The sequence below is a fragment of the Alistipes sp. HGB5 genome, from assembly GCF_000183485.2.
GTDB classification, from domain to species: Bacteria; Bacteroidota; Bacteroidia; order Bacteroidales; family Rikenellaceae; genus Alistipes; species Alistipes finegoldii.
Genome location: NZ_AENZ01000003.1, coordinates 1 through 57,671, shown reverse-complemented (window position 1 = coordinate 57,671; position 57,671 = coordinate 1). Strand labels below are relative to the sequence as shown.

Annotated in this window: 40 protein-coding genes (1 of these 40 running past the window's edge); 21 read left to right on the top strand and 19 right to left on the bottom strand. The window is 56.3% G+C overall.

Annotated features, from left to right (window positions below; genetic code table 11):
- The 5 genes from HMPREF9720_RS00535 to HMPREF9720_RS00515 all read left to right on the top strand — a co-directional run.
- Positions 1 to 2,811, top strand: partial view of a SusC/RagA family TonB-linked outer membrane protein gene (locus tag HMPREF9720_RS00535; RefSeq protein ID WP_009596178.1) — the 3' portion only. The gene continues 126 nt to the left of window position 1, outside the view; 2,811 of the gene's 2,937 nt are visible here — the last part of the coding sequence; the start codon falls outside the window, past its left edge; it ends in the stop codon at positions 2,809 to 2,811.
- Between the two features lie 13 nt (positions 2,812 to 2,824).
- Complete coding sequence (locus tag HMPREF9720_RS00530; RefSeq protein ID WP_009596150.1) at positions 2,825 to 4,435, top strand: SusD/RagB family nutrient-binding outer membrane lipoprotein; 1,611 nt, start codon at positions 2,825 to 2,827, stop codon at positions 4,433 to 4,435.
- A gap of 27 nt (positions 4,436 to 4,462) precedes the next feature.
- Entirely contained in the window at positions 4,463 to 6,373 is a 1,911-nt protein-coding gene (locus HMPREF9720_RS00525) for a glycoside hydrolase family 18 (RefSeq protein WP_009596145.1), read from the top strand.
- A 30-nt stretch (positions 6,374 to 6,403) separates the two neighbouring features.
- On the top strand, positions 6,404 to 7,561 hold the full coding sequence (locus tag HMPREF9720_RS00520; protein WP_009596172.1) for a DUF1735 and LamG domain-containing protein: 1,158 nt from the start codon (positions 6,404 to 6,406) through the stop codon (positions 7,559 to 7,561).
- 242 nt (positions 7,562 to 7,803) lie between these two features.
- Positions 7,804 to 9,864 (top strand): glycoside hydrolase family 20 protein, encoded by a 2,061-nt coding sequence (locus HMPREF9720_RS00515; protein WP_009596138.1) that lies wholly within the window; start codon positions 7,804 to 7,806, stop codon positions 9,862 to 9,864.
- Between the two features lie 91 nt (positions 9,865 to 9,955).
- On the opposite strand, the gene HMPREF9720_RS00510 is transcribed toward HMPREF9720_RS00515, so the two are convergent.
- The 8 genes from HMPREF9720_RS00510 to HMPREF9720_RS00475 all read right to left on the bottom strand — a co-directional run bounded on the left by HMPREF9720_RS00510 (position 9,956) and on the right by HMPREF9720_RS00475 (position 19,609).
- A complete protein-coding gene (locus HMPREF9720_RS00510; RefSeq protein ID WP_175282381.1) occupies positions 9,956 to 12,619 on the bottom strand; it encodes a BspA family leucine-rich repeat surface protein in 2,664 nt (887 codons plus the stop codon).
- Positions 12,568 to 13,581, bottom strand: a complete 1,014-nt coding sequence (locus tag HMPREF9720_RS00505; protein WP_009596174.1) for a PL29 family lyase N-terminal domain-containing protein — start codon at positions 13,579 to 13,581, stop codon at positions 12,568 to 12,570. The genes HMPREF9720_RS00510 and HMPREF9720_RS00505 overlap by 52 nt, the downstream gene beginning before the upstream one ends.
- Before the next feature lie 331 nt (positions 13,582 to 13,912).
- Positions 13,913 to 14,935, bottom strand: a complete 1,023-nt coding sequence (locus HMPREF9720_RS00500; protein ID WP_009596220.1) for a vWA domain-containing protein — start codon at positions 14,933 to 14,935, stop codon at positions 13,913 to 13,915.
- A 13-nt stretch (positions 14,936 to 14,948) separates the two neighbouring features.
- Entirely contained in the window at positions 14,949 to 15,941 is a 993-nt protein-coding gene (locus tag HMPREF9720_RS00495) for a vWA domain-containing protein (RefSeq protein ID WP_009596225.1), read from the bottom strand.
- Positions 15,942 to 15,953: 12 nt separating this feature from the next.
- Entirely contained in the window at positions 15,954 to 16,742 is a 789-nt protein-coding gene (locus tag HMPREF9720_RS00490; protein ID WP_009596163.1) for a tetratricopeptide repeat protein, read from the bottom strand.
- Positions 16,743 to 16,746: 4 nt separating this feature from the next.
- Complete coding sequence (locus HMPREF9720_RS00485) at positions 16,747 to 17,727, bottom strand: hypothetical protein (RefSeq protein ID WP_009596133.1); 981 nt, start codon at positions 17,725 to 17,727, stop codon at positions 16,747 to 16,749.
- Entirely contained in the window at positions 17,724 to 18,608 is an 885-nt protein-coding gene (locus tag HMPREF9720_RS00480) for a DUF58 domain-containing protein (RefSeq protein ID WP_009596218.1), read from the bottom strand. Before HMPREF9720_RS00480 ends, HMPREF9720_RS00485 begins: the two co-directional genes overlap by 4 nt.
- A 2-nt stretch (positions 18,609 to 18,610) precedes the next feature.
- Positions 18,611 to 19,609: an AAA family ATPase gene (locus tag HMPREF9720_RS00475; protein ID WP_022044356.1), complete on the bottom strand. Its 999-nt coding sequence runs from the start codon at positions 19,607 to 19,609 to the stop codon at positions 18,611 to 18,613.
- 384 nt (positions 19,610 to 19,993) lie between these two features.
- Between HMPREF9720_RS00475 and HMPREF9720_RS00470 the strand changes: the two genes are divergently transcribed.
- From HMPREF9720_RS00470 to HMPREF9720_RS00455, 4 genes are read left to right on the top strand one after another with little or no spacing between them, the layout of a single operon-like run.
- Positions 19,994 to 22,531 carry an ATP-dependent helicase gene (locus HMPREF9720_RS00470; protein WP_039939424.1) on the top strand — a complete coding sequence of 846 codons (2,538 nt, stop codon included), beginning with the start codon at positions 19,994 to 19,996 and terminating at the stop codon, positions 22,529 to 22,531.
- Positions 22,532 to 22,536: 5 nt separating this feature from the next.
- The gene (locus tag HMPREF9720_RS00465) at positions 22,537 to 23,478 is read left to right on the top strand and encodes a glycosyltransferase (protein WP_039939452.1); all 942 of its coding nucleotides are present in this window, start codon (positions 22,537 to 22,539) and stop codon (positions 23,476 to 23,478) included.
- Positions 23,475 to 24,128 carry an endonuclease III gene (nth, locus tag HMPREF9720_RS00460; RefSeq protein ID WP_009596199.1) on the top strand — a complete coding sequence of 218 codons (654 nt, stop codon included), beginning with the start codon at positions 23,475 to 23,477 and terminating at the stop codon, positions 24,126 to 24,128. The genes HMPREF9720_RS00465 and nth overlap by 4 nt, the downstream gene beginning before the upstream one ends.
- Positions 24,129 to 24,162: 34 nt before the next feature.
- Complete coding sequence (locus tag HMPREF9720_RS00455) at positions 24,163 to 24,939, top strand: DUF4886 domain-containing protein (protein ID WP_009596204.1); 777 nt, start codon at positions 24,163 to 24,165, stop codon at positions 24,937 to 24,939.
- A 290-nt stretch (positions 24,940 to 25,229) separates the two neighbouring features.
- Here HMPREF9720_RS00455 and HMPREF9720_RS00450 read toward each other — a convergent pair whose 3' ends face one another.
- Positions 25,230 to 27,101, bottom strand: coding sequence for an ABC-F family ATP-binding cassette domain-containing protein (locus HMPREF9720_RS00450; protein ID WP_009596186.1), 1,872 nt, complete (start codon positions 27,099 to 27,101; stop codon positions 25,230 to 25,232).
- Positions 27,102 to 27,294: 193 nt separating this feature from the next.
- On the opposite strand from HMPREF9720_RS00450, the gene HMPREF9720_RS00445 reads away from it, so the two are divergent.
- The 4 genes from HMPREF9720_RS00445 (at position 27,295) to HMPREF9720_RS00435 (ending at position 31,242) form a co-directional block, all read left to right on the top strand.
- The gene (locus HMPREF9720_RS00445; RefSeq protein WP_009596205.1) at positions 27,295 to 28,326 is read left to right on the top strand and encodes a DHH family phosphoesterase; all 1,032 of its coding nucleotides are present in this window, start codon (positions 27,295 to 27,297) and stop codon (positions 28,324 to 28,326) included.
- A 112-nt stretch (positions 28,327 to 28,438) separates the two neighbouring features.
- The gene (locus HMPREF9720_RS15305; RefSeq protein ID WP_139022428.1) at positions 28,439 to 28,960 is read left to right on the top strand and encodes a hypothetical protein; all 522 of its coding nucleotides are present in this window, start codon (positions 28,439 to 28,441) and stop codon (positions 28,958 to 28,960) included.
- An 11-nt stretch (positions 28,961 to 28,971) separates the two neighbouring features.
- The gene (locus HMPREF9720_RS00440; RefSeq protein ID WP_009596147.1) at positions 28,972 to 29,859 is read left to right on the top strand and encodes a LysR family transcriptional regulator; all 888 of its coding nucleotides are present in this window, start codon (positions 28,972 to 28,974) and stop codon (positions 29,857 to 29,859) included.
- Between the two features lie 315 nt (positions 29,860 to 30,174).
- Positions 30,175 to 31,242, top strand: coding sequence for a YeiH family protein (locus HMPREF9720_RS00435; RefSeq protein WP_009596153.1), 1,068 nt, complete (start codon positions 30,175 to 30,177; stop codon positions 31,240 to 31,242).
- 24 nt (positions 31,243 to 31,266) lie between these two features.
- Here the strand turns inward: HMPREF9720_RS00435 and HMPREF9720_RS00430 are convergent, their stop codons facing one another.
- From HMPREF9720_RS00430 to HMPREF9720_RS00385, 10 genes are all read right to left on the bottom strand, one after another.
- Positions 31,267 to 31,836: a GNAT family N-acetyltransferase gene (locus HMPREF9720_RS00430; protein ID WP_039939422.1), complete on the bottom strand. Its 570-nt coding sequence runs from the start codon at positions 31,834 to 31,836 to the stop codon at positions 31,267 to 31,269.
- 185 nt (positions 31,837 to 32,021) lie between these two features.
- Positions 32,022 to 32,483: a lipocalin family protein gene (locus HMPREF9720_RS00425; protein WP_014775410.1), complete on the bottom strand. Its 462-nt coding sequence runs from the start codon at positions 32,481 to 32,483 to the stop codon at positions 32,022 to 32,024.
- A gap of 35 nt (positions 32,484 to 32,518) precedes the next feature.
- Complete coding sequence (locus HMPREF9720_RS00420; RefSeq protein WP_039939419.1) at positions 32,519 to 33,334, bottom strand: DUF1573 domain-containing protein; 816 nt, start codon at positions 33,332 to 33,334, stop codon at positions 32,519 to 32,521.
- 10 nt (positions 33,335 to 33,344) lie between these two features.
- Entirely contained in the window at positions 33,345 to 35,393 is a 2,049-nt protein-coding gene (locus tag HMPREF9720_RS00415) for a S8 family peptidase (protein WP_039939417.1), read from the bottom strand.
- A gap of 8 nt (positions 35,394 to 35,401) precedes the next feature.
- The gene (locus HMPREF9720_RS00410; RefSeq protein WP_009596160.1) at positions 35,402 to 37,051 is read right to left on the bottom strand and encodes a BACON domain-containing protein; all 1,650 of its coding nucleotides are present in this window, start codon (positions 37,049 to 37,051) and stop codon (positions 35,402 to 35,404) included.
- 13 nt (positions 37,052 to 37,064) lie between these two features.
- A complete protein-coding gene (locus HMPREF9720_RS00405; protein ID WP_039939415.1) occupies positions 37,065 to 39,713 on the bottom strand; it encodes a DUF4458 domain-containing protein in 2,649 nt (882 codons plus the stop codon).
- Between the two features lie 94 nt (positions 39,714 to 39,807).
- Entirely contained in the window at positions 39,808 to 41,841 is a 2,034-nt protein-coding gene (locus tag HMPREF9720_RS00400) for a BACON domain-containing protein (RefSeq protein ID WP_009596143.1), read from the bottom strand.
- 29 nt (positions 41,842 to 41,870) lie between these two features.
- Positions 41,871 to 42,815 carry a DUF4984 domain-containing protein gene (locus HMPREF9720_RS00395; protein ID WP_009596158.1) on the bottom strand — a complete coding sequence of 315 codons (945 nt, stop codon included), beginning with the start codon at positions 42,813 to 42,815 and terminating at the stop codon, positions 41,871 to 41,873.
- A 23-nt stretch (positions 42,816 to 42,838) separates the two neighbouring features.
- The gene (locus HMPREF9720_RS00390) at positions 42,839 to 44,389 is read right to left on the bottom strand and encodes a RagB/SusD family nutrient uptake outer membrane protein (RefSeq protein ID WP_009596182.1); all 1,551 of its coding nucleotides are present in this window, start codon (positions 44,387 to 44,389) and stop codon (positions 42,839 to 42,841) included.
- Between the two features lie 9 nt (positions 44,390 to 44,398).
- Entirely contained in the window at positions 44,399 to 47,350 is a 2,952-nt protein-coding gene (locus HMPREF9720_RS00385) for a SusC/RagA family TonB-linked outer membrane protein (protein WP_009596177.1), read from the bottom strand.
- A gap of 1,136 nt (positions 47,351 to 48,486) precedes the next feature.
- On the opposite strand from HMPREF9720_RS00385, the gene HMPREF9720_RS00380 reads away from it, so the two are divergent.
- The 8 genes from HMPREF9720_RS00380 to HMPREF9720_RS00350 form a co-directional block, all read left to right on the top strand.
- On the top strand, positions 48,487 to 49,233 hold the full coding sequence (locus HMPREF9720_RS00380; protein ID WP_039939413.1) for a hypothetical protein: 747 nt from the start codon (positions 48,487 to 48,489) through the stop codon (positions 49,231 to 49,233).
- 97 nt (positions 49,234 to 49,330) lie between these two features.
- Positions 49,331 to 49,540, top strand: a complete 210-nt coding sequence (locus tag HMPREF9720_RS14900; RefSeq protein ID WP_009596226.1) for a helix-turn-helix domain-containing protein — start codon at positions 49,331 to 49,333, stop codon at positions 49,538 to 49,540.
- A gap of 9 nt (positions 49,541 to 49,549) precedes the next feature.
- A complete protein-coding gene (gene hsdR, locus HMPREF9720_RS00375) occupies positions 49,550 to 51,868 on the top strand; it encodes an EcoAI/FtnUII family type I restriction enzme subunit R (RefSeq protein ID WP_009596209.1) in 2,319 nt (772 codons plus the stop codon).
- Between the two features lie 2 nt (positions 51,869 to 51,870).
- Entirely contained in the window at positions 51,871 to 53,379 is a 1,509-nt protein-coding gene (locus tag HMPREF9720_RS00370) for a class I SAM-dependent DNA methyltransferase (protein ID WP_009596227.1), read from the top strand.
- A gap of 15 nt (positions 53,380 to 53,394) precedes the next feature.
- Positions 53,395 to 54,411: a hypothetical protein gene (locus tag HMPREF9720_RS00365; RefSeq protein ID WP_009596176.1), complete on the top strand. Its 1,017-nt coding sequence runs from the start codon at positions 53,395 to 53,397 to the stop codon at positions 54,409 to 54,411.
- Positions 54,404 to 54,877: a Fic family protein gene (locus HMPREF9720_RS00360; protein WP_009596206.1), complete on the top strand. Its 474-nt coding sequence runs from the start codon at positions 54,404 to 54,406 to the stop codon at positions 54,875 to 54,877. Before HMPREF9720_RS00365 ends, HMPREF9720_RS00360 begins: the two co-directional genes overlap by 8 nt.
- A gap of 12 nt (positions 54,878 to 54,889) precedes the next feature.
- The gene (locus tag HMPREF9720_RS00355; RefSeq protein ID WP_009596212.1) at positions 54,890 to 56,662 is read left to right on the top strand and encodes an AIPR family protein; all 1,773 of its coding nucleotides are present in this window, start codon (positions 54,890 to 54,892) and stop codon (positions 56,660 to 56,662) included.
- 3 nt (positions 56,663 to 56,665) lie between these two features.
- On the top strand, positions 56,666 to 57,671 hold a 1,006-nt coding region (locus tag HMPREF9720_RS00350; protein WP_009596136.1), incomplete at its 3' end, for a restriction endonuclease subunit S.

Here is a 57,671-nt window from a genome sequence, read left to right as displayed (position 1 = left end):
TATGCCAAGCAAACCCTTCCCGTAACGGGCTCCGCGCCCCTTCAGGTGGTAATGCTCGAAGACAACGAGGTGCTCGACGCCGTCGTGGTGACCGCCCTCGGTATCAAGCGCGCCGAGAAATCGCTGACCTACAACGTGCAGGAGGTAGCCGGCGACATCGTCACCTCGGTCAAGGACGCCAACTTCATGAACTCCCTTTCGGGTAAGGTCGCCGGCCTTCAGATCAATGCCAGTGCATCGGGCGCCGGCGGTTCGACCCGCGTGGTGATGCGAGGCGTCAAGTCGATCAACGGCGAGAACAACGCCCTCTACGTGATCGACGGTATTCCGCTTCCGAGCCTGCGTTCGAGCCAGACCTCAGGCACGTATGAAACGCCCGACGGCGGCGACTTCGAAGGTATCGCCAACTTCAACCCCGACGACATCGAGTCCATGTCGATCCTTTCGGGTGCCACGGCTTCGGCCCTCTACGGTGCTCAGGGCGCCAACGGTGTGATCCTCATCACCACCAAGAAGGGCAAGGAGGGCCGCGTGCGGGTCAACTATTCGAACTCGACGACCTTCTCCCATCCCTTCGTGATGCCCAAATTCCAGAACACCTACGGCACGAGCGAAATCGAGCCGATGATGAGCTGGGGCAGCAAACTCGCCACGCCGACTTCGTACGATCCCGCGGATTTCTTCCAGACCGGATTCAACGAGACCAACTCGGTGGGCCTTTCCGCCGGTACCGAACGCAACCAGACCTATGCGTCGGCTTCCGCCGTCAATTCGCGCGGTATCGTACCCAACAATGTCTACAACCGCTACAATTTCTCGATCCGCAATACGACGATGCTTATCAAGGACCGCCTGACGCTCGACGTGGGCGCGACCTACATGAAGCAGTACACCCGCAACCAGACTATTCAGGGCCAGTACCGCAACCCGCTGGTGGGCATCTACCTCTTCCCGCGCGGCAACGACATCCGCAAATACGAGATTTACGAGCGTCCGGGTTCCGACTCGCGCTATATGGAGCAGTTCTGGGACCTCGAATTCCTCAAGGGCGTCGAGAACCCGTGGTGGATCACCAACCGCGAGCTGAACGAAAACCGTCAGCACCGCTACAGCTTCAACGCTACGATGAAGCTCGACATCACCGACTGGATGAGCCTGACGGGCCGTATCCGTACCGATAATGCGACGATCAACTACACCCGCAAACTCAGCGCTTCGACCAACACGCTCTTCGCTTCGAAGTACGGCAGCTACCTGAACCGCACGATGACGCACAACAACCTCTACGGCGACGTGCTGCTGAGCATCGACAAGAGCTTCTTCGACAATGCCTTCTCCCTGCAGTTCAACCTCGGCGCCAGCATCATGGACGACAAGAACCAGCTGACGGGTTACGAAGGTTATCTGGCGGGCATTCCCAACAAGTTCACCTACAACAACATCATCTCCGACAACTCGCAGAGTTTCCCGACGCAGGAGAACTACCACGACCAGATTCAGGCCGTGTATGCGACCATGCAGCTGGGCTGGCGGGGTATGCTCTACGTTGACGTTTCGGTCCGCAACGACTGGGCCTCGATGCTGGCCTTCACGCCCAAACAGAACATCTTCTATCCTTCGGTGGGCCTTTCGGCCGTGATTTCGTCGATGGCCGACCTCTCGAAGGCGGGCATCTCATTCCTCAAGGTGCGCGGATCCTATGCCGAGGTGGGCAACGCTCCCGAACGTTACATCACCGGTCCCAACTACACGCTGACCAACGGCGTGGTGAGCACGGCGACGATCGCTCCGGCCAAGCACCTCGAAGCCGAGCGTACCAAGTCGTTCGAGGCCGGTCTCGACGTCAAGTTCTTGGGCAACAAGATCTCGGCTACGGCTACCTACTACAATACCAACACCTACAACCAGCTCTTCCTTTACGACGCACCTCCCAGCTCCGGCTACAAACAGAAATACATCAACGCCGGCAAGGTCAATAACTGGGGTATCGAGGCTTCGGCCGGATACAAGAACACATGGCGCGATTTCTCGTGGGCCACGACCCTCAACTTCTCGATGAACCGCAACAAGATCAAGGAGCTGGTTCCCGAAGGCACCCGCGATCCGGATACGGGCTCGCTGGTCGATATCAAGGAGGTCAATAAGGACTACGGCGGTTACCGTGTCAAGCTCGTCGAGGGCGGTTCGATCGGCGACTTCTATGTCAAAGGCCTGCTGACCGACGACAAGGGTCATATCTATGTCGATCCCAACTCCAACACCGTGCTGCTCGATCCCGATCCCGAAGCCTACATCTTCGCCGGCAACACCGAAGCCCGCTTCCGCTGGGGCTGGAACAACCAGTTCTCCTACAAGGGCGTTTCGCTCGGCGTGCTGATCGACGCACGTATCGGTGGCCGCGGCGTATCGGCCACGCAGGCCCTCATGGACCGCTTCGGCGTTTCGCAGGATTCGGCCGACGCCCGCGAGAACGGCGGCGTATGGATTTCCGACGACCAGCAGGTTCCCGACGCCAAGACCTTCTATGCCAACAGCGGCGACGGCATGGCGATGCTTTCGCACTATGTCTACAGCATGACCAATGTCCGCCTGCGCGAGCTTACGCTGGGTTACGACCTGCCCTCCAAATGGTTCCGCAACAAGGTCAATATGAGCGTATCGTTCGTCGGCCGCAACCTGTTCATGTTCTACAACAAGGCTCCGTTCGACCCCGAAGTGACCGCTTCGACGAGTACCTACTATCAGGGTGTCGACTTCTTCATGCAGCCGAGCGTCCGCACCCTCGGATTCAGTGTAAAACTCCAATTCTAAAGCTCAACCGACTATGAAACGAAACAATATCAAACAAGGATTCCTTTCGCTGGCGGCCGCCTGTCTGGCGTTCACCGCCTGCACCGGGGACTTCGAGCGCTTCAATACCGACCCCAATGCTGCGCAGGATGTGGATCTGAAGATGTTCATCACCACCATGCAGATGGACGCCGTCTACTCGTGCAGCGGCTCGGATACCGATCCCAACAACCGCTATCAGGCTGCCTATAACCTGATCGGCGACGTCTACGCCGGCTATATGTCCGGTACGAACAACTGGAACGGCGGCACCAACACCCAGATTTATGCGCTGAACGGCACCGATTGGTGCAACGTACCTTTCAGCGAGTCGTTCACCAATGTCATGCCCGCTTGGCTGCAGCTGAAGTACGCCCACGCCAACGGTTTGCTCAGCGATGACATCTTCGCTGTGGCTAATATCCTGAAAGTCATGTCGCTTCATCGCGTGAGCGATATCTACGGCCCGCTGCCCGTGCTGCATTTCGGCGAGACGGAGAACCCTTACAATTCGCAGGAAGAGTGCTATATGCACTTCTTCGAGACACTCGACAGCGCGATCGCGGTGCTGAAGGACGTCGTGGAGAACAATCCCGACGCCAAACCGCTCGAAGAGGTCGATGCCCTCTACCACGGCGATTATTCGAAATGGCTCAAGCTCGCCAACTCGGTGAAGCTGCGTCTGGCCATGCGCATCTGTTATGTGAAGCCCGACCTTGCGAAGCAGTACGCCATGGAAGCCGTCCGCGACGGCGTGATGGAGACGGCCGACGACAGCGCGCTTTTCCAGAGCTGGGGATCCATTACGATCATCAACCCGCTCGAAAAGATCTGGAACGGCTATAGCGACACCCGCATGGGCGCTTCGATGGACTCCTACCTCAACGGTTACAACGACCCGCGTCTTCCGGTTTATTTCCAGCCTGTCACCGAAGGCGACAACAAGGGCGAATACCGCGGTGTCGCCAACGGAATGCCCAATCCCCAGCAGGAAGATTACAAGGCCATGTCCGCACCCAACGTACAGGAGAAATCCACCGATTCGCCCCTGCGCTGGATGATGGCCTCGGAAGTCGCGTTCCTGTGCGCCGAAGGTGCCATGCGCGGCTGGACGGCCGAGATGGGCGGTACCGCCGAGGAGTTCTATAACAAGGGTATCGAGCTGTCGTTCCTCGAAAACGGTCTGAGCGCTGATGCCGCCGCAAGGTATGCCGCCGACGAAACGAGCAAACCGACCGATTTCACCGACGTTTCGGCAGCCAATACCAAGTATAATATTTCGGCCTTGGGCAAAATTGCGATCAAATGGAACGCCGGCGCTTCCGAAGAGGAGCAGCTTGAGCGCATCATCACCCAGAAATGGATCGCCATGTTCCCCAACGGCACCGAGGCGTGGTCCGAATTCCGTCGTACGGGTTATCCCCGGCTTTTCCCGGTGCGTTACAACTATCCGAGCAGCGGCGTCGATACCAACAAGCAGATCCGCCGCATGGTCTTCCCGCAGTCGGAATACTCCAACAACGGCGCGGCCGTGCAGGAGGCCGTCAAACTGCTCGGCGGTCCTGACAACGGCGGCACGAAGCTGTGGTGGGACAAAAAGAATTAGTAACCTGAAACTATACCTGAGTAAACTATGAAAAATATATTGAAACATGCAGTAGTTTGTCTCGTGCTGGCGGCCGCGGTGGCCTCCTGTACGAAGGAGACGACGCCTGAGCGGATCAATATCCAGCATCCGGACCAGCAGTCGCCGATCCTGCGCGACAATGCCTATTACCAGAATCTCCGCGCCTACAAGCAGACCAAACACAAACTGGCTTTCGGCTGGTACGGTTCGTGGACGGCCGTCGGCGCGTCCTATCAGTCGCGTCTGATCAGCGCCCCAGACTCGATGGACATCATCTCGATCTGGAGCCAGTGGCACACGCTCACGCCCCAGCAAATGGCCGATAAGGAGTTCGTTCAGAAAACGTTGGGTACGAAAGTGACCTATACGATTTTTTCGGATAAACTGCCCGAACCGTTCCTTGAAATCGGCAACGGTGAATATACCGACGAGGCCATTGAAGCTTATGCAAAAGCCTATTGCAAAGACTCGATGGACAAGTATCAGTACGACGGCATCGATATCGACTATGAGCCGGGCTATGGTGCATCAGGGCCTTTTGTCGGACATGACAATGCTCTGTTTACCAAGTTGATCAATGCCATGAGCAAGTATGTCGGTCCGAAATCTGGTACCGGACGCCTGCTGATAATCGATGGCGTGCCTTATGCGGTGGATCGTTCGGTTGTGGATTGTTTCGACTATGGTATCGTGCAGGCGTATGCTTCTTCTGGTTATACCGATCTGCAAAATCGCTTCAATAATGCCGATGCAAAAGGCTGGAAGCCTGAACAGTATATCTTTGCCGAGAATTTTGAGTCTTATTGGAAAACTGGCGGTGTGAATTTTACGGACCGCGAAGGTAATAGGATGCCGTCTCTTTACGGTATGGCGACCTTTAATCCCACGCAGGGTGCCGGCGCCGGATTCGGTGCATACCATATGGAGTACGAATACGGTAATTCGGCCATGCCGTACCAATTTATGCGCAATGCGATTCAGATGGCCAATCCTGCCGGAGGCTGGAAAACGCCTATCGATGTGGCTTTTTCGAGTAACCAATCTTCCAACTTTTCGTTCGTTGTCGAGGACGATGGTTCGGTGACCGGAACGATGCAGGATAAAGTTTCGTTGTCGTTCTCGCGTCCCGTTGTAAGCGGTATGCAGTTGACGCTGGGTGTGGATAATTCGCTCGTAGCCGTTTATAACGATGAGAACGGTACGGAATATGAGACCGTCGATCCGTCGTTGGTTAAGATGGAGCCGATCCAGTGCGCCGAAAATCAGGTGTTCTCTCCCGATGCGACGATTACGCTTGATCCTAAGTCAATCGAAAAGGGGTATTATTTGATTCCGGTGGTGATCAGTCCTATTTCGGATGCCGGATATGCCGTCAAGGAGGGCTCCGTACATTATATCTTCGTTACGAAGGTCGCGATGGATGTCGAAATCGGCGCGACGACGCTCGACGGCTCGAAGATCGCTCCGACCTCGGCATGGACGATCACCTGCTGTCAGGGTACTGCGACGAGCGGCGCCACCGGTGTTTGGAACTGCGACTCCGCCGCGCAGAAGGCGGCCATGTTCGACGGCAAGCTCGACGGCAACTGCTGGTATGCAAGCAGCGCTTCCTATTCGTGGGGCAACGGCGGCAACTTCACCATCGACATGGGCGAAGTCAACGACGTGACCGGCCTGCGCTGGCATATCTACTATCAGGATTCCGAACCGCAGTGCACCGACCTCACCTACAGCGAAGACGGCAATGTCTGGTACAGCCTTTCGGCCGGCGTTCCCTTCACTCCGGTGCTGTCCGACAACTGGAAGTGGTTCAAATTCAAGAGAACGGTCAAAGCCCGCTATATCCGGGTTTACGTGGGTCGTGTAACAGGCCATACGAGCATGAACGAAGCCGAAATCTACGGCCCGGCCAATTAGCGATTTATTAACCAGAAAAAAATGTATGTTATGAAACTGAAATATTTAATCGCCCCCTTCGTCCTCGCTGCGGCTGCTCTCTGCGGCTGTCAGGAGACGGCGGAAATCCATCCGGTGGCCTACATGACCGATGCGCAGAAGACGGTTTCCAAGTCGGTTACCATCGATACGCCCCCGGCCGGAACGGAGATTTCGGTCTCTTCTTCGGTGCCTGTGAATAAGGATACCAAAATCAAGATTTCGTTGCGCCCCGACCTGCTGGAGGAGTATAATGCCAAATACCAGAAAAATTATGTTGTGCCCCCCGCAGACAGTTATACGCTCAGCGGTGACGAAGTGGTGATCTCGGCCGGTTACAGTCGCTCCTCGGAGGTCGATTTTACCGTCACGTCGCTCGATGACTTTCAGGAGGGTACGACCTACTGCATGCCCGTGAGCATCGAGCGGATCGAAAACAGCGGTCTTGCCGTTTTGGAACCTTCTCGGACACTTTTCATAGTATTAAAAACACCGGTTATCAGTAAGGCTATCTACCTCGGATCAAGTAACATTTATAAAGTGCCGTCGTTTCAGGAAGACGCCAATCTTGCTGCACTCAAAGCCATAACGCTTGAAGCCCGTGTCTATATGGACGGATTCCAGAATTATGATCCTTATATTAGTTCGATTATGGGTATTGAGGGCGAGTGCGGTGTCCGCTTCGGAGACGTGAAGGTCCCCAAGAACGTTCTTCAGATCTGCCATGGCGATTATCAGCCTGCTGCGACCTCTAAACCTTTTGATACGGGCAAGTGGTATCATGTAGCTGCCGTATGGTCGGGGAAGAGTTGGGATATTTTTATCGACGGCGTGTATGTTACTGGTGTTGCGACACAGGGGGAGACCATCAACTTGTCGAGCGATAATTCGGGCGGTTTTTATCTCGGCGCTTCTTATGGCGGTGGACGTCCGCTCAATGGTTATGTCGCTGAGTGCCGGGTCTGGACGCGTGCGCTGACTGAGGCCGAGATATCGAACAACATGAATTATGTCAATCCGGAATCGGACGGCCTGCTGGCTTACTGGCGTATGAACGCTTGGGAGGCCAAGGACGGCGGCGGCAACATCGTCAAGGACCTTACGGGCCACGGCTACGACGCCGTGGGCGGCAGCTCCAATCCGAGGATGATGGACACCAAGTGGATGTAATCCGCCTTTCGGATATCGTTCCGATCCGCTGAACGGAAGCCGTGCGGCCGGTGCAGGAGACTGCCGCCGGGGCACGGCTTCTTTTTGTTCCGCTTTTTATTCCCGGCGGACCTGTCGCTTCCGGCGGAGATGAATCCCGGCTTGGCGATACTCTCTTCCGGCGGCGGCAAATTTATTTGACGCGGCGCCGGATTGTGCTATCTTTGTACGAAGAACCGAACTTATCACCATAAAACTTACCGATGAAACCACGACTTTTGCTTTTCACCGCCGCATGCATGCTTTTCGCGGCATGCGGGAACTCTCGCGGCGATCTCTCGACGGGCATTATCCCCGCTCCGCAGCAGGTGGCGTGGGGCGACGGCGCCTTCCGGATGCCCTCGACGCTGCTCTTTGCGACCAACCTCGAAGGAGAGGACAAGGCCGACCTCGCGGCGTGGATGCGGCGCTCCGGCGACGGCTTTTTCCCCGTCTCTTTCGCCGAAGCCGCCGGGGACGACATCCCCGTTCTCTACCTGCTGCTTGCCGAGGGCGGCGCGCCCGAAAGCTACCGCCTCGACGTCGCCCGCGGAAAAATCACCGTCACGGCGCCCGATGCCGCCGGACTCTTCTACGGACTTCAGTCGCTGGGCCAGCTGGCCGAACGCTGCGGCCGCCGGATTCCGGCCGTTGTGATCGAGGACGCTCCGCGTTTCGGCTACCGGGGCTTCATGCTCGACGTCTCGCGCCACTTCCGCGACAAGGAGTTCGTCAAGCGGCAGCTGGACCTCTTGGCCCGCTACAAATTCAACCGCTTCCACTGGCACCTGACCGACGGCGCCGGCTGGCGCATCGAGATCAAGAAATACCCCGTCCTTACCGACATCGCCGCATGGCGGCCCTATCCCGACTGGGAGGGGTGGAACTTCGGCGGCAAACGCTACTGCCGCCGCGACGATCCGGCGGCCGATGGCGGCTACTATACGCAGGACGAAATCCGCGAGGTGGTCGAATACGCCCGCGCCCTGCATATCGAGGTGATCCCCGAAATCGAGATGCCGGGCCACAGCGAGGAGGTGCTGGCCGTCTTCCCCGAACTTTCGTGCAGCGGGAAACCCTATCTCAATTCCGACTTCTGCATCGGCAACGAACAGACGTTCGAATTCCTCGAAAACGTCCTTTCCGAGGTGATCGGACTCTTCCCCTCGGAGTATATCCACATCGGCGGCGACGAAGCCTCGAAGCAGGGCTGGCGCACCTGCCCCAAATGCGCCGCGCGGATGCGCAAAGAGGGGCTGAAAGACGTCGATGAGCTGCAAAGCTACATGATCCGCCGCATCGAGACCTTCCTCAACGCCAAGGGCCGCCGCCTGCTGGGCTGGGACGAGATTCTCGAAGGGGGGCTTGCGCCCGACGCCACGGTCATGTCGTGGCGCGGCACCGAGGGCGGCATCGCCGCTGCCGCCGCCGGACATCATGCCGTCATGACCCCTTCGAATTACTGCTACCTCGACTTCTGTCAGGACGATCCCACGACCGAACCGGTCGCCGCCGCGGCGTTCCTGACCCTCGAACAGGCCTATTCCTACGATCCGGCTCCCGATTCGCTCGGCGCCGGGGTCGTGCCGATGATCCTCGGCGTGCAGGGCAACCTCTGGTGCGAGCACGTCCCGACCGCCGAGCATGCCGAGCATATGATGTGGCCGCGCCTGCTGGCCGTCGCCGAAGTGGGGTGGAGTGCGCCTGAAAGGAAGGATTACGACGACTTTTATGCCCGTGCGCTCGACGCCGTGGCATGGCTTCAGGAGCGCGGATACCACCCCTTCGATCAGAAGAACGCCGTGGGGCCGCGTCCCGAATCGCTCGAACCCCTCCGCTGCCTTTCGACCGGCAAGACCGTGATTTACCATACGCCCTACAGTCCCAAATACGCCGCTGCGGGCGACGGCTCGCTGACCGACGGACTGCGCGGCGGCTGGAACTACGGCGACCGACGCTGGCTGGGCTGGCTCGACACCGATGTCGATCTGGTCGTCGATCTGGGTGAGCGGCAGCCCGTGCGGCGCATCGCCGCCGATTTCATGCAGGGCTTCTACGCCGATATCTGGATGCCCCGTGCGGTCGAATTTTCGGTCTCGGACGACAACGAGCACTTCACGCCCCTCGCCACGGTCGGGAACGACATTCCGGTCGAATTCAAGCAGGACTGCTACAGGGAGTTCGGCTGGACGGGCCAGACCGAGGCGCGTTACGTCCGCCTGAAAGCCCGTCACAACGGCCGTCCCGGCGGCTGGATCTTCACCGACGAAATCATCGTCGAGTAACCGTCGCGTTGCGTCCGTTTTGCGAAAAGGGATGCGGCCGTCAGGCCGCATCCCTCTTTTTGACGGGTCCCTGAGGACCTTCAGTGTGTCGTTACTTGCGGATCAGCCGCTGTACGCCCGTCGGGGTTGCGGCTTTCGGCATCTCCGTTCCGGCGAGCGGTGCGATGCCGGTTTCGGCCTTGACTTCGGACTTCGTTACGGACGCCGAATTTTTGGTCATCGTGTAAGGCCCGATCGCATAATCCTGCAGCGTATATCCGGCCTTGAAGAGATCCGGCCAAATGACATACTGACCGCCCGAATAGATGGCGTAGTCGATGCCGCATACGGTGTATTCCGTATTGTTGTGGGGGAACTTCTGGCCCTCGAACCGTACCGAACCGCCGGCTGCGTCGTAGCTGCCCTTCATCAGCTCTTGGTCGGTGGTGTAGATCGGGTAGGGCGGCGTCTGCGCCGGATCGTAGAAGTGGTATTTGAGATATACGTATGCCGTCAGGCCGTACATGCCCTGCGGGTCGAACGTCGGAATCGTGACGTTGCCGTCCTCGTTGTATTTGAGCAGGAAGGGGTAGTCGTCGCCCAGCGTGGTGATGCCCCAGCCCTTGACCCTGAAGCTTTCGTTGGTGCGGTAGGGCGTGATCTCCACGGTGTATGTCTGGGGCTGTTTGTTGATTTCCGACGAGGTCGAGGTCACGGTCCAAGTGCCGATATAACGCTCGTAGTCGGCCTCGCCCGTCGGTACGGCGGGGATCTTCACCTCGGTCTGTTCGATGGTCGTGCCGTGGGCGTTGGTGCCCGATGCGAGGAAGATGTATTCGGTGTCGGCTTGGACGTTGAAATTGAAGGTGGCCCCGGCTTCCGAATTGGCCTGCGTCACAGCTGCCGAGCTGATGGGGTTGCCGTAGCGGTTCATCACCTTTTCGAGCGTCTCCATCTGCTCGATCAGTTCCGGGAGCAGCGCTTTCGTCGTGCAGAGAACCTTTCCCGATTTCATCTCCGTACTCTTGACGATGCCCGTCAGCTGGTAGTACTCCTTGCCTTCGGCGGGCGCGGCCGTCAGCGTGAGCGTCGGCTTGGCCTTCGTGCCGTCGCTGATGCCGCCCCACGGGATCGGAATATCGGCGTAATCTGCCATCTGCGTACAGCCCTTGAAGGTGTCCTTGTAACTGCTGGCCGAGGTGAAGATCTTGGCGCCGAAGATGTCGGGGTAATTCGTGCGTTCGTAGAGGTGCACCTTGACCTGCTGCTCGCCGTCCTGCACCATCGTATAGGGCGATTCGCCGGTGAAGGCGGTGCAGCCGCTGAATGCCGCGCCTGCCGAATTGATCTTCTTCATGCCGTCGAAGATGTCTGCGGGCAGCGATTCGAGCGACGTGCAGTTGAGGAACATCTGGCTGATGGTCGTAACCGACTCGAAATCTTTGAACAGCCCTTGGGGAACGGTCTTGAGCGCCGTACAGCCGCTGAATATGTAAGCGGCCGATATGCCTTTTTTCACACTTTCCGGGAAGTAGTCCGCAGGCGCCTCCACGAGCTGCGTGCAGTCTTTCCAGATCGCGGGGACGGCCTCCAGCGAGACGCAGTTTTTCAGCGAGGGGAATTGGGTCATGCTGATACAACCTTCGTAGAGATAGCCGCCCGACTTGGTCTTTCCCATGTTTTTGAAGATGTCGTCGGGCAGGTCTTCCAGCATTTTGCAGCCGCTGAACAGGCTTGTCATATTGGTGACCTCCGTGAAGGTGTCCAACAGTCCTGCGGGAACGCTTTTGAGATTTGCACACCCCTTGAACAGCGACGCGACGTTGGTGAGCTTGGTCATGTTCTTGAACAGCTCTGCGGGCAGGGTTTCGAGTGCTGCGCAGCCGAAGAATCCCGACGTGAGGCTGTTCGCTTCCGTCTGGTTGGTGAAGAATGTTTCGGGAACGCTCTTGAGCGATGCGCAGTTGTTGAAGATGCTTCCGAGGTTGGTCAGGGCGGGCATGTCGGCCAGCAGTCCTGCCGGAACGCTTTCCAGCGCCTTGCAGCCGCTGAACAGGCCGGATGCCGAGGTGGCTTTTGTCGTCTTTTCGAAGAGTTTTTCCGGGACGCTCTTTAGCGCCGTGCAGTTGTAGAACATCGAGGCGACCGAGGTGATTTCGGGCGCGCCGGCCAGCAGTCCTTCGGGCACGGTTTCGAGCTTCGTACACCCTGAGAACATGTTTTCGACCGTGGTGACGGCGGCGAAGGCGTCCTCTTCGGGCTGGGGCACGGTTACGAGCGAGGTGTTCGCGAAGGCGTAATCCAGCGTCGTCATGCCGAGTTTGCCCCATTGTCTGACTTCGAGAATGGCGGGAGCCACGGTTTTGTTGGTGAGTCTTCCGGAGAGTTTCTCCGTGGTTCCGCTTATGGTTACGTAATAGATGCCGGATTCGGCGTAGGTGTGGTTCACCATCGCGGCCGCGGTCGAGATCGTGGCTGCGACCGGCTCGCTCTGGCCGTCGCCCCAGTTGATCGTGACGTCCACGGCGCCGTAGAGGGGCAGGTAGACCTTGTTGTTGTAGGCGCTGCTGCTGTATTCCTTCGCTTCGACCTTGAGCACCATCTGGGCCGGGTCGTAATAGGCTTCCTGATAGAGCAGGATGGTTTCGATCACCGTCTCTCCCGCCACCAGCTCGATGTTGGCACTGCGGGACTGGGTTTCCGTGTTGGCCGCGACGTTAAAGGTCAGGGTTTCGGTCCGAATCTCCCCCCCCTCGTCTCTGCCAGCGTAATCCATGCTTTCGCGGCTTCGGGAATCGCTACCGTGTAATCCAGATCGGTCTCCACCTCGACCGTTACGGGGCCTCCTGCGGCCGTCGCCTCCTTCGAGGAGGTCGAGACGTTCAGCACGCCCGACACGAATGTCAGCGTGCGCATCAGCGTCTTGGCGTCGCCGTCGCTGACCAGCACGATGACCTTGCCGGTCGAGCTGTCGCCGGGAGCCGTCACGGCGATCGTTCCGCCTTCGTTGCCCGTGCGTTTCACTTCGGCCTTCCATGCGCCGTCAGCGAGGGCCTGAATGTCGGTTTTGGCGTCGGCTCCGGTCAGCGTGAAGGGAATTTCCGCCGTTTCGCCCACGCGGATCGTCGCCGAGGCGGTGTCGAACGCGATGCCGAACTGCACGTACAACTCGAACGTCAGCACCGTTCCGTCGGCCAGCGTCAGGTAAACCAGCTTGCCGTCCTCGCTCGTGGCGACAGACTTGAACAGATTCTGGTCCGTCTGGGCCTGTCCGCAGTCGGTCCACGTCGCGCCGTTGTCGTAGGATACCCACCAATGGCTGTTTTCGATCTTGAATTCGGGGGTGACGCCCGATACGGGAAGTTTTTTGCCGTTGTCGAGGATAAAGTCGCCGTTGAGCGTCCAGTAGTAGACACCGTCGGAATCCTGTTTCACCCCGATGACCGACGAAGTCCCGTCTTTTCCGTCGCTGATGGTGATCGTCGAGGTCTCGCCGGCCGCGGTGACCAGCGTGATGACGTAGCCGCCGTCTTCACCGGGCTGTACGTCCGAGATGAACCGTTTCCCGGCGACAAGCTCCTTGAGTGTTGTGACGTCGGAGTTGAGCGCCTTGACGAGCGCCTGCAGTTCGGTGAGCTGACCGTCGAGGTCGTCCAACCGTTTTTGGATGTCCGTATCGTCGTACGAACATCCGATCAGTGCCATTAGCGGCACAATCATCAGAAGAATTTTTTTCATGGCAAGCCTTTTAAAGAAATTGGTTTAAAAGAACTGAGTGATCGCTTCAAATATAGTAAAATTGATGATTTCTGCTGCATTTTCTCCGGATTTTTTGTTTAAAGTTGCCTTGCAAGCTCTTCTGAAGGGGGTGATCCGGGGGTGCAGCGGGTGATGTAAAGTCTCTTGCCTGTTTGTTTTATTGTTAAATATTGACACGGCGAGCCTTCGCACCATACGGGATTTCGTTTGTCTTTTATTGCTCCGAATGCGGCAAACGGCAAAGGGGGAGACGCATCATCGTCTCCCCCTTTACCGTATTTTTTACGGATAAAATTCTTTCCGAAGTAAGTTATTCCCTGAAGATGTTGAGGTGCGCCAGCAGCGGATTGCGGCGGTCGAGCAGCAGGAACTCCGCCAGCAGCAACACGATTGCCGCGAGCAGCAGGTATTGGTACTGTTCGTTGAACTCTTCGAAGCGCATCACCGACAACTCGCTCTGCTCCATTTCGTTGATGCTCTTCACGATCTCGTCGAGACCGATCGACTGCTTGCTCGAACGGACATAGGCGCCGCCCGTGATGTCGGCGATCTGGGCCAGCATCTCCTCGTTGAGCTTCGAAACGACCATGTCGCCCTTCTCGTCCTTGATGAATTCGCCGCCGATCTGAATCGGGGCGCCTTCGGGCGTGCCGATGCCGATGGTGTAAATCCGTATGCCCATCTCCGCGGCGTGCCGTGCGGCCGCCAGTGCGTCGTCCTCGTGGTTCTCTCCGTCGGTGATGAGGATGACGACGCGGCTGTGATTTTCCTCGGTTTCGCCCGAAAACGACATCAGGGCCTGCGACAGCGCCTTGCCGATGGCCGTGCCCTGCACCGGCACCAGCGACGGGTCGATGCGCTTGGCGAAGGCCTTGGCCATGCGGTAGTCCGAGGTGATCGGCAGCTGCACCTTCGGCTCCCCGGCGAAGACGATCAGCCCGACACGGTCCTGATGCAGACCGTCGAAGAGCTTGTTGATGGCGTATTTGGTCCTCTCCAGCCGGTTGGGTTCGAAATCTTCGGCCAGCATCGAGTTCGAGACGTCTACGGCCAGCATCATCTCGACGCCCTGCGTCTTCTCCTCGCGGAGTTTCGACCCGAACTGCGGGCGTGCCGCCGCCAGTATGAGCAGCGTGACCGCCGTGCAGAAGAGGATGAATTTGAGCGTCACGCGCCCGGTCGATACTTCGGGCATCAGCTCTTCCAATACCTGCATGCGCCCGAAGCGTTCCAGCCGCCTGCGGCGGTTGCGCGCCGCCAGCCAGAAGAGGAGGATCAGCGCGGGTATGACCGGCAGCAGCCAGAAATATTGCGGATTTGCGAATCTAAACATTGCAAATTACGTTTTACGGTATTCTTTTCAGCACCAGATTCGAGAACAGGAACTCCAGCACGAGCAGCCCCAGACCCGCCAGCGCCCAGAGCAGGAACTGCTCGTGGTAGGTGACGTGTTCCGTAACTTCCACCTTGCTCTTTTCCAGTTGGTTGATCTGGTCATAAATGGCCTTGAGCTTGGCCTTGTCCGTGGCGCGGAAATATTGTCCGCCGGTTTGCTCGGCGATCGACCTGAGGGTTTTCTCGTCGATCTCGACCTTCGCCATGACGGTTCCTCCGGTCGGCGTGCCGTAGATGTCCACGGCGGGGTAGGGGGCCATGCCCTCGGTGCCGACGCCGATGGTGTAGACGCGGATGCCCTGCGCCTTGGCAATTTCGGCCGCCGTCTGGGGCGCGATCTCGCCGCGGTTGTTCACACCGTCGGTCAGCAGGATGATGACCTTCGACTTGGCTTCGCTCTCGCGCAGGCGGTTTATCGCCGTGGCCAGTCCGTTGCCGATGGCCGTGCCGTCCTCGATCAGTCCGCTGCGGATGCGTGCCAGCAGCGTCTGGAGCGTTCCCTGATCCGTCGTCAGCGGGCTTTGCGTGAAGGCTTCGCCCGCGAAGGCCACCAGTCCGATGCGGTCGCCGTAACGGTCCGCGATGAACGATCCGGCCACCTCCTTGGCCGCCGTGATGCGGTCGGGGCGGAAGTCCCGTGCCAGCATCGAACCCGAAACGTCGATGGCCAGCATGATGTCGATACCCTCGGTGTTCGTGCGCGAAAGACGCTCGACGTCCTGCGGGCGCGCCAGCGCCACGATCAGCAGGGCCAGCGCCGCCAGCCGCTGTGCGAACGGCAGATGCCGCAGCCAGTAGCGTACGGTCTTCGGCGCGCGCACGACCCCTTCGACGCTCGAAATCTGGATCGACGCGCCGCCCTGCAGCGTACGCCACACGTAGTAGGCGATCATCGGCACGAGCGCCGACAACAGCCACAGATAATATGGTGATGCGAAATGCATAGTTCCTCTTTTTTACCAGTTTTTCGATCCGCGCACCACGACGCCCTGCTTCTCCTTGAGTTTGTCCTGCGTGCGGTCCTCCTGCGCCTGAATGGCGTCGAGCATCTGCTCCTGCTCCTGCGGCGAAATGCCGGCCGGAACGGGCTGCGGCTCTCCCTGCTGATCGCCTTCCTGCTCCTTGTCGGGCTGCGCGGGGTTCTGCTGCGGGTCGCCCTGCTGCTCCTTGTCGTCGCCCTGCCCCTTGTCGTCCTTCTGTTGGTCGTCTTTCTGCTGATCGCCGTTCTGCCGGTCCTGACCGCCCTGCTGCTCCTTGTTCTGGTCTTTGTCCTGATTCTTGTCGTCACCGCCGCCACCGCCGCCGTTCTCGTCGTCGTCGATCAGACGCTTGGTGTAGGCGTAGTTGTATTTGGCCTCCTGATCCGAGGGATTCAGCCGCAGCGACTGCTTGTAGCTTTCGAGCGCTTCCTTGTATTTCTGCTGCTTGAACTGCGCGTTTCCGAGGTTGTAGAAGGCTTGGGCGCGCTCGTCGTCCGTGCGCAGCGTATCGGCCGCCGCCTGCCGCATGGTCTGCTCGGCCTTGTCGAACCGTTCGGCCTTGTAGAGCGCGTTTCCGAGGTTGTAACGGGCCTCGAACGATTCGGGTGCGGCCTCCAAAGCCCGCTCGTAACGCTCGATGCTCTTTTCGTAATTGCCCTTGTTGTACTGCCGGTTGCCGCGGCGCACCTCGCTGCGTTCGGGCATGTCCTGCGCCGAAGCGCCGAGGGCGGCAAAGAGAAATACGATATATAGGAGTCTGTACATCTTGTTACGCATTTTGGTTTTGCATCGGGTCCGGTTGCTCCGGCTCCTCCTCTTCGACGACGAGCTTGGTCTCCTCGACGAAATAGAACGCCTTCAGGTAGTCGGCTTCGTTCTGCTCGCCGTCGGGCGTCGCCTTGGCGAACTTCACCAGATCGGCGTCGCGCAGGATCGCCGTAAGGTCCATCCGGGCCTTGTCGGGCAGCTCTTCGCTGCGCATCGCCTCGATGATCTCGTCGGAGGTCATCTCCATGGCGCCCACGCCCCAGCGCGCCGCGATGTAGGTGCGCAGGATGTCCGTCAGTCCCGAATAATACTGCTTGTGCCTGTTGTTCTGCCATAGTTTCTGGTTGTGCAGCGCTTCGAGGGCCTTGATCGCCACCACGTGGGGCGGCTGCGGCGGCGCGGGCTTGAACAGGTCGCCCAGCCCCTTGCCGTAACGGGCCAGAATGCGCTTGAGCGCATAGAGCGCCACCAGCGCCAGCAGCAGGGCCAGCACGCCCCATTTGGCGTATCCGCTGACCTCCGCGAAGCGGAACGGCAGGTTGCGCTGGGGTTTCAGGTCGTAGATCGACTGCGAGGTCGAGTCGATCTGGAACGTGGCCACCTCCAGATAGAGCGAGTCGCGCGCCCGGAGCGTATCGACGATGTTCTTGTCGGCATACAGCACGGCCGGCAGTCCGAGGTTCCACTTGCCCTCCTCGAACGCCGCCAGCGTGTAGCGCTTGCGCAGCCTGAGGTGGCGTCCGTCGCGTTCGAGCGTGTCGATCGGGTGGTCCTTGACCAGTTCGAGGGGACTTCCCTCCTTGTTTTCGAATTCCGGGAACTGCACCACCTGCACCAGATCCTTGTCCACCTCGACCGTCAGGTCGAACCGGTCGCCGATCATGATGCTGTCCGGCTCGATGCGCGCCGTGACCGTCGGTGCGTTCTGCGCCCGGACGGCCGCGCCCGCAAGGAGCAGTGCTATTGCAAAAAGTCGTTTCATCGCTGTTTGAACAGTTTTAACAGTTCGGCCACGTAATCGCCGTCGGTCGAGATCATCGTCGAATCGATGCGGTTGTGCTTGAGCGTCGAGTCGATCTCGGCGCTGCGTCGCTCCCACGTCCGGGCGTAGTGCTCCCGCACGGCCCGCGACGAGGTGTCCACCCATACCTTGCGGCCGCTCTCGGCGTCCTTCAGCTCGACGATGCCCACGTCGGGCAGCTCCGTCTCGCGGGGATCGTATACGCGGATGCCCACCAGATCGTGCTTGCCCCCGGCGATCTTCAGCGCGTCGTCCAGCGCGGCCTTGTCCTTCGACGAATCCATGAAGTCCGAGAGGATGAAGGTCGTGCAGCGTTTCTTGTTGACGTTGGTCAGAAACCGCACCGGCTCCGAAAGCTTCGTGCCGGTCGATTCGGGCCGGAAGCCCACCAGCTCGCGGATGATCATCAGGATGTGGCTGCGCCCCTTCTTCGGGGGGATGAACTTCTCGACCTTGTCCGAGAAGAAGATGCAGCCCACCTTGTCGTTGTTCTGCGCGGCCGAGAAGGCCAGCACGGCGGCGATTTCGGTGATGATGTTCTTCTTCAGGCGGTCCGTCGATCCGAACATGCGCGATGCGGAGACGTCCACCAGAAGCATCATCGTCAGTTCGCGCTCCTCCTCGTAGATTTTGATGTGGGGTTTGCGCGACCGGGCCGTCACGTTCCAGTCGATGTCCCTTACGTCGTCGCCCGCGCGGTACTCCCTGACTTCGGAAAACGACATGCCCCGTCCGCGGAAAGCCGTATGGTACTTTCCGGCGAAGATCTCGTTCGAAAGACCGCGGGTCTTGATCTCGATCTTACGGACGCGTTTCAGAATATCGTTCTCGGTCTGCTGCATCGTTAGGGTACGATTACGTTGTTGAGAATGTCGGTGATGATCTCCTCCGAGGTGATGTTCTCGGCCTCGGCTTCGTACGTCAGGCCTATGCGGTGGCGCAGCACGTCGTGGCATACGGCGCGCACGTCTTCGGGAATGACGTACCCGCGGCGGCGGATGAAGGCGTAGGCGCGTGCGGCCTTGGCCAGCGAGATCGACGCACGGGGCGAACCGCCGTATGCGATCAGGTTCTGGAGCTTCTGGAGGTTGTACTCCGCCGGCTCGCGCGTGGCGAAGATGATGTCGATGATGTATTTCTCGATCTTCTCGTCCATGTAGACGTCCTCCACGACCTTGCGGGCCTTGACGATGTCTTCGGGCGAGATGACCTTGTTGACGGCGGGGAGTCCTCCCCCGGCGAGGTTCATGCGTACGATGTCGCGCTCCTCCTGCTTCTTGGGGTAGGATATTTTGGCTTTGAGCATGAAACGGTCCACCTGCGCTTCGGGCAGCGGGTAGGTTCCCTCCTGCTCCAGCGGGTTCTGCGTGGCCAGCACCAGAAAGGGCTGCGGCAGCGAATAGGTGTTGTCGCCGATGGTCACCTGACGCTCCTGCATGGCCTCCAGCAGTGCCGACTGCACCTTGGCCGGGGAGCGGTTGATTTCGTCCGCCAGCACGAAGTTGGCGAATACGGGGCCTTTCTTGACGACGAACTCCTCGTTCTTCTGCGAGTAGATCAGCGTACCGATCAGGTCGGCCGGCAGCAGGTCGGGGGTGAACTGTATGCGCGAGAAGGCGGCGTCCACGGCCTTCGCCAGCGTAGTGATGGCCAGCGTCTTGGCCAGTCCCGGCACGCCTTCCAGCAGAATATGGCCGTTCGACAGCAGGCCGATCAGCAGCGTGTCTACCAGATGGCTCTGGCCGATGATGACCTTGCCCATTTCCGTACGGAGCGTATCCACGAAGACGCTTTCGCGTTCGATGCGCTCGTTGAGTTCCTTGATGTTGATGACTTCGCTCATTGTTTTATATTGTTGAATTTCATTCCTCTTTTCCGCGGCCGGCATATTAGGTCCGGCATATTAGGTCCGGCATATTAGGTCCGGCAAATCCGGCTCCGCATACTCTGCCGGCAACCCCGGTTCCGTATATTCGGTCCTGCATACTTTGTCCGGCAAACCCGGCCCCGCACATGTTGCCCGATAAACCCGGTCCGCACATTCGGCCTGCATGCTCAGCCCGAAAATCCCGGCCCTGCACACGCTGTCCGCAGCCTCTGCGCCCGCACTGCGGGCGCTGCGAGCATGTCGCCGTATTGCCGTCGGATTTAGTTTTTTAACGTTTGCAATGCAAAGATATTATTTTCTTTGAAAAAAACTTATTCAATTCTTATTAACTTTGCCGTCATGGAATCCAAAGAATCACCTATTTTACAAGGCCTGAACCCCGCTCAGCGCGCCGCCGTCGTGAATTACGACGCCCCGTCGCTCATTATCGCGGGCGCGGGTTCGGGCAAAACGCGGGTGCTGACCTCGCGCATCGCCTATATGATCGAGCAGGGCGTGGCTCCCTTCAACATCCTCGCGCTCACCTTTACCAACAAGGCCGCCGAGCAGATGCGCGAACGCATCGCGCAGATGATCCCCGACAACCGCAGCCGCTATATCCGCATGGGAACCTTCCACTCGGTTTTTTCGCGTATCCTGCGCGAGAACGCCGACCGCATCGGTTTCCCCGATTCGTTCACCATCTACGAACCTTCGGACTGCAAGAACCTGCTGAAGACCATCGTCCGCGAGCTGAACCTTCCGGACGAGAAATACAAGCCCAACCTCTTGGCTTCGCGCATATCCTATGCCAAAAACTGTCTGGTGACCCCCGGCGCCTACCTCGCCAATTCGGTCTACGCCGCCGAGGACCGTCAGGCGCAGATTCCCGAATTCGGCAACATCTACAACATCTACTGCCAGCGCTGCAAGCGCAACGGCGCGATGGATTTCGACGACCTGCTGCTGCAGACCAACATCCTGCTGCGCGACGCCCCCGACGTGCTGGCGCGCTATCAGGAGCAGTTCAAATATATTCTGGTGGACGAGTATCAGGACACCAACTACGCCCAGTACGTCATCATCCGCCGTCTCTCGCAGCTGCATTCGAAGGTCTGCGTCGTGGGCGACGACGCGCAGTCGATCTACTCCTTCCGCGGGGCCAAGATCGAGAATATCCTCTCGTTCCAGAAGGATTTTCCCGACGCCATGGTCTTCAAGCTGGAGCAGAACTACCGCTCGACCCGCACCATCGTCGATGCGGCCAACTCGGTGATCGTCCGCAACTCCAAACGCATGGAGAAACACTGCTTCTCGGAGGGCGACAAGGGCGAGCCGATCCGCATCCTCAAAGCCTATACCGACCGCGAGGAGGCTGAAATGGTCGTCTCCGACCTGCGCGACAAGATCCGCCAGACGGGCGACGAGTGGTCCGAGGCGGTGATTCTCTACCGCACCAACAGCCAGTCGGCCGTGCTGGAGGACAACCTCCGCCGCCGGGGCGTTCCCTACCGCATCTACAAGGGCAGTTCGTTCTACGACCACAAGGAGGTCAAGGACATGCTGGCCTATATCCGGCTGGTGATCAATCCGCGCGACGACGAGGCGTTCAAACGCATCGTCAACTATCCCGCGCGCGGCATCGGCGACACGACCGTCCAGCGCATCGCCGAGCTGGCCGCCGGGCGCGGCGTCTCGATGTGGGAGGCGGTCGATACGCTGGTCGCCGAACCCGCCGCCGATCCCGTGCAGAAGACCATCGCCCGCAAGGTGTCGGATTTCGTCGCCATGATCCGCGGCCTGTCTCTGGCCCGCAACGAAAAGAGCCTTTACGACTTCGGTCTGGAGATTGCCACCCGTTCGGGCATCATCGCCGCCTACCGCACCGAGAATACCCCTGAGGCGACCTCGGCGCTGGACAATATCGAGGAGCTGCTCAACTCGATGCAGCTCTTCAAGGAGCAGCGCGACGCCGAGATCCGCAGCGGCGAACGGCAGGAGGACGAGGAGGCGACCATCGACGAGTGGCTGCAGAACGTCATGCTGATGACCGACATGGACAAGGACGATCCTGAGGACCGCAACAAGGTGACGCTCATGACCGTCCATTCGGCCAAGGGGCTCGAATACAAATACGTCTATATCGTCGGTCTGGAAGAGAACCTTTTCCCCTCGCAGCGGGCCGCCGAGTCGCCCGACGGCATCGAGGAGGAGCGCCGCCTGTTCTATGTGGCCCTGACGCGCGCCAAGGTCGAGGCGACGATCTCCTATGCCGAGATGCGCTTCAAGTGGGGCAATATGGAGTTCTCGCGTCCGAGCTGTTTCCTGCGCGAGATCGACCCCAAATATGTCCGCGCCGACTTCGACGCCGGCGAGGAGCGTCCGCGCCGCCCGCAGGACGGCGCAGGCCCCTCGGCCATCGACGAACTGCGCCGCCGCTTCGACTACCGCTTCCAGCAGAAACGGCAGGCCGACCGTGCGGGCGGCAATAACGGCGGCCAGCAGGGCGGCTTCGGCGGCCGGGGCAGCAGTTTCGGCGGGCGTTCTGCCGACGACCAGTCCGGTCCCGCCCGGCGCTTCGCCCGCGCCGCGGCTCCGCAGGGCGCGCGCCCTGCGGGCAGACCCGATCCGGCCCTCGTCCAGACACCGCGCCCCTCGACCGACGGCATGCGCCGCGTGGGCGTGCGGCAGGCGGTCGACGGCGGCGTGCCCGTAGGGCCGTCGATGCCCGTCAGCGGCGACTACACCGTGGGCCAGCGCGTCGAACATCCCAAATTCGGCGTCGGCATCGTCCAGCGCATCGAGACCCTCGCCACCGACCACAAACTGGTCGTGGCCTTCGACAGCGTGGGCGAGAAAACCCTGCTGGCCAAATTCGCCAAGCTGACCAAACTGTAGAGATGATGGAAACTTCCCCCCCCCTCATTTCAGTCTGCATGACCACCTATAACCACGCGCCCTACCTGCGTCAGGCCATCGAGAGCGTGCTCTCCCAGCAGACCTCGTTCGGCGTCGAACTGGTGCTGGGCGAGGATTGCAGTACGGACGGCACGGCGGAGCTCTGCCGCGAATACGCTGCGAAATACCCCGGCCGCGTGCGGCTGGTGACGGGCGGCCGCAACGTCGGCTGGCGGGCCAACTACCGCCGTACGTTCGACGCCTGCCGCGGGAAATACGTGGCCTACTGCGACGGAGACGACTGGTGGACCGACCTCTGCAAGCTGCAGATGCAGGCCGATCTGATGGAGTCCGATCCCGGCTGCGGCATGTGTTATACGGGCGCAGACGAATACTGGCAGGCGGAAGGGACCCTGAAATCCGATCCCGACCGGCACTATACCGATTTCGAGCAGATGCTGCTCGGCATTTCGGTCCCCAACTGCACGGCGCTGGCCCGCCGTGAGCTGATCGCGGCCTACTATGCCGAGATCCGCCCTGAGGAGCATCCCGAATGGCTGACCGACGACTGGCCCATGTGGCTGTGGTTCGCCTGCCGTTCCCGAATACGCTTCATAGACCGCGTGACGGCCGTGCACCGGCGCATGGTCGGGAGCGTGAGCCACGGAGATTCCTACAGGGGACGCCTTGCGAGCCGCGATTCGGCGATGGAGACCAGCCTCTGGTTCGACGAACGCTTCACGGCTTCGCGCAACCGCTTCCGCATTCTGCGCCGCCGTCATGTGGTGGGACTCTGGCTGCTCTCGTGGAAAGGGGCGGGAGTCGGCGAATACCTCGCGCGCTGGTGGGCCGATCTGCGGCGGACGCCGCGACTCGTCTTCTGCCCGGAGGGGGCTATTTTTCTGGTGAAGAAAATTCTTTTTCGACGTAAAAAACAGCATTTATGACGACCAAACAACGTTACGACGGCGTAATCGCATGGTTCTCGGAGCATATGCCCGTGGCCGAGAGCGAACTGCACTACACCGACCCCTACCAGCTGCTGGTGGCGGTGATCCTTTCGGCGCAGTGCACCGACAAACGGGTCAACATGACCACTCCCGCGCTGTTCGAGGCGTTTCCTACGCCCTTCGATATGGCCGCGGCCACGGCCGAGGATATTTACCCCTATATCAAGAGCATCTCCTATCCCAACAACAAGGCCCGCAACCTCGCGGGCATGGCCCGCATGCTCTGTTCGGAGTTCGGCGGCGAGGTGCCGAGCGATCTGCAGCAGATGCAGCGCCTGCCGGGCGTGGGCCGCAAGACGGCCAACGTGCTGGGCGCGGTGTTGTGGCAGAAGGAGGTGATGCCGGTCGATACGCACGTCTTCCGCGTCTCGAACCGCATCGGCCTGACAACCAACTCCAAAACGCCCCTTCAGACCGAGCTGACACTCGAAAAGAACATTCCGCCGCACCTGCTGCCGGTGGCCCATCACTGGCTCATTCTCCACGGCCGCTATGTCTGCACGGCCCGCGCCCCGAAGTGCGGCGAGTGCGGCATCGCCGTGTGGTGCCGCAAATACGCCGCCGACCATAAGGCCCCGAAGGGCTGAACCACCGACCGAAAACCCTAAAAACTTCAACGATATGACAAAAAACCTCTTCCGTATTCTGTTGTTCCTGCTGCTGCCCCTCGCCGGGCAGGCCAAAGACGCCGATTCGCTGCGCGTACTCTGGGTCGGCAACAGCTATACCTATTACAACGACATGCCGGCCATCGTGCAGCAGATCGCCGCGACGCAGAAGGTGAAGGTCTCCTGCACGCGCTTCCTCAAAGGCGGCGAACGCTTCTCCGGTCACCTGACGAATCAGAAACTGCTGAAGGCGCTGGCCGCCGGCGGCTGGGACTACGTCGTCCTGCAGGAGCAAAGCTCCGCGCCCGCCATGCCGACGCGGCAGGTCGCCCGCGAGGTCTATCCGCAGGCCCGCACGCTCGACAGCCTCGTGCATGCGGGTTCACCCGACGCCCGTGTGATTTTCTACATGACGTGGGGCCACAAGAACGGCAACCGCTTTCCGATTCCGGAATATCCGCCCATCAACCGCTACGAGACCATGCAGGAGCGGCTGATTACGAGCTACCTCGAAATGGCCTATGACAACGACGCGTGGTGCGCCCCTGTGGGCATGGCGTGGCGCCGCGTGCGGGCCGAACGTCCCGACTGCGTGCTCTATGCGCAGGATTGTTTCCACCCCGCGCTGCCGGGCAGCTACCTCGCGGCCAACGTGATCTTCACGACCATCTACGGCAAACCCTACCAGACCGACTGCACGATGGGTCTTCCGCCCGAACAGGCCGAATACCTCCAGCGCGTAGCCCAGCAAACGGTCCTCGAAAACCGGACGCTGCTCAATCTCGAATAATCCGGCGGTCAAATCCGACAGCCGAACCCGAATAAGACGACAACGGCGGAGACGAATGCTCCGCCGTTGTCGTTTATAAGTCGTCCGGTCTCTTTCGCTTCGGTTTTCCGTCTTTCCGGCGGCATCCGTCCTTTTGCGCTTTTCTGTTCCCCTCCGGTTCCCCGCTTTCCCGGCCGCGGTCGGTTTCCCGCTTTTCTCCCGTCTCGGTTTTCCGCTCTTCCGCCTGCCCGTTTTTTCCGCTCTGTTAGCCTGTTCTCTGTTTTCCCGGCTTTTCGTTCTGCGTCCGGCGACTACCGCTCGCTCAGAAGGAGCCAGCGCATCGTCTTTTCGTCGATCAGCCCGATCAGCTCTGCGATACGCTGCGACTGGGCCGTCAGCTCGTCCACTCCGAGCGAACCCGACGAAAGCGACTCCTCCAGCGCCGCTTTTTCGGCTTCCAGCACCGGAATCTCCCGCTCCAGCATCTCCAGCTCGCGCTTTTCGTTGTACGAGAGTTTGCGCGGCGCCGTCTCCGCCGCCTGCGTCCGCACCGCCTGCGGTTTGGGCCGCGCCTGCGCCTCCTGCGCGTGGCGTGCGGCTTCGTATTCGCGTTTCCACGCCACGTATTCCGAGTAGGTGCCCGTGAAATCCTTGATCTCGCCCCCGCCGCAGAAGACCAGCAGGTGGTCGGCCACCTTGTCTACGAAATAGCGGTCGTGCGACACTACGATCACACACCCCTTGAATGCGCGCAGATACTCCTCCAGAATGCCGAGCGTCACGATGTCCAGATCGTTCGTCGGTTCGTCCAGAATCAGGAAATTGGGGTTGCGCATCAGCACCGTGCAGAGATACAGCCGCCGCCGTTCGCCGCCGCTGAGCCGCGCCACGAAGCTGTACTGTGTTTCGGGCGTGAAGAGGAAGTGCTGCAGGAACTGCGACGCGCTCATGCGCCGTCCGTCGCCCAAGTCGATCTGCTCGGCGATTTCGGTCACCACGTCGATCACCCGCTTCCCCTCGTCGAACTCCAGCCCCTGCTGGCTGTAATAGCCGAAGCGGACCGTCTCGCCGACTTCGATCGTCCCGCTGTCAGGGCGTTCGATCCCCGTCAGCAGTTTGAGGAACGTCGATTTCCCGCAGCCGTTGTCGCCCACGATCCCCAGTTTCTCGTAGCGGGTGAAGTTGTAGTTGAATTTGTCGAGGAGCACCAGCTCGCCGAACCGTTTGCCGACCTCCTTGGCTTCGAATATCTTGGTCCCGATCCGCGACGCCTTGACGTCGAGCCGCACTTCGCCGCGGCTGCGCGTCGATTGCAGGCGCGCTTCCAGCTCGTGAAAGGCGTCGATGCGCGACCGGGCCTTCGTCGCCCGCGCCTGCGGCTGGCGGCGCATCCACTCCAGCTCGCGGCGGTAGAGATTCGTCTCGCTCTCCCGCCGGGCCGCCTGCGCCGTCTCGCGCTCCTGCTTCTTCTCCAGATAATAGGAGTAGTTGCCCGCGTAGTGGTATAGCTGCCGGTCCTCGATTTCGAGGATGTCGCTGCACACCTTGTCCAGAAAGTAGCGGTCGTGCGTCACCATCAGCAGCCCCGCGCCGCTTGCCGCCAGATACTCTTCGAGCCACTCGGTCATATCGGTGTCGAGGTGGTTGGTCGGCTCGTCGAGGATCAGCAGGTCCGACTCGCTTATCAGCACGTTGGCCAGCGCCACGCGCTTGAGCTGTCCGCCCGAAAGGGTCCCGACCCGCTGTCCGAAGTCGCGGATCTTCAGCCGCGACAGAATCCGCTTGGCCCGCTGTTCGTAATCCCACGCTTCGAGCGCGTCCATGCGGGCCATCGCCTCCTGCAATCCTTCGCCCGACGGCTCTTCGATCGCCCGTTCGTATTCGGCGATGGCCTTCAGCGCCGGATTCTCCGAGAGGAAGCAGGCTTCCAGCACGGTCATCTCCGCCGGATAGACCGGACTCTGTTCGAGGTAGGCGATCCTCAGATCGCGGCGGGGTACGACGCTGCCGCCGTCGTGATCCTCTCGTCCCGCTATGATGTTCAGGAGCGTGGTTTTTCCGGTGCCGTTCTTGGCGACGAGGGCCACGCGCCGCCCGTCCTCGATCGCAAACGATATATTTTCGAAGAGTACCAGATCGCCGAACGATTTGGTCAGGTTCTCCACCTGAAGACAACAAGCCATAATGCGTTTTTTTTGTGTATGCAAAGCTACGCAAAAATACCGAACCGACAACCGCCGCCCCGAAACCGGATCGCCGGCCGCCGGCTTTCCGGAGTATGGAAACGTGCTATTTCGGTACGTTCCCGCGGTCGCGGTTGCATATCTCTTCTTTTTTTGTATCTTTGCAAAGATCATTTAGCGAAACAGAGCCGAAATGGAGTTATCGAAAGAGCGTCTCGAACGCCTGCGGGAACTGCTTGCCCCCGCCCATCAGCAGATCGTGATCGTGTCGCACACCAATCCCGACGGCGACGCCGTGGGATCGTCGCTGGCATGGGCCGAGGCGCTGCGGTCGATGGGACATGAGGTGACGTGCGTCGTTCCGAACAAATACCCCTATTTTCTCGACTGGATGCAGGGCATCGAGGAGGTCGTGGTCTTCAAGAACGACACCGAAGGCCGCGCCGCCCGCGCCATCGCCGATGCGGACATCCTCTTCTGTCTCGATTTCAACGCCGTTTCTCGGCTCGAAATCCTCAGCGAGACCATCGGTGCCAATACGACGGCCCGCCGCGTGCTGATCGACCACCACCTTTCGCCCGACGAGGGTTTCGACCTTTCGTTCTCGCATCCCGATTCGTCGAGCACCTGCTTTCTGGTCTACTCCATCGTCGAAGCGTTGTTCGGCGCGCAGGCCGTTACGCGCCGCATGGCCGAAGCGCTCTATGTGGGCATCATGACCGACACGGGCAATTTCGCCTATTCGTTCCTCACGCCTGAGCTGTTCCGCGCCGTGGCCGTGCTGGTCGGGACGGGCATCAGCATTCCCGACATTCACAACAACGTCTACAACGCCTATACCGAGGGCCGCGCCCGGCTGTTCGGCTATGCCATCAACCGCAAGATGGAGATTATTCAGGACGGCACGGTGGCCTACATGTCGCTGCTGGAGAACGAGATGCGCCGCTTCCAGTTCCAGCAGGGGGACAGCGAGGGTTTCGTGAACTACGCCCTGACGGTCAAGAAGATGAAGATGTCGGCCATGTTTCTGGCCCACCGCAAGTTCATCCGCGTCAGCTTGCGTTCGCGCGGAGATGTCGACGTCAATCTCTTCGCCCGCAAGTACTTCAGCGGCGGCGGCCATAAGAACGCCGCCGGAGGTAAATCGTTCGTTTCGATGCAGGAGACTATCGCACACTATATCAAGTCGGTAAAGGAATTCGCTGACGAGGGCCATCTCGGCTGATCCGCCGGAGCGGCCGCGCTGCGGCGGTTTCCGGCAGTTCTCTGCGGCCGGATTTCCGGTTGTCAATGGTTCCGGCAGATCGGTTTCGGCTGTCAATCGTCTTGCGGCGACTTTGCCCGTCCGGTTTCCGGTGGTCTGCCGCCTTGTGGCGGTTTCCGGCGGTCAATCGTTTTGCTGCGGTTTCCGCCTGCTCGATTCCGCCGCCCGGTTTCCGGCTGTCAACTGTCTTGCGGCGGTTTCTGCACCGGATTTTTGGCTGCCGATCGCCTTTGCAGCGACTTTGCCCGTCCGGTTTCCGGTGGTCTGCCGCCTTGTGGCGGTTTCCGGCTGTCAATCGTTTTGCTGTGGTTTCCGCCTGCTCGATTCCGCCGCCCGGTTTCCGGCTGTCAACTGTCTTGCGGCGGTTTCTGCTCCGGATTTTTGGCTGTCGATCGCCTTTGCGGCGATTTCCGCCGCCCGATTTTGGCTGCATGGCTTCCGGGGCCTGCCGTATCGCTTCTGCCGGGCAGCAGCGACCCCTGCGGTTCCGGTGCGCTCGCGGCAGCCGCCTGCGGTTCCCGGTTTTCGGGCCGTCGTGCACCCGAATTCCGGCCGTGAATTCCGCCGGTTGCCGCAAAAGATTCTGTCTCATTAATTTGGAACGTTATGGACGATTTCCGACTCAAAGTCTTCATTACGGCGGCCCGGACGCTCAGCTTCACCCGGACGGCCGAACGGCTTTTCATCTCGCAGCCCGCCGTCAGCAAACACATCGGCGAGCTGGAATCCCAATATAAGGTACAGCTTTTCATGCGCCGCGGCAGCCGTCTCGAACTGACCGGGGCCGGGGAAACTCTGCTCGCCTGCGCCGAACGGCTGGCCGACGACTACCGCTGCATGCAGTACGAAATGAGTCTCTGCGCCGACGCTCCCGTGGGCGAATTGCGGCTGGGGGCCAGCACGACCATCGCCCAATACCTCCTGCCGCCGATTCTGGCCAGATTTACGACGCGCTTTCCGGGCGTTCGGGTCGCGATGATGTCGGGCAACAGCGATCAGGTCGAGCAGGCGCTCGGCGGGCACGGCATCGACTTGGGAATGGTCGAGAGCCTGAGCCGCCGTCAGGGGCTGCACTATACGGTTTTCGCTCCCGACGAGCTGGTGCTGGTGGCCCGCACGGGCGGTCCCTATTCGCGGACCGAGTCGATAACGGCCGATGAGCTGCGCGAAATTCCGCTCGTGTTGCGCGAGGGCGGATCGGGAACGCTCGAAGTCATCAAGGCGGCGCTGGGACGCGCGGGCATCCGCATTCCGCAGCTCAACGTGGTCATGCGGCTGGGCTCGACCGAGGGGATCAAGGCTTTCGTCCGCAACAGCGACGCCATGGCCATCGTTTCGGTGATCTCGGTCGTGGACGAGCTGCGCAGCGGCGTGCTGCGGATCATCGACCTCGAAGACCTTCCCCTGCGGCGCGATTTCGCGTTCGTGCACGTCGAAGCCGAGCCGTCGGCTCTCGTCCGGCAGTTCATCGAGTTCGCAAGGGCCGACCGTTGACCGGGCGGGCTTTCTGGCGCAGCCTCGACGAGCGTATTTGCCGTGATTCCTTCGCCGTTTCTGCTCTCATTTCTGCCGCGTTTCCGCAGCCGCTGTTTCTGCCGCCGTTCCCGCCGTGCTCGCGTTGCGGTTCCGGGCTTCGTTTCCTCCCTTCTTTGTGCCGCCGCTTCCGGAGACGATCCGCCCGTTTGCTCTTCAGTATAACTTTTTGTTATGGTATATAATGATTTCTTGTTTTATATTCCGCTAAAAGATGCGACCTTTGCCGGCGGAATAAAGAAAAAGTTATAGTGACCATTTTAAAAATACAAGCATATGCTGGAAAAAGGTAACAGGGCGAACACCCTGCACGGAATTCTGCTGATCGCGCTGTTTTCGTTCGCGGCCTTCTACATCGCCGGCTTTCCCATCGTAAAAAGATTGTCGTTCAGTCCGCTGATCGTGGGCATCGTGCTGGGTATGCTCTACGCCAACAGCCTTCGCAACAAACTGCCCGAAACGTGGGTCCCCGGCATCAAGTTCTGCACCAAGCAGCTGCTGCGCTGGGGCATCGTCCTGTACGGATTCCGCCTGACGCTGACCGAAGTGGCGGCTGTCGGCATTCCGGCCGTCGCCGTCGATCTGGTCATCGTGACGGTCACCATTTTCGGGGGAGTCCTGCTGGGCCGTCTCTTGAAGATCGACCGCGATACGGCGCTGATGACCTCGACGGGCAGCGCCATCTGCGGCGCGGCGGCCGTGCTGGGCGCCGAACCGGTCGTGAAGTGCGAGGGTTACAAGACCGCCATCGCTGTCTCCACGGTCGTGATTTTCGGAACCCTCTCGATGTTCCTCTATCCGCTGATGTTCCGGATGGGGCTGCTCGGTGGACTTACGGACACGGGCGTGGCCGTCTACACGGGCAGTACGCTGCATGAAGTGGCCCATGTGGCCGGAGCCGGCAATGCGATGGACCCGACCGATGCGCTGGGAATCGCGGGGACGGCCACGATTACCAAGATGATCCGCGTGATGATGCTCGCGCCGGTGCTGGTCGTCATGGGCTTCGTGCTGGGCCGCCGGAAGAGTTCCGGAGCCTGCAGGGAGAAGAGCAAGATCGCCGTGCCGTGGTTCGCCTTCGGATTTATCGGGATCATCTGCCTCAATTCGCTGCTGCAATACCTGTTCGGCGTGGAGAGCGTCCGCGAGATTCCGCTCAACGGAGCGATCGAATACGCCGATACCTTCCTGCTGACGATGGCCATGACGGCGCTGGGCACCGAGACGAGTATCGACAAGTTCCGGCAGGCCGGGGCGAAGCCCTTCGTCTTGGCGGGCCTGCTGTATGTCTGGCTGGTGGCGGGCGGTTATTTCGTCACCAAATATCTGGTCGGAATCTTGTAAACAGAGCTGCCCGGAGTCTCCGCTTTACGGTAATTTCGGCAGCGTGGGGGCTTCGTGCTCCGAATAGCCGAGCACCGTCTCCCGTACGAAGTCCGCGAAGCCGCGGGCTTCGTCGTATGTAAGGGGGCCGGGATAGCTCATCAGGATCAGCTGATGGGGCGTGAAGGGTTTGCGGAACGAAGGGTGGATGTACTCGTAGGGGTTGGCGACGAAGCCCAGCCGTTCGTAGAAATGACGGCGGCGGATCGAGATGTCGTCCACCGGCGGGTCGATCTCCAGAATGACGCGGCCGACCTTCCGGCAGAAGGCCGTGAGCGCCTGCGAACCCATGTTCCGACCGCGCAGGGCGGGCGAAACGGCGAGATGCTCGACGTAGCGGTACGCTCCGGCGTTCCAGTGGAACAGAATGCCGATGAACTCTTCGCCGCGCCAGATGCCGTCGGCTTCGAAGCGCGGATCGCCGAACGCCCGGTCGTACCCTTGCGCGTTCCAGCGTTCGCAGCGGGGGAATGACTGTTCGTAAAGGTCCCACGCTTCGGCCCAGCCTTTGTCCGAACGGGATTCGAAAGGTATGAATTGCAGCTCCTGTGTCATTGTCGTCGTAATTTTGCGCAAGATAGTGTAAATTCCGCGCATTGCCAACTCCTGCGGCTCTCCTGCGGCTCTCTGCGGCTCTCCGCGGCTCTCTGCGGGCGTTCCGGACGGCCGGGACGACGAAAAAGGGACGCCCGGTCCGGACATCCCTTCCGGCGCCTTCCGGCGCGAACTTTTTATTTCCTTTATTCTTCGGTTTTTCCGCCGGTTACCTCGTCCGGAATGCCGTCGCAGCGCACGAAGACCTGTACGTCCGAGCGGTCGTCCTTGGCCGTCCAGACCATCGAGGTCTCGGTGAAGTCGGTCACGATGTAGCGGTGCGCCCAGTCGCCTGCGCCGTAGTCGTAGCTGCCGCGGATGACCGCACCCAGCTCCGCGTCGTTGTCGATGACGAAGCGGCCCGTCAGCTTGCGGGTGCCGAAGCTGTCGAGGTTCTGGTACATGACGTACTTGGCGTCCTTGCGGATGAATTCGATGTAGACGAAGCTGCCTTCGGCGAGCGGCGCGCCGTTCCATTCGGCCAGCTGCCACGTACCCGCGATGTTGTTGTTGGTCACCTCCAACGGAGTTACGTACATGTCGTCGTCGCAGGCGCCCAGCAGCGCGAGGGCCGACAAAAGGGCCGCAAATCTCAAAAATCTTTTCATATGACTTGTTTTTATCCTGTTTCTTATTCTGTTTCTTATTCTGTTTCCCCGAACTCGATCCACAGCATGCGCTGACTCGGCGGCACGTCCGGTCCCCCGACCGGCAGGGGAGTCCGCCGGAGCGGCTGCGGGGCTTTGGCCGGGTCGAAGCGGACGACCAGATCGCCTTTTGCGCCGGGTGCCAGCGTCGCCGGTTCGCAGGCGAAGCTCAGGCCGGTCGCCGCGAACCCCTCGTCGCAGAGCGGGGTCAGCGGTTTGTCGCCCGCATTCAGGCACTCGATACGCTCGCTCTGCACCTTGTCGGTGCGGCCGAAGCGGACGGTCCGCTGCTTGAGCCGCAGCGCGCCCATCGCATGGGGATAGTCGTCGTCCGTGCGCACCGAGGCCGTGACTGCGCCCCGGAGGCTGAGGATCGCTGTAGGCTCCTTGTCCGAGAGCTGGGTGTAGACGAAAATCCGCCGGTCGAAAACCCCCGGATGTCCCTTGGGGCGGTAGGTCACTGTCACGGCGCCTTCGCCGCCCGGTGCGACGGGCTTTTTGTCCCAGCTCGCCGCGGCGCAGCCGCAGGTGGTCTGCACGCGGGTGACGACCAGCGGCTTGCCGCCCGTATTCCGCCACCGGAAGGTGTAGACCGGCGGAACGTCGTCCTCGCCGATATGCCCGGCGTCGATCAGCGTGCGTTCGAAACGCATCGCTTCGGCTCCTCCCGCGGCCGTGGCCGGATGGGCCAGACTGTCGAGTTTGGCGCGCGGGACGATGCGGATCTGGGCGCGGAGCGGCGCGGCGGCGAGAGCCGCCCATAACGCTCCGCAGCAGAGAAGCATGCGTGTTATCGTCGCTGTGTTGCGCATCGTTGCGGGTTTAGAGCCAGCCGTTGCCGTTCGCGACCTTGCGCACCGTGATGTTGAAGGTGTGCGTCTCGTTGCCGCTCGACGTGATGCTGGCCTTGGTCGTGCCGCTCTTGAGTCCCTTGACCGTCAGTTTCCTGCCCTCGATGGAGGCCGTTGCGACCGTCGTGTCGGAGATCGAGACCGTATAGGTCATCGTCTCGCCGCCGAGGAAATAGTTGGCCGGGATGGCCGTCACTTCGCCGCCGAGGTTGATGTAGAGGTTGGGGAACGACACCTGCGTGCCGTTGCCGGCAACGGCGTTGAGCAGTTTGGCGGCGTTCGCCTGACCGACGCCCATCTGTCCGCGGTAGTTGGATTTGTTGAGCTGCATGGGCTGGTTCAGACCCACGTCGGCCACGTAGCGGTAGTAGAATTTCATGCCGCTCATGTAGTCGTCGATCGGCGTCGCGGTCTCATAAAGCAGGGCCTTGAATTCGTCGGCCGTGAAGTGGCGGCGCAGTTTTGCCGCGTACGACAGTCCCAGCGCCGCGACGCCCGAAACGTGGGGGCAGGCCATCGAGGTGCCCTCCATGTATCCGTAGCCGCTTTCGCTGACGTTGTAGGGCAGCGTCGAGAGGACGGTGCCGATCTCGCCGCGCTTGTGGTCGTCGTCGAAGTATTCGTAATAGTAGTCCTGATCGCCGCCCGGAGCCGCTATCGTGACGCCCGGACCGTAATTGGTATAGACGGCGGGGGTGTAGTCGGCGGCCGTCGCGGAGACCGAGATGCAGTAGTCTGCGGCGCCGGGGAATCCGGCCATGGGGGCGTTTTCGTTGCCGCCGGCGAAGATCGCCAGACCTCCCTCGATCGGACCGTTGGGCGAGCCTGCGTTATGTATGAAGTACTCCAGCGCCTCCTTTTCGAGCGGCATGCTTTTCTCCCACTCTTCCTGTGTCTTGAAGCCCGGCTCGCCCCATTCGTAGCTGTTGGCCAATCCCGAAACGTAGCCCCAGCTGCACTGCAGGATCACGGCGCCGTTGTCGGCGGCGTATTTGATCGCCTTGACCGTGGCCAGCGCGTTGCTGGCCGTGCTGCCCGAAAAAATCTGGCACGACATGATCTTCGCGCCGGGGATGCTGCCCCGGCCGCCGGCGATCGAGCTGATGCCGATGCCGTTGTCGTTCTGCGCGGCGATTACGCCCGCCACATGCGTGCCGTGGCCGGTGTCGTTGACGTCGTCCCACGAGATGACGCCCGTGTTCTTGACGAAGTTGTAGCCGTAGACGTCGCCCTGATAGCCGTTGCCGTCGTTATCCTCGTGCGAGCGGTAGATTTCGTTCTCGTTGACCCACATGTTGTTCTTCAGGTCGGGGTGCTCGATCATCACGCCCTCGTCGAGGACGGCCACGACGATCGACTCGTCGCCCGTCGAGAGTTCCCACGCCTGCTCGCACTGCACGTCGGCGTCCACGATGGATTTCCCGCCGAACATGTTGCCGCGGTTCACGAGGTGCCACTGCTGCGGAAGCAGCAGGTCGTCGAAGGGATAGGCCGAGGCTTCGCCCGTCCGGGTCGCGCGCTGGTGCTGGATGGCTTCGAGCGTCTTGCGGGAGAGGGGCATCGCCTTTTTCCCGGCGTTGTAGGCGCGGTGGATGGTGCGGTTGAAGCTGACGTGCTGCACTTCGCCCAGCGCCGAGAGTTTCTCGGCGACCTCGGCGGCGGTGAACTCCTCGCCGAAGCGGACCACGTACCACAGGTGCAGTTCCGATTCGCGGGTGCGCTCCTCGTTGCGCGGGTCCACGGGGAAGACGCGCTCGATCTCATAACCGCCGACGATGTCCAGAATCTCATCGACGGAGAGAATGCCCGAACGGGTCGCGGGGCCGCCGCTGCGGGTGATGCCCGCCCGGTCGAGTATGTCGCTTACGTAAGGTGCGAATTTCACCAGCACCTCCCCCGATTGGTATTCGGCCGGGACGTCCGGGCCCGGAGCCGGCTCCGGGGCGGACAGCTCCTCTTTGGTACATGCGGTAAATGCCAGTAAAGCGGTGGCAAGAATGCCGTATAGATAGTTTTTCATCGTCATAATTATTTGGTCGTCTCCTCCTCTTCTTCTTCCGTGCCGGGATCTTTCTTGTATCCCTCGTAGAATTCGTAGTAGTAGTTCATGTTGGCGGGTTCGTTGGTGAATCCTGCCAGCGTGCCGGTCGCATCCTTGCCCTCCTGCGTGAACACCAGCACGCTGGGCACCCACCAGTCGAGCGCCGGGTGGTAGAGCAGCCAGTCGGGCAGTTCGCCGGTCAGGCGGTTGAGGTTGATGGCGAACCGCTTGGTGTGCGGCATCACCTTCGGGGTGCCGATCAGCGCGCGGGGCAGCGTGTCGGCGTCAATGATGTCCTGTTCGGTGTATTTTTCCCAGTCGTCCATCTTGGGCAGCGGTCCCTGCAGGTAGTTGACCGAAAGCAACAGCGTGTCGAGGTCCCATTCGATCAGGCGGCGCGGGAATCCCTGTTCTTCGACAAGGCCGCCGTAGTTGGTTTCGATGGTGTTGCTCAGGTCATAGATGTTCTTGCGCGTGTTGGCGCCCATGTTCAGCGTCCGGAGCTTCGGGAAGTTCGTCGGGTTGATCTCTTCGGGAACCTTCTGGAAGTTGTTGCTGCTCAGGTCGAGGTATTCGAGATTCTTGAGCGCCGTGAAGTTCTTGTCCAGCGATACCAGACCGTAGGCCGAGATGGTGAGCCGGCGCAGCTGCGTGAGCTTGGTGATGTACTCGCCGGTGGTGAGGTCCTTGAGGAAGGCGTTGACGTTGCTGTAGAAGCTCAGCTCGTCGGCGGCCGTCAGGTACTGCACCTCGAAAGGCAGCTCCTCTTTGGTGTTGAACATGAAGAACCGGGCGTATTTCACGCGGCCCTTCTTTTCGGGCGTGTACCCCTCCATGCCCTCTTCCCAGAGGATCACGTTGTCCCAGTTGTCCATGCGTTCGCCGTTTTCCCAGCTTGCGATGGTTTCGAGCGTACGGGCGATGGCCAGCAGGGCGATCGAGTCGCCGCCGCGGGTGTTCTCCTCGATCGGTTCGGCGGCCTGTTGCGTGACCACGAGGTTGTCGTGCCGTGCGAGTTCGACCTCCTTTTTGGAGGTGAAGGTGACGTCGGCGATGCGGGGGTTGGGCTGCGAATTGATGTTCCAGTTGAAGCGCACGGTCACTTCGCGCGGGCGGATGCCGCGGTCGAATTCGACCGCCGGCTTCTCGAACTTGAGCCAGTTTTCGGCCGATTCGGGAACCTTGACGTAGAAATCCACGTTGGTCTTTATCTTGACGTCGAAGTGGCGCATGCCGTACGCCGCGTAGTTGGCGACGGTGACCTCCTTGTCGTCGATGCCGATGAGGTAGTCGAAGCCTTTCTGCGAGACGGCGATCTCCTTTTTGACCCAAGTGTTCTGCTCCATGATGCGGATTACGCCGCGGCGGGGCTGGTCGGTCAGGGCCGAGTCGATGAGTACGCGGCATTCGGTCGTGCCGCGGCCGTTGGCGGGCGAGACGGTGATCCACGGTTCGTCGGTGGTGGCGACCCACTCTTTCTCCGCCGACACCCTGACGGTGTGGGTTCCTCCCGTGGCGGGGGCTTCGATGGCGTCGCTGTCGGTGCCGAATCCGACGGTCTTGGCGGCGTCGGAGCAGCCGCACAATGCGATCGAGCAGAGGATAACCGGTATGTAATTCGTTATTTTCATTGTCATTTCTCCTTAGTGGTTATTCGAGCATTTTATCGCAGTTCAGGATATTCTGGGTCTTGTCGTAAATCAGGTTGTAGGCGCCCTGCTGCCAGTAGTAGCAGATCGCCGAGGCATCGAACGTGATGTTGGGGTTATCGCTGATGTCGAGGTGGTAGATCAGGTGGGAGATCGTGTCGTCGATCTTACGCAGGTCGTTCGAGCCGATGTAGAATCCGCGCAGGCCGGTGTGCTGGTAGAGTCCCGTGGGCCATTCGCGCAGGCAGCGGTTGCCCTGAGCGTCGCGCTGGCCGCGGATGGCGTAGACCGTCAGGCCCGCGCAGTTGAGCGGCGACCACGGGAACTTGTCGAAGGCGTTGTACGAGACGTCCAGCCCGTAGAGGTAAGGCAGCTGCTCGGCCGTGAAATCCTTCGGCAGCTTGCTGAGCTTGTTGTAGGTCAGATCGAGCGAGGTCATCGAAGTCGAGTATTTGCCGGAGAACGACCCTTCGGGGATTTCGTCGATCATGTTGCCGCGCAGGATGATGTATGCGACGAGCGATCCCGTCGTGCCGAGACATTTGGGGAACTTCGTGAACTTGTTCGCCGCGAGCGAGAGCTGTTCGATGTTCAGGCCCTTGAACGTGCCGTCCTCTTCGCCTTCGAAGCCGTCAATCTCGTTGTAGGAGAAATCGACCGATTTGATGGTGAACTTGCTCTTGGCCGAGAAGATGTTGGGGAACTTCGTGAATTTGTTGTAGGTCGCCGAGAAGGTCTCGACGTCGTCCATGGTGCAGAAAAGGCCGTTCCCGTCGGCGGGCAGCGACGTGAGTTTGTTGTTGTCGAGGTAGAGCTGCGCGGGAGCCACTTCTTTTCCGAACGGATGGATGGTCCCGATCTGGTTTTGGGCCAAGTCCAGCAGGCCGATCTTCTTGAGGTTCCGGAACGATTCCGGCACTTCCCGGAGATTGTTGTCGCGGACGTAGAGAATCTGTAGCTTCTCCTTCGCAGGGCCGTTGGCGATGGCGTTCAGACCCTTGTAGACCTCCTCGGCCGACCACTGCGAGTTGTTGGAAATGTTGAGCGAGATCATCTCCGGGAGCTTGGCGAGCACCATCGGGAACTGCGTCATCTTGGGGCAGTTGTACACCTCGACGTCGGTCAGCGACTTGAGGTTTGCCAGCTCGTCGGGCAGCGTCTCCAGCTCGCCGTTGGCGACGAACAGGTATTCGAGGTTTTCGAGCTTGCCGATGGCCGGGTCGATCGATTTGAGGCCGTTGGTCAGCTTGCCGTGCACCACGTCATAGGGGCGGATACGCTTCTGAAGTCCGGTTTTGCGGTCGATGATCTCGTCCTCGGTATAGTTCTCCTCGTAGAGCGAGATGCCCGGAATGGTCAGGTTGTGCTCCTTGAGCGCACGGGCGATCGGCTCGGAGGTCTGCGTCGGCGTGTGGATCAGGCGGAGGAACTCCTTGTTGCGCTCCATGCGGGTGCGCTTCCGCTCGCTCAGGCTCTTGTCGGGCGCGATCGAGGGATCGTATTCGAGCAGGTTGGCGTCTTTGTGCGAACCCAGATAAAGCTCGATCAGCTGCGTGAGCTGGCCGATGGCCGCGGGCAGGTGGCCCCGGAATCCGAAGTCGCTGAGCGTGATCTTCGCCACGCGGCCGTTGGAGTGTACCTCCACGCCGGGCTGGATGCCCCACAGGTCGGGGTCCTTGTTGAAGTCCCAGTTGGTGCCTTCGGGGTAGTTTTCGCCGGAGAAATACCAGTTGGGGCCGTCGAGCGCCTTCCAGATTTCGTACAGCGCGTAGTAGTCGCGGATATACTCGTCGGCCTCGTAAAGCGTGACGCCGACCTTCGTTTCGGTGGTCTTGTTGTCCTCGATGACGAAGTCGAGGTTCTTGGGCCGCTTGTTGGTCTCCAGCAGCAGCTTGTTCTTGTCGTAGGTCTCGTACCGCATCATTTTGTAGCTGCCGGCCTTGAGCGAAAGCAGCGTGTCGCATTCGAGCGACGAGGTCTGGTAGCCGAACGTGTCGTCGTCCTCGTCGAAATGGATCGAGAACTTCGTGGGCAGCATCTTGAAGGTCGTCTGTTCGTTGGTCTCGCCCTGTTTTACGGTGAGGCTGATGAAAGCGATCTCGTCGAACGTATACTGTCTGTTTGCCGCACGGATGACGGGCGTCTCGGTGAAGTCCGAAAGGTCCTTGCGGATGGTGAAGCGCACTTTTCCGCGCGGTTCGACATCGACCGTCAGGTCGTGGACCTGCAGGCCGCCGGCTTCGACGACGAGCCGGTCGTCGAGGGGCATGCCGTTGTATATCAGCTCGTCGTTCGCGTTGTAGAGCGAGAAGGTGATGATCTGGTACTGTCCCGTCAGCAGCCGCAGCTTCTCGCTGCGCAAGCCGAACTCGGCGCTCTCCTTGTCGGAGGCCGAGAGCGTCAGCGTCTGGGTGACGGTCGTGCCGTTGCAGCCGAGCGACACCTGCACCTTGGCGGCTTCGTAAAGGTAGTCGAGCTGGGGTTTCTGCGCCCGGCTGACGGCGTCGTAGGACGCCTCCTTGTAGAGTTTGAACTGGACGTATCCGTAGTCGAGATCGCGGTTGTCGATGCCGTCGTCGTCGGAACATCCGCCGGTGAGGGCCGCTGCCAGTGCGAGAATCGCCGCTACGAAAATTTTTAAAAGTTTCATATCTAAAAACCTGTTCTGTATATTCTCCATAAATTGTAGTCGTATAGAACGGGTCCCCGCCCCTTCGAACGGGGACCTGTCGTGTGGGTGGTGTTTAGAACGCGGGCATACAGTAAACGATGCATTTCATGTTCCAGCTGCCGTCCAAGAACTGCAGCATGCCGTAGGGAGCCTGCTCCGCTTCGGGTTTGGCCATGGAGACCTGAATCTGCGTGTCGGAGAGGGGTTCGTAGTCGAGCCACTCGGCGCCCGACATCGGCATGAGCATGATCTGCTGGTAGGGCGAGACTTTCAGTACGGCGTTCGAAGGTTCGGCCGAGGTGTAGGTCAGCATGTACTGCGGAACTCCCATGCCGAGGTTCTCGGCGAACGAGGCGAGCAGGTCCGTGTTGCCGCCTGCGACCGTTTTGTAGTTCTCCTTCGTGATCTCGACCAGCGTCGCGCCGCTCACCAGATCAGGCATGGCGAACTTCACTTCGAAGCCCTCGCCGCCACCGCCGATCGGGTAATTCTCGTCGTAGATGCACTGGATGAGCGCAAACCGGCCGTCGGCGTCGGTGAAGACGGCGAAACCGATGTGGGCGATGCCCTCGTTCGTCATCGAGCTGCCGCCGCACTTGTCCTTGGCGGGGTCCATGTCGACGATGATGCCCTCCGCGGTCTTGCGTACCGTGAGCCAGCTCTCCTCGCCGCTCATGGGCTGCAGGTCGTAGTCGAAGAAGGCGACGCCGGTATATTCGCGGTCCACGGTCAGCGTCGATTCGGGATCGTTCGACCACTCCTTCGTATAGATGAGCTTGTAGCCGTCCCTGACGCCGAATTCGCCGATGTACCAGTCGTCGGCCGGCAGCTTCTCGAAGGCGGCGCCGATTTCGGTCATGCCTGCGGGGTTGTTCGCCGAGATGGAGCCGGGATTGGCCTCTTGATTGATGGTGGTGACGAGATATTGTCTGTATTCGTCGCGGATCTCCGCGTCGATGAGCTGATAGGGGTCGGAGATCGTTTCGGCGACCGCTGCGGGCAGCGCCAGCAGGTATGCCTTGCGAGCTTTGCCGCCGTTCTCGGTCACGCCCACGGTGAACTGGCGCGACTGTACGACGTCGCTGCCGGGCGTGCTGTCCCACGGCTCCTCGGTCAGCAGGATCCATGCGAGGTCTTCGGCTTCGGCGCTCAGGTAGGGGGCGCCCCACTGCTGCGTGACCTCCGCGAAGAGGAAGAACTTCGCGCCGTCGATGCTCTGGACGCTGCCCATCGCGCTGCCCGGAACCCAGTCGCCGTTCATGCTGTTGAAATATTCGGCCTTGGTGTTGAATTTGGTCTCGGCGCTCATGCCGCTGACGGAGAAGATGTCGCGGCAGGCCGGAATCGAGATCGGAATCTCGTAGCTCACTCCGGAGTTGTTCTTGTCGGTGAATACCAGCGTCTCCTCGGCTCCGTCGAGCGGGTAGCGCGAAGCGTCGCCTTGCAGGCGCAGTTCGAGCTGCGCGCCCGGTTCGCCGATGGTCTTGGCCGGGACCTCAAGCCACTCCGGCAGTTTGCCGAGCACCCATTCGAAGTTGGCCTCCACGAGTACCGGCATCGAAAATCCGGTGCGGCCTTCGGGCCACGTCAGGGCGACGTTTTCGGCCGGTTCGGTGCCGTAGAGGTAGGTAAGCCCGGTTTCGGTGCTGTTGGGGTTGTAGATGAAGTCGCCGTAGTCGTCCAGCTGACAGGTGCGGAGCGTGAAGCCGCGGTCGAGCGTGCCGCGCGTGATCGTGGCGATGACCTTGCTCTGGCCGCCCATGGTCAGGGTCACCTCGCAGACGCGGTTGTCGTCGAACTCTTCCAGTTCGGCGGCGGCGATGACGATCCGGGCCGGGCCCGCGCCGCCGCGCAGGGTCCAGACCTTCTGCGTTCCGTCCTCGATCCAGAACCATGCGGCCGTCGCGGTCGGGACGCTTGCCTCCCAATCCTGATTGGGGTCGATTTCGATCGTGAAGGTCTCTCCGGCTCCGATGGTCGGGGAGACCGCTTCGGGGAAGTTGGGGCTGGGAGCCTTGATCTCCTTGTCCGAATCGGAACACGAAGCGGCCGCCAGACATGCTCCCGCGAGCAGTGACATCACCAAGTGTAAATAGTGCCTTTTCATATCTCTTGTCTTTTTCTGCTTTAATGGATTTAGCGCGCGTGCGGCGTGATGACTCCGCCCGGTTTCATGCCCTCTTCACGCTGGAGCCGGTCGGCCTCTTCGTCGCTGACCCACTCGATGATGTTGTAGAAGTGGCCCACCAGACCGACGTTCTCGCCCATGTTCTCGACGTGGACCTTGATCCAGAGCGTGACGTATTTCTGACACGAATTGAAGTAGGAGTCGTAGAGCGGGCTGTTGGTGACCAGAATCTTGTTGTCGCCGAGGATCTGTCCGAAGACCGAGCCTTCGTCTGCGAGTATCTGGTTCTTGTCCATGGTCACCAGCGGTTCGGCCGGATCGGCCGGGTCGAGGCGGATCGTCACGTCGTAACCCGAAAAGAGCCAGTCGTGAAGGATGATCATGTTCTCCTCGGTGGGGTGCTTCTCGGTGCGGATGAGCCGCTGGAGCGAAGTGTTCTCAATGCCGGGATACTGGTTGAGGAAGAGCGAGGTCACGACGCACCAGCCCGTGAAGTCGTTGACGTCGTACGGGCAGCTCTTCATCATCACGACCTTGGTCCGGTCGTGGTACAGATTCCAGTTGACCTGTTCGGGCATGACCAGCTTGAGGATGAAGCCCAGCGAGTCGGTCGGCTCGATGTTGTCGTACAGGCCGCGCACCTCTACGTTGGCGGCGCGCTGGCCGGCCTTTATGGTGATGGTGTTCGAACGCAGGGCGTAGTGCAGCCCTTCGATGGCGTTGCTGCCCTTGTCGATGATCTCCACGCCGAACGTGCGGTCGTAATCGCACGCGACGGTCGAGGTGACGGGAACCGAGAAGTATTCCTTGTCCTGAAGCACCATGTAGGTCGCCGCAGTGTCGGCGAACATGACGAACTCCCGGTCCGAATAGGTCTTGTACTCCTCCTTGCAGCCGGTGAAGAGGGCGGCGAGGAGTCCCGTTGCAAATAAAACCGTGATAATTTGTTTCATTGTTTATGGTCTGTTCGTTGTTGCTATCGGTTGCTTTCGTTGGGCAGAATCTCCGAGCCGGGAGACTCCAGTTCGTGCTGGGGAATCGGCCATACGAAGAGCGGATTGTCCGGAGTGATCTTGAGCGAGCTGCCTTCGGGCTGCGAGCACGACTGCGGCGTGCGGCGGATGCTGTAGCCGCCGTTCAGGTCGGCGTACTCCTTGCCCCAGCGCTTGAGGTCGTGCAGGCGGAAACCCTCCATGTAGAGTTCGCGCACGCGCTCGTCGGAGATGGTCTGCAGCCAGTTGTTTTTCGAGACGTTCAGCGTGCCGCCCGAAGCGTAGCGCATCTTGCGCAGCGCCGTGAGGTCGTTGCCGGCCTTCGTGAAGTCGTTCTTGCGGCAGTAGGCTTCGGCGCGGATCAGGTACTGCTCGGCCAGCCGGAACGGCTTGGGCATCGAAACGTGGAAGATCAGCTTGCTGGTGAAGTTGCGGTTGCCGTAGTATTTCACCAGCATCGGCCAGTCCAGTCCGTTGGTGTAGCCGATCGTCAGCCCCTGCTCCTTGCCGGCGAAGTAACCCGAATAGCGCAGGTCGGCGGCGTCGTACAGGTTCAGCGCCGCGGTGGCCGGCACGTAGTCGGGATAGTAGTAGGTGAGGTCCTTGGTGAAGTTCAGGAACACCGTTCCGAGGGGACTGCCGTAGGATGTCTCCGTGAAGCCGATGCGCCAGATGATCTCGTAGCTCAGGTCGTAGGCCCACATGTAGTCGAAGAAGGTGTAGTCGGCGTTGTATTTGGTTTTGGCGTCGGCCAGCTTGAAGGTGTTCTTCTTGTCGTCGATCAGGATGCTCGCGTATTCGATGGCGGTATCCCAGTCCTGCATGTAGAGGGCCACGCGGGCGTGCAGCGCCTGAGCGGCCGCCGAGGTGATGTACTCGTTGCTGTAGGCGTCCTCCTCCTTGTCGAGACGCTTCTCGGCCTCCGCCAGATCGTCGAGCACGAACTTATAGGAGTCGTACAGCGACGCGCGGCGGATCGGCTCCGGCGTGGAGTATTTGGTGCGGATGACCACGCCCAGCTCCGATTGCGCGGTGGCGGGGTCGTAGGCCTTGCAGTAATTCTTGAGCAGCTCCGAATAGCAGAGCGCGCGGATGGCGTAGACCTCGCCGGTGTATTCTTCGAGGTCTTCGAGGTTGTCGTCGCTGATTTCGTTCCGCATCACTTCGTCGATGCGTTCGAGGAAGAAGTTGCAGCGGCTGATGACGGTGTAGAGGTCGGCGTAAACGCCTTCGAGGTCGAGGTCGGTCGGGCGGACGTCCCAGCGCCAGAAGTTGCCGAACTGGTTGCTGTTGCCCTCGACGGCATAGACGAGGTCGGCCTGAATGTCGGGCAGCAGCGTGAGCCGTCCGCTGAAAAGCGAGCTGCTCTTGAAGGTGGCGTAGATGCCCGTGAGGGTCTGCTCGGCATCCGCGAAGGTCTTCATGGCATCCTTTTCGGGGATGGCGGATTCGGGGTATTTGTCCAGACACGAAGTGGCGAGGAGAAGCACCGCAAGGGCGGAAAGTCGGAATTTTATATTGCGTAACATGTTCATAGTCCCGTTTTAGAATGTTAAGTCGAGTCCGAAGGTGAATTGCCGGGCCATAGGATACTGCGCTTGGTACATGTTGGAGTTACCCTCAGGGTCGAGTCCCGTGAATTTGGTGAACGTAAACAGGTTCTGGGCCTGTGCGTAAATCCGGGCGCCTCCGATGAACCGGGTCTTGCGCAGCCACTCCTGCGGGAAGGTGTAGCTGAGCATGAGGTTCTTCAGACGCAGGAACGAAGCGTCCTCCAGCAGGCGGTCGTCGAACTCGGTGTAGACGCCGTGGCGCGGAATGTCGGTGATGTCGCCCGGTTTCTTCCAGCGGTTGAGCAGGCGTTTCGACTGGTTGAAGGAGACGAAGCGGCCGTTCGACTCGTCGAAATAGCGGTCGTTGTTGATCATCCAGCGGTCGGCCACCCATGCGAACTGCGCCGAGAGCGAAAGCCCCTTCCATGTCAGCGTCGTGCCGAAGCCGCCCTGCCACGGGGCGAAGAAGCTCTTGCCGGTCAGCACCTTGTCCTCGTCGCGGAGTTCGGTGGTCAGCTCGCCCTGCTTGGTGTACCACAGGGCGTCGCCGTTGGCGGGATTGACGCCGGCGAAGCGGTTGATGTAGAATTCGCCCACGGGGTGTCCCACGACCAGCTTGGTGTTGGTGCTGGACATTTCGTACTCCGTGACGCCGTTATAGAGTTCGGTGATCTTGTTCTTGTTGTAGGATACGTTGGCGTTCACGCTCCACAGGAAGTCCTTGCTTGCGACGACGGCGCCCGACAGGCTCAGCTCGACGCCGCGGTTGACCATGCCGCCCACGTTGCTCCAGTGGTAGCCGTAGCCTTTGTCGGCATAGGATTCGGGAACCTCCATCAGCATGTCGGTCGTCTTCTTGTTGTAGAGTTCGACGTCCAGATTGAGCCGGTTCCAGAAGCCCAGATGCAGGGCCACGTTGGTCGTCCAGAGCTTCTCCCAGCTCAGCTCCTCGTTGCCCGGCTGGGTGGGGGCGATGCCGGCGTTGCCGAAATAGTTCTGGCCGCCGGTCACCAGCGCGAGGTGTTCGTAGTTGGGAATCTCCGAGTTGCCCGACGTACCGGTGCTGACGGCGATCTGCGCCAGCGTCAGCCAGCGGCGGGAGTTCTCCATGAATTTCTCGTTGCGCAGGTTCCACATGAAGCCCACCGACCAGAAGCCGGCCCAGCGGTTCGAGGCGCCGAAGCGCGAGGAGCCGTCGGTACGCAGCGAGAAGTCGGCGTAGTAACGGTCCGAATAGCTGTACTCGGCGCGTCCGAAGAACGACAGATAGGCGTAGTTGTCGTCGGTGGTGTCGCTCCAGCGGGTGGCGCGCGGACTCGACGAGATGTTCACCAGTTTGTCGTTGTTCTGGTCCTTGGTCTGCAAGGAGAAGGCCTCGTACCGGTAGTCGAGTCCCTCCTGCCCCGCGAGGAAGGTGAACATGTGCTTGTTGTCGATGTCGAACCGGTAGGTGATCGTATTGGTGACCGAAAGGCTCATTCCGTCGGAGGAGTTGCGCTGTACGGTACCCGAACCGAGGTTGGGGGCGTAGCTCGGATAGGAGATGCCGCGGCCCGTCGAGTGCGAATAATCGACGCCGAACTGCGAACGGAGCGTAAGCCCTTCGATCGGGGTCGCCTCGGCGAAGACCGTGGATATGATCTTGTACTTCTTGTAGTCTACGGGGTTGTTCTTGAGCCATTCGAGCGGGTTCTGCCCCTCGCCCTTCCACGAACCGTCGTTCACCGACGCCAGCGAACCGCCGGCGCGGTGCGGGTTCCAGTAGGGAAGCATGAAGCGTGCGGCCGAAATCGGTGTGGTCAGGGTGTATTCCCCGTCGTCGGCCTTCTCGATGGTCTGGTAGTTCATCATCGTGTTGGTGCCGAGTTTGAGCCACTTGGCGGCCCGCTGCTCGACGTTGGCGCGGATCGAGTAGCGTTCGAACGACGAACCCACGGCCGTACCGTCCTGACTGTAGTAGCCGCCCGAAACGTAGTAGTTGGTCTTTTCGCTGGCTCCTGAGACGGAAAGCTCGTAGTTCTGGAGCAGCGCGGCGTTGCTGAACACCTCGTCGAGCCAGTTGACGTCGGTCTTGGCCAGCACGTTGTAGTTCTTGCCGTCGGTCAGCCCCAGCTCTTTCTCATACTGGATGCGCTCCGAAGTGTTCATCAGGTCCCAGTTGCCGTAGGCGATCTGCGAAAAACCGAGTTGCATGCGGTAGTTGATCTTCGCGCGGTCGGCCATGCGGCCGCGCTTGGTGGTGATGACGATCACGCCGTTGGCCGCGCGCGCACCGTATATGGAGGTGGACGAAGCGTCTTTGAGGACCGAAAGGCTCTCGATGTCGGAGGGATTGATGGTGTTGAAGTCCCTGCTCGAAATGGCGACGCCGTCCAGAATGTAGAGCGGCGCGGTGCCGGAGTTGATCGAGTTGGTGCCTCGGATGGCCATGGCTGCGGCCTCGCTCGGCTCACCGGAGTCGGAAAGTACCGTCAGACCCGGAACCTGACCCTGAAGGGCCTGATCGAAGGCCGCCGCCGGGGTGTCCTCGATCTTCTCGGCCTTGACGGTCGATACCGAGCCTGCGATGGTGCCCTTTTTGCGGACGCCGTAGGCGATCACCACCACGTCGTCGAGCGTCTGCGAATCGCCTTGCAGCGCGACGTCGCAGGTAACGGAGCTTCGGCCTGCGGGAACCGTGAATTCGAACGGTTTGTAACCGATGTACTGGAAGGTGAGGGTGGTCCCCGCCGAAACGGTTATCCGGTAGGTGCCGTCGGCGAGTGTGCTCACTCCGCTCGTGGCTCCGGAAATCACGTTGACCCCGATCAGGGGTTGCTTGTCATCCGCCGAAGTGACGATGCCACTGACGGTCACGTTTCCCCCCCCCTGAGCCATAGATACGGCCGGCAGGATGCATAGGAAAAGTGCAAGAATGTTGAGTAGAAGTTTCGTTTTTTGCATAAGTGGATGATACTTTCTTACGCGGCAAAGAAAAATAATTAAAATGAATTTGCCAAATATTCAAAATGGATGAAATGTAAGCCGGAGTGCCTGAAAAGGGCTGTTTCGGTGCTCTGTTCGGTGTGTTTCAGCGGTCTATTCGATTCTTAATTAATAACTTAATGTTTTATTTCGATTTGTTGCGATCGGGTTGGATAATATTCAAAATATTTTTACAAAAATGTAGAAATGAGTTTGCTTATTTTGAAATTTTATCATTATCTGAGCGGTGCGCGGTCGGATTCCGGGTTGACGGTTCGGCGAATCGGAAGGGACGGAAGCGGAAAACGGGCGTTTGTTTTTGATATATTTTAAGAAATGACCTCCTTTTGTCGTCCGGTTTTAGGAAACCGTAAAAAAATGTCGAAATATTTGCCGAAGGAGGGCTTTTCACCCCCGAAATTGAGAAAAGATAACAATTTCTTTAATTTTGTTAATCCCGCTTTGCAGGGAACGAGACGCCTTGAAAGCGGTCTGAAAGGCCTTTTCGGAGGTTTAATTAGGCTGAAACGGGAAATTTTGTGCCGATGCAGTCGTTTTTACCGGTGCTAAACTTACGGATTGTAAGCATTATTGTCGAATTTCATATTAATACATAACTTTTCAAGCAGAAATCTGCCCACCTTGCGAGGAAACGTTGCTTTACGCTCCCGATTATCCTGAAAATTGATTAAATTTGATTCGTTATGCGAAAATGGCGCAACCTCGCCGCCGAACACCCCGCCGTGGTCGAACGCCTGCGCGGAGAGCTGCGAAAATTAGGTTTCCTTCCTCAAAGATAATAACTATTGAATATAAATCATTTACGCACTACTTGGTACAAATATGATTGCTTTACTTCGATTACTCAATATCTCAGCCTATATAGAACAGAAAAGAACGCCCAAGAAGAACTTTAACTTAGTTTAACTACATCTCTTTTGTGTAATTTCTGTTTTCTCTTGTTTTCAAATAGACTTGGATATTTTCTCTTGTTATGCTTTTATTTTCAAAAAGCATTGATTACTATATGATTGCAAAAATGCACCTACGATTTATCTATCGTTTTTTATGAAAATCTATCGTACCTTTGCATCAAGAAATAAATAACAATAGGTATGAAGCAAAAACAACATATACTCCATTCACTAACTATCGAAGTTATGGCTGTGCTACTGGCTTCAATGATTGCATTTCAAGTATGCAATATGCTTGGCATACGAATGAGTTTACTGCCATTTGTTATGGCTACCGGATATATCATCCTAAAACTCCTGTATCATCTTTGCATTATTGTGGCAAGATATATTATAGAAGCAATCCCGTCATCACACTTTGCGTTAGCCAATGAAAAGACTGATACTTCATCATCAGTTGTCTTGCCTCCATCTGCAAAAGATTGTGTCGAAGTTCAGAAGAAACGAATGGAGTTATTTCACTATGAATACCAACGTGAGCACCAGCAATACCAGCAGCGAAAAGAAGAAGAGGAAAACAAAAAACTAAATGCCATCCTAAGATACACACGGGAAACTTTTAAGCGTTTTGACTTGAACGAAACCGAGATTTTCCAAATTTGCGAATCTGTCCGCTATTTCGTGACAAACCATCAAGTGTTTTCCATGACTGAGGTTCATATCAAGAAGCACAGCTCGCTCACCCAAATCTCGCTGAAGAACTTTGCTTGGAATATCGCTTTTCAATATAATATAGGCAGAGATATGACTACCTCATTTGTAATGGCTACGTTCTCTGAATGGTTTGCCAACTCTACATTTGACACTGTCAGGAAGAATCTACGCACAACCACAGGACGACATAAGATTGAAATTGATGAGAATATCTTATCGAAATACCTTATTTAAGCCAAATTCCTACTTCCTGATAATTATTATTATAGGAAGTAGTGTCCATATCGGATAAATTATATAATTTTGCGTTGCAATTAAAACATTTTACTCTATGGCTAATTTTAATAGACTAAAGATAGTTCTCGCAGAACAGCAGAAAACCGGAAAATGGCTTGCAGAACAGATTGGGAAATCCAATTGTACCGTAAGTAAATGGTGTAGTAATTCTGTTCAACCAGACCTCAAAACGCTTAATGATATAGCCAATGCCCTTAATATTGATGTAAAAGATTTGATTGTTAGTAGCGCAAGCCACAAATGAGTTATTGTCATGGAAGTAAACAAGAAAGAACTCAAAGAACAAGAGATACGCACTCTGTTCATTACTCCTGCACTCCAACAAAAAGGATGGGCGGTAAGTGTAAATATGCGTGAAGAGTATTATTTCACAGATGGTCGAGTGCTTGTTATTGGCAACCAACATTCAGTAGCAGAGGGGAAAAAAGCCGATTATCTATTATACCATAAAGGTAAGCCAATTGCGGTAGTTGAAGCTAAAGATAATAAACATGCAGTTGGAGGTGGCATTCAACAAGCTATGGATTATGCCCAAATCCTTGACTTGAAATTTGCCTACTCCAGTAATGGTGATGCATTCTTGGAACATGACTTTATTACGGGGAAAGAAACAGAAATCAAGTTAGAGGACTTTCCGACTGAGGAAGAACTATACAACCGTTATCTGGCATCTAAGAACTATACATCGGATGAACTCAATATAATAGAAACTCCTTTCTACTATGATGCCCATAGCCATGAACCAAGATATTATCAACGTATAGCAGTTGATCGCACAGTAGAGGCCATCGCAAGAGGGCAACAACGTGTACTTGTGGTAATGGCTACCGGTACTGGTAAGACTTTTACTGCTTTCCAGATTATCCATCGTCTTCATAAAAGTGGGGTTAAGAAAAAGATTCTTTATCTTGCAGACCGCAATATCCTCATTGACCAAACAATGGTGCAAGACTTCAAGCCTTTCAAGAAGTTTATGACCAAGATAACTTCTGTTGGAGAAGGGGAGGAAAAAATTGATTCGTCATACGAAGTGTATATGGCTTTATACCACCAATTGGTCGGGAAAGAGGGTAAACCAGACCCATTCTTGGAGGTGCAGCCAAATTTCTTTGATTTAATTATTGTCGATGAGTGTCATAGGGGAAGTGCAAAAGACGATTCCGCATGGCGCAAGGTGTTGGAATATTTTAGTTCGGCTACCCAAATTGGTATGACAGCCACACCGAAAGCAGACGAAGGAGCGAACAACTTGGATTATTTCGGTGAACCAGTATATACCTATTCACTTCTTCAAGGCATTCAAGATGGTTTCTTAGCTCCATATAGGGTTACAGCAGACTTTATTAATGTTGATTTACAAGGATGGACTCCAGAAGAAGGTGAAATAGATTTATTGGGTAAAGAGATTGAACAGAAACTATATCAAAGACAGAATATAGGTCGTGATCTTGCCATCAAGTTAAGGCGTAAAGTAGTAGCACATAGGATAACCCAAATGTTACATGACATTGGTCGTATGACAAAGACAATAGTATTCTGTTCTGATATTGAGGAAGCGGCCGAAATGCGAACGCTGCTTATCAATATGAATAGCGATTTATGTAAAAAGTCGCCTTACTATGTTACACGTATTGTTGGTGAGGATAAAGAAGGTAAGAAACAACTGGACAATTTCATTAGTGTGGATGAGCCTTATCCTGTAATTGTTACCACATCTGAACTTTTATCTACAGGAGTGGACTGCAAAACTTGTGGTTTAATCGTCATAGACAAAGAAATTGGTTCTATGACTGAATTTAAGCAAATCATTGGACGAGGTACACGACTTAGAAAAGACAAGGGCAAATGGCATTTGGAAATCCTTGATTTCCGCAATGCTACCGCAAAATTCAAAGATCCAGCATTTGATGGCGACCCGGAACCACCAAAAGGAGGAGGGAAAAAGCCCAAGCCTTACAAAATCATTGATGCTCCAGAAACTCCAATAGTATCTGAGCCTCGTGAGAAATATCTTATCAGTGGTAAGAATATTCGCATTGCCCATGAAATCGTTTCAGTGTTAGGAGAAGATGGTAAGACGATGAGGACGGAAAGTGTTCAGTCGTTTGCTAAAAAGCAATTATTACGCCATTACCAAACTTTGGATGATTTTATCCAAACGTGGACGGAGGCAGAACGCAAACAGGCCATTATGGATGAATTGAAGGAATATGCTATTCTGATAGATGCTGTACGTGAAGCTAATCCGGCATTGAAGGATGCCGACATCTTTGATGTGATATGCCACGTTGCGTTTGACCAACCGCCATTAACAAGGAAAGAGAGAGCAAACAATGTAAAGAAGCGTAATTACTTCGGGAAGTACGAAGGTAAAGCTCGTGAAGTATTGGAGGCTCTTCTTGACAAATATGCAGAGAATGGTATTCTCGACTTTGAAAAGGCGAACATCTTGGAGATACCGCCATTCAATAGCATAGGGAAACCAACAAAAATCATAAAGTTATTTGGCGGTAAGGTTGCTTTTGAGCAAGCCATCAGAGAACTAGAATATCAAATTTATAAATCAGCTTAAAAATGGCAGTAAACAACATCATAAAGCGAATCCAAAATATAATGCGTCAAGACGCAGGTATCAATGGTGACGCACAGAGAATTGAGCAAATGACTTGGATGTTTTTCTTGAAAGTCTATGACACTCAGGAAGAAACATGGGAATATAAAGATGAGAACTACAAGTCTATCATCCCCGAAGATTTGCGTTGGCGTAAATGGGCTGTAGATGAAAAAGACGGTGAAGCATTAACAGGAGAAGCATTGCTCTCTTTTGTCAATGAAAAACTGTTCCCTACTTTAAAGAATCTTCCGATAGACGCCAATACGCCAAGAGCCAAAAGCATTGTTCAAGAAACATTTGCTGACTTAAACCAGTATATGAAGAATGGAACGCTTTTGCGTCAAGTGGTCAACATCGTAAATGAAATCGAATTTGACGATGCTGATGATCGCCACACATTTGGAGATATTTATGAGGGAATCTTGAAAGACTTGCAATCAGCAGGCAATGCAGGTGAGTTCTATACTCCACGTGCTTTGACAGACTTTATCGTGATGATGCTTGACCCGAAATTGGGCGAGACCTTTGGCGACTTCACCAGTGGTACAGGCGGCTTCCTTACCTCTGCTCTCAATTATGTGAGTAAGAGCGTCAGTTCTGCCGAAGATGGAGAAAAACTGCAAAATGCAGTCGTGGGACAAGAATGGAAACCGCTACCTTATCTTTTGAGTATAACAAATCTGTTACTCCATGATATTGAAGCTCCCAATATAGCTAACTGTGATTCGCTTGGAACAAATATCACTGATTTCAAGGAAAGCGATAAAGTGGATGTTATCGGTATGAATCCTCCGTATGGTGGTAGCACAGAAGATAGTGTAAAAAGCAATTTCCCGATGCAGTACCGTTCAAGTGAAACAGCGGATTTGTTCATAGCCCTTATCATGTACCGCCTCAAAGCTGGTGGTAGATGCGGTGTGATTATCCCAGATGGTTTCTTGTTTGGTACGGATGGAGCAAAACTTGCACTTAAAGAAAATTTACTCCGCAAGTTCAATCTGCATACCATCATCCGTTTACCGGGCTCGATATTCTCCCCATATACCTCTATTGCAACCAACATTCTTTTCTTTAATAATGAAGAAGCAGAGGGCTGCAAAGAAGGATTCAAGACCAAAGAGACATGGTTCTATCGCTTGGATATGCCGGAAGGCTACAAGCACTTCTCAAAGACCAAACCAATGAAGGTGGAGCATACCCTACCTATTCAGGAATGGTGGAAAGACAGGAAAGAAATTATCAGTGATGAAGTGGGAGAAAAGAGCCGTGTGTTCACTGCCCAACAGTTGATTGATTTGGATTGCAACTTCGACCAGTGCAAGTTCCCGAAAGAGGAAGAAGAAATACTCCCTCCGGCAGAACTGCTCAAACAGTATTTTGAGAAACGTGCTGCACTCGACCATGAAATAGACAAAACCCTTTCTGAGATTCAAAAAATTCTCGGCATAGACATAAAATCGTGTAACTGATAATAGTGAAGTGATATGAAAGATTTGACCATCTCAAACATAGAACGGCAGAATGTACTTAACAATCGTTTTGCGGTCAGTAAAGTACAAGAGCATCTTGATATAGAAGGAATGCTCTTTGAGGGAGAATACCGCTTTACAAAAAAAATGGTTGCCGACTTTTATCAAGTTGACACATCTACAATAGATCGTTACCTGCAATCAAATTCTGATGAGCTGAAACATAATGGATATATTTTATGTAAGGGTAAACAATTGAAAGAGTTTAAGTTAGAATTTGCTCACCTTATTAATGAGGCGAGCAAAACAACGCAGCTCGGATTATTTAATTTCCGCTCTTTCTTGAATATAGGTATGCTGCTTACAGAGAGTGAGAAAGCTAAAAAAGTCCGTAGTCTTATCTTGGATTTTGTGATTACTACCATCAATGAAAAGACAGGTGGAGGAACAAAATATATTAATCGTAGAGATGTGAATTATCTTCCTGCCGCAATCACAGAAGAAAACTATCGGAAAAATCTTACTTCTGCCATCAATCAATATGTGGATGGGCATCCTACATACAAATATTCTCAGATTACAGATTTTATCTATAAAGCTGTATTCAAAGAGAATGCTAAAGAATACCGAGAAGTATTAAAGTTGGATTCAAAGGACAATGTTCGACACACGTTGTATTCAGAGGTTCTATTGGTTATCTCTTCTTTTGAAAACGGAGTGGGGGCAGCCATCAGTGAACGATTTAAAGAAAATGGTGGTAAGTTGCTTACCATTGACGAAGTGGAGCGTATTGTAAACGAACTTGCCGAACATCCAATGCAGAAACCTTATCTGAATGATGCCAGGACTAAAATGGCTTCAAGGGATTTCAGTTTCCGGGATGCGTATCATGGTAATATAGCAGATTACCTGCAAGCTGTTACTCCTGAAGAGTTTGAACGATTTATCGGTGATCAGTCTATTGATTTTGACCGTATCTTAGCGGATAACAAAGATGTGCTCAAACGTTTAAAGCAGGCAGAAGATGAGTAAGGAATTTATTTACATAGATTACGATGAAGCCTTAAACATCTATGGCAAAATGATTGATGCCAGTGATGGTGGCTTTGAAGGTGTGCGTGATGAAGGTGGTATTCGTGCTACATTGGATTTTGTACAAAATGATTTATACTATCCGACCTTTGCTGACAAACTAACCTATCTGATGTATAGATTCTGTTCCGGACATTTCTTCAATGATGGGAATAAGCGTATTGCACTGACTGTGGGTACATACTTCTTACACAAAAACAATTACTATTGGCACGCTTGCATCTGTATGCGTACATTGGAATCTATTATTTATCATGTGGCAGCATCGAACATCGACCAAGATTTGCTACTACGCATCGTCAATAGCTTTTTGACCAGTAAAGATTATGACGAAGAACTGAAAATAGATATTGCCAATGCTATGAGCAAAGGTGAGTTAGGAATACAAGGCGAAGATTACGAATAAATGAATATAATTATGGCGAATGTACTTGAAATCATAAAAAACGAAATTACGCAAGATTATTATAAAAATAATTTTCCAAATGATGGTCAACGTTTCGTTGCGTGGTATATGCGGAATATACATCTTCTGGATCAAAGACAAGCTAAAGATGCCATCACAGACGGAGCCAATGATAAACAAATTGATGCCGTATATATTGATGAAGACGAGCAAAAAATATATATTGTACAAGGGAAATACTACCTTGGTGAATCTGTTGATGCAACTCCTGTGAGAGAAGTTATATCTGCTTGGAGCCAGTTTAGTAACTTAGCTCAATTACAGGAAAATGCTAATTCTAAATTAAAGACTAAAATATCAGAAATAGCAACAGCATTAGAAGATGACTCTTACTGCGTATGTTTTGAATTAATAACAACATCTATCTTTACGGATGCGGCTATGGATGATATACATTCATTCCAAACCAAATTATCAGAGGAAGATGATGCTGAATTGAATTATAGTACACAATTCTCCGTAGTTGATAAACAAGGTTTGAAAGATGCTTATAGTTGTGTTATTGAACAAACGAATCCAACTTTAAACCATACTATCAAGCTTGAAGCTGGTAAATATATGACGACAGAATTAGGGGCGACAAGCGTAATAGTTGCAGCCATGCCTCTGAAAGAATGTATAAAATTCCCTGGCATTAAAGATGGGTCTTTGTTCCAGAAAAATGTACGACAGAGTTTAGGCATTAACAATACCGTAAATAAAAAGATCAAGAAAACCATAAACGATCCGAATAAATGTGGTGACTTCTTCTTTTTTCATAATGGAATCACTGCCATTTGTAACAAAATTGAAGAATGTGGCAATGGTGAGTTTAAACTTTATGGATTGAATGTTGTAAATGGATGTCAATCATTGAATACTATTTTAAGTTGTAGTGAGAATGTACGAAAGCGTGATGATGCTTATGTTCTATTCAGATTTTATGAAATTCCACAAAGAGACAGGGCTGATTCTATTAGCATTAACACAAACACGCAAAGTGCTGTAAAGGCAAGAGATTTACGCAGTAACAGTAAGCAGATATTAAAACTCAAAAAGGCATACGAAGCAAAATATTCTAATGGATTCTTTGCAACCAAAAGAGGTGAAATTATTCCAGCCGACAAGGACAAACAGTACTGCATAGAGTTATCATATTTAGGAAAGAATCTTACAGCTTGGTACATGCAAAGACCTAATTTATCTTATGGTGAAACTAAGATTTTTGACAAGTATTTCAATACATTGTTCAAGAACGACTATTTGCCTGAAGATGCTTATGCTCTATCGTTTTGGATGAGAAAAATAATGGATGCATGGACTCAGGAAAACCCATTAGGACTGGAAGAGGAACTACTAACAATGAAGGCTTATGCTCCATACCATCTTCTTTTTGCCATATCAATGGTTTTTGCTAAATGTAACAATCAAACAAATGTACCATCACCGAGTGAGTGCTTAAAAGTTGCTTCTGAAAACAATCTTGTTGACAGCATAATTAATATTGCGGCAAACTGTTTAAACAGTGCTATTTCGGCAGAAAAAAACAATTGCGAGCAGAATAATAGAAGTTTCATTCCTCAAAATTGGGTAAAAAACAAGAGTTGCAATGCAGGGATTATGTCTGCTATTCAGAATTATTTTTCTTTCCTCCCAACAATGAATAAGGAGATGGATTCCAAACTTAAAAATGGAGTAAAAATAGACTCAAAGTATTTCTCATATAGAGTACAAGCAGAGGATTAAAAAATGAACGGAAAGCAATTAAAAAACAGCATACTCCAATGGGCGATACAGGGCAAACTTGTACCGCAAGATCCTAATGACGAACCGGCATCTGTACTTCTTGAACGTATCAGAGCCGAAAAAGCCCGACTGGTCAAGGAAAAGAAAATCAAGAAAGACAAAAACGAATCAATCATCTATCGTGGTGAGGACAATTCCTATTATGAGAAGTTTCTCGCTACGAGGGAAGTAAAGTGTATTGACGAGGAGATTCCGTTTGAAATTCCTGCTACTTGGGAATGGTGCAGATTATTATCTATTGTCTCTTTATTGGGAGATGGTATTCATGGGACACCAGAATATTCGGAAGGCGGAAGCGTTTATTTTATTAATGGGAATAACCTGTTTGATGGTCAAATACTTATCAAGCCTGATACAAAAACAGTATCAAAAGAAGAGGCTGTTAAGCATTCAAGATTACTCAATGAATCAACCGTACTCGTTTCTATAAATGGCACTATAGGTAATATCGCTTTCTACTCAGGAGAAAATGTTATTTTGGGAAAGAGTGCTTGTTATTTCAACTTATTGAATGGCATTGAGAGGAAATATATCAAGATAGTACTTCAAACTGATTATTTTTTGGAATATACTAAACGCGTTGCTACAGGTAGTACAATTAAAAATGTGCCGTTGTCTGGCATGAGAAACGTCCTGATTCCTATTCCACCTAAAGATGAACAACAAGTTATAATTGATAAATTGTCATCACTAAAGTTGTTAATAGAAAAGTTCAATATTGAACAATCACAACTTAATAAACTCAATGCTGAATTACGTTCAGTTTTAAAAAAGTCTATTCTCCAAGAAGCAATTCAAGGTAAACTCCTTCCACAGATTACAGAAGAAGGCACAGCCCAAGAATTACTTGAACAGATACGACAAGAGAAGCAGAGACTTGTTAAAGAAGGTAAGCTTAAAAAGTCTGCTTTGTTGGATTCCATTATCTATAAAGGTGACGATAACAAGT

Coding starts and splice junctions, on each gene's coding strand:
- HMPREF9720_RS00390 (WP_009596182.1), bottom strand. CDS start 44,389: ATGAACATGTTACGCAATATAAAATTCCGACTTTCCGCCCTTGCGGTG.
- HMPREF9720_RS00360 (WP_009596206.1), top strand. CDS start 54,404: ATGAGTAAGGAATTTATTTACATAGATTACGATGAAGCCTTAAACATC.
- HMPREF9720_RS00475 (WP_022044356.1), bottom strand. CDS start 19,609: ATGAGCGAAGTCATCAACATCAAGGAACTCAACGAGCGCATCGAACGC.
- HMPREF9720_RS00415 (WP_039939417.1), bottom strand. CDS start 35,393: ATGAAAAACTATCTATACGGCATTCTTGCCACCGCTTTACTGGCATTT.
- HMPREF9720_RS00510 (WP_175282381.1), bottom strand. CDS start 12,619: ATGGATTACGCTGGCAGAGACGAGGGGGGGGAGATTCGGACCGAAACC.
- HMPREF9720_RS00445 (WP_009596205.1), top strand. CDS start 27,295: ATGGAGTTATCGAAAGAGCGTCTCGAACGCCTGCGGGAACTGCTTGCC.
- HMPREF9720_RS00435 (WP_009596153.1), top strand. CDS start 30,175: ATGCTGGAAAAAGGTAACAGGGCGAACACCCTGCACGGAATTCTGCTG.
- hsdR (WP_009596209.1), top strand. CDS start 49,550: ATGGAAGTAAACAAGAAAGAACTCAAAGAACAAGAGATACGCACTCTG.
- HMPREF9720_RS00515 (WP_009596138.1), top strand. CDS start 7,804: ATGAAACCACGACTTTTGCTTTTCACCGCCGCATGCATGCTTTTCGCG.
- HMPREF9720_RS00370 (WP_009596227.1), top strand. CDS start 51,871: ATGGCAGTAAACAACATCATAAAGCGAATCCAAAATATAATGCGTCAA.
- HMPREF9720_RS00485 (WP_009596133.1), bottom strand. CDS start 17,727: ATGAAACGACTTTTTGCAATAGCACTGCTCCTTGCGGGCGCGGCCGTC.
- HMPREF9720_RS00365 (WP_009596176.1), top strand. CDS start 53,395: ATGAAAGATTTGACCATCTCAAACATAGAACGGCAGAATGTACTTAAC.
- HMPREF9720_RS00405 (WP_039939415.1), bottom strand. CDS start 39,713: ATGAAACTTTTAAAAATTTTCGTAGCGGCGATTCTCGCACTGGCAGCG.
- HMPREF9720_RS00385 (WP_009596177.1), bottom strand. CDS start 47,350: ATGCAAAAAACGAAACTTCTACTCAACATTCTTGCACTTTTCCTATGC.
- HMPREF9720_RS00525 (WP_009596145.1), top strand. CDS start 4,463: ATGAAAAATATATTGAAACATGCAGTAGTTTGTCTCGTGCTGGCGGCC.
- HMPREF9720_RS00400 (WP_009596143.1), bottom strand. CDS start 41,841: ATGAAAAGGCACTATTTACACTTGGTGATGTCACTGCTCGCGGGAGCA.
- HMPREF9720_RS14900 (WP_009596226.1), top strand. CDS start 49,331: ATGGCTAATTTTAATAGACTAAAGATAGTTCTCGCAGAACAGCAGAAA.
- HMPREF9720_RS00505 (WP_009596174.1), bottom strand. CDS start 13,581: ATGAAAAAAATTCTTCTGATGATTGTGCCGCTAATGGCACTGATCGGA.
- HMPREF9720_RS00430 (WP_039939422.1), bottom strand. CDS start 31,836: ATGACACAGGAGCTGCAATTCATACCTTTCGAATCCCGTTCGGACAAA.
- HMPREF9720_RS00480 (WP_009596218.1), bottom strand. CDS start 18,608: ATGCAGCAGACCGAGAACGATATTCTGAAACGCGTCCGTAAGATCGAG.
- HMPREF9720_RS00450 (WP_009596186.1), bottom strand. CDS start 27,101: ATGGCTTGTTGTCTTCAGGTGGAGAACCTGACCAAATCGTTCGGCGAT.
- HMPREF9720_RS00425 (WP_014775410.1), bottom strand. CDS start 32,483: ATGAAAAGATTTTTGAGATTTGCGGCCCTTTTGTCGGCCCTCGCGCTG.
- HMPREF9720_RS00355 (WP_009596212.1), top strand. CDS start 54,890: ATGGCGAATGTACTTGAAATCATAAAAAACGAAATTACGCAAGATTAT.
- HMPREF9720_RS00440 (WP_009596147.1), top strand. CDS start 28,972: ATGGACGATTTCCGACTCAAAGTCTTCATTACGGCGGCCCGGACGCTC.
- HMPREF9720_RS00470 (WP_039939424.1), top strand. CDS start 19,994: ATGGAATCCAAAGAATCACCTATTTTACAAGGCCTGAACCCCGCTCAG.
- HMPREF9720_RS00530 (WP_009596150.1), top strand. CDS start 2,825: ATGAAACGAAACAATATCAAACAAGGATTCCTTTCGCTGGCGGCCGCC.
- HMPREF9720_RS00380 (WP_039939413.1), top strand. CDS start 48,487: ATGAAGCAAAAACAACATATACTCCATTCACTAACTATCGAAGTTATG.
- HMPREF9720_RS00500 (WP_009596220.1), bottom strand. CDS start 14,935: ATGTTTAGATTCGCAAATCCGCAATATTTCTGGCTGCTGCCGGTCATA.
- HMPREF9720_RS00455 (WP_009596204.1), top strand. CDS start 24,163: ATGACAAAAAACCTCTTCCGTATTCTGTTGTTCCTGCTGCTGCCCCTC.
- HMPREF9720_RS00490 (WP_009596163.1), bottom strand. CDS start 16,742: ATGTACAGACTCCTATATATCGTATTTCTCTTTGCCGCCCTCGGCGCT.
- HMPREF9720_RS00410 (WP_009596160.1), bottom strand. CDS start 37,051: ATGACAATGAAAATAACGAATTACATACCGGTTATCCTCTGCTCGATC.
- HMPREF9720_RS00465 (WP_039939452.1), top strand. CDS start 22,537: ATGGAAACTTCCCCCCCCCTCATTTCAGTCTGCATGACCACCTATAAC.
- nth (WP_009596199.1), top strand. CDS start 23,475: ATGACGACCAAACAACGTTACGACGGCGTAATCGCATGGTTCTCGGAG.
- HMPREF9720_RS00520 (WP_009596172.1), top strand. CDS start 6,404: ATGAAACTGAAATATTTAATCGCCCCCTTCGTCCTCGCTGCGGCTGCT.
- HMPREF9720_RS00420 (WP_039939419.1), bottom strand. CDS start 33,334: ATGCGCAACACAGCGACGATAACACGCATGCTTCTCTGCTGCGGAGCG.
- HMPREF9720_RS00395 (WP_009596158.1), bottom strand. CDS start 42,815: ATGAAACAAATTATCACGGTTTTATTTGCAACGGGACTCCTCGCCGCC.
- HMPREF9720_RS00495 (WP_009596225.1), bottom strand. CDS start 15,941: ATGCATTTCGCATCACCATATTATCTGTGGCTGTTGTCGGCGCTCGTG.